This is a genomic window from Pseudomonas sp. CFII68 (assembly GCF_000416195.1).
Classification (GTDB): domain Bacteria; phylum Pseudomonadota; class Gammaproteobacteria; order Pseudomonadales; family Pseudomonadaceae; genus Aquipseudomonas; species Aquipseudomonas kilonensis.
The window spans coordinates 57,672-99,780 of record NZ_ATLN01000074.1; the positions used below are offsets into that span (position 1 = coordinate 57,672).

The following is a 42,109-nucleotide window of genomic DNA, read 5'->3' on the forward strand; positions in this document are numbered from 1 at the left end:
TCAGGCTGGTGCTGCTGACGATCTTGCCGGTACGGGTGGTGTCTTCGCCGGCGACCTGGAAGCTGACCGCAGTGCCTGGGCGCACGTCGCCGAACTGGCGATAGGAGAAACGCGCTTCGACGTTGGCTTCGGTGCCCCGTGGGACCAGTTGGAAGATCACGTCGCCCTTGCTGGCGTACTGACCATCGGACACCAACTGCTGGGTCACGATGCAGTCGCACGGAGACGTCAGGGTGCCGGTCATTTGCTTGCCGAACAGTTCCTCGACCTTGGCCGGCTGCAACTGGTTGTCGTCCAGGTGACCTTTGAGCACGTCGAGCATGCTGGTGCTGAAGGTCGCCAGCGGGGCGCCCTTGGCGGCCACGCCGTCGGCCTTGACCAGGCTCTGCACGGTGCCGTCACGCGGCATGGTGATGGCCATGCCCGGTACGTTCACCAGGCCTGCCTGGGCGTGGCTGACGAAGTACATGCCGTACACCGACTTGAAGATGAAACCGAACGCCGTCAGGCCAACGAGGAAGATCCCCAGGCTGAAGGTCACGGCGCGCAGGCGACCGAAGGCGCTCATGCCACCGTTTTCGTCTTTCTGCTTGCGGGCCTTGGTGAAGTTATCGCGCTGCAGGGTCGCCAGCACATCGCCGACACCGACGATGTCGCCGGCCAGGTGCGAGGTGATGATGTGACGCAGTGTCGAGATGTCCCGAGGCTCCAGGTTCTGGAACTGGCAACCGGTGCGGCCGGTCTGGCGGTCGTAGGAACGGATCTGCAATTCCACGTCCATGGCCAGGCCAAGGTTGTCGATGACGAATTGCAGGCGACCCTTGTAGGACTCCCCGGTCTTGAGGGGCATCTGGCCGGCATTGAAGCTCAGGCCGCCGGCGGACAGGTCCAGAACCTTGACTTCCATCGGCGTACGGTCAGGGCCGAAGAAGCGCAGCTTGGCCGGGATTTTGACCCTGGCGTGTTGGCGCTGGGCTTCGGATTCATGCACTACGTTGACATTCACGGCGGTGTTCATAGGGGCGATTTCCTAGTTAATTCATTCAAGTCCGGTCAGACCATCGTCAGCAGCACGGCGACAAAAATGCTGCCGGCGGAGAAGGTCATGGTCCGAGACGACCAAGTGTTGAACCAACGTTGAAAGCTGGCGAGATCACGGGTCAGGTGGGTGGGCTGGCGGGTCCAGGACTGTTGATCGAGGCGGAAGAACACGTAGATCTTCACCAGGGCACCGACGATCTGGTTGTAATAGAGAATCGCCGGGTAGGCTGGGCCGATCCGGTGTCCGGAGCACGACAGCAACAGGGTCAGCAGCAACCGCGTGATGCCGATCCACAGCAGGTACACCAGGATGAACGCGGTGCCGTACTTGAAGCTGGCGATCAGGGCCACGGTCAGGCCCAGCAGCGAGGTCCACATCGACACGCGCTGGTCGAACAGCACCACCGAGGTGAACAGACCCAGACGCTTCATGCCCAGGCCAAGTGCCCGGGAGTTCTGCCGCAGGTTGTTGCCGTACCAGCGGAACATCAGCTTGCGACTGGCCTTGATGAAGCTCTTCTCCGGCGGATGCTCGACGGTGTTGATCGCCGCATCGGGCACGTAGAAGGTGTCGTAGCCCAGGCGCATCAGGCTGAACCAGCTCGATTTGTCATCGCCGGTCAGGAACTTGAAGCGGCCCAGGCGCCAGTGTTGCAGCGAGTCGCTTTCCACGTCGGCGATGAAGTCCGGGTTGGTGACCACGGTGGCGCGGAACACCGACATGCGGCCGGTCATGGTCAGCACGCGCTTGGACAAGGCCATGGAGCACATGTTGATGTGCCGTTGGGCGAAGCGCAGTTTGTGCCATTCGCTCATGATGTAGCCGCCGCGCACTTCGCAGAACTCGTTGGTGGTCAGGCCGCCGACGTTGCCGAACAGCTGGAACCACGGCACGGTCTTGCGCACGACGCCTTCGGCGAGCACGGTGTCGCCGTCGATCACCGCCACCACGGCGCGGTCGTCCGGCAAGTGGCGGGAGATGGCGCGGAAACCGAAGGCCAGGCCGTCACGCTTGCCGGTGCCAGGGATACGCACGAAGTCCAGCTTGACCCGCGCTGGTGGGTTCATGCGGGCCCAGAGGCTCTTGACCAGCAGTTCGTCGGACATTTCCACGATGGAGCAGACCACGGTGGTGGGCAGCCCGCATTCGATGGCCTCGCGAATCACCGAGCCATACACCTGGGCGGTGGTCAGCGCATCGATCCGGAAGCTGGTGACCATCAGGTACACGTGGGACGGATCCGCCGCCTTGCCCAGCTTGCGTACCTTGCGGCGCAGGTGCGGGTAGACGATGTACAGGAAGATCATGCCGCGCACGAAATGCGTTGCTCCCATGGAGTAACGCCAGATGCCCACGGCGCCGATCAGGAAGATGAAGTCCTTGGAATCGGAGTCGAACGTGGACGTAGGCAGCGCCATGGCGATGCCCATCAATAAACTCAAGTAAAACAGCCAACCGGCGGCCTGAAGCAGGCCGTGCTTTAGCCTGTGCATAATCTGCATCCGTCTCTATCTCGGGCGGGCCTTGTGGGCGGCCCGATGGGTTAAGGCAGGCGAAAGGCCGGCCGGGGCGTGCCCCGGCCGGCAAACAGACTTACCAGCAGATGCCTTCGGTCCGGCCACTCGCGGAGGTGGCCTTGGACATGAAGCCGACCAGGTCGATGACCTGCTTGCCTTCCGGTACGTTCTCGGTCAGCGCGCGGAACTTCTCGTCGCGGTTGCCCAGGATGATGATGTCGGAGCTGTCGATCACCGAGTCGAAGTCGGCGTTGAGCAAGGACGAGACGTGAGGAATCTTCGACTCGATGTAGTCCTTGTTCGCACCGTGGACACGGGCGTATTCGACGTTGCTGTCGTAGATCTTCAGGTCGAAACCCTTGCCGATCAGCATTTCCGCCAGCTCTACCAGCGGGCTTTCACGCAGGTCGTCGGTACCTGCCTTGAAGCTCAGGCCCAGCAGGGCGACTTTGCGCTTGTCGTGGCTGGAAACGATGTCGAAGGCGTTCTGCACCTGGGATTCGTTGCTGCGCATCAGCGAGTTGAGCAGCGGCGCTTCCACGTCCAGGGAGCCGGCGCGGTAGGTCAGGGCGCGAACGTCCTTGGGCAGGCACGAGCCGCCGAAGGCAAAGCCTGGGCGCATGTAGTACTGGGACAGGTTCAGAGTCTTGTCCTGGCAGACCACATCCATCACTTCACGACCATCGACGCCGACGGCCTTGGCGATGTTGCCGATCTCGTTGGCGAAGGTCACCTTGGTGGCATGCCACACGTTGCAGGTGTACTTGATCATCTCGGCGACGGCGATGTCCTTGCGGATGATCGGCGCATCGAGCTCTTCGTACAGCGACTGCAGAACGTCACCGGAGGCGGTGTCGAACTCACCAATAACGGTCATCGGCGGTTGATCGTAGTCTTTGATCGCGGTGCTTTCGCGCAGGAACTCAGGGTTTACTGCGACACCGAAATCGACGCCGGCTTTCTTGCCGGAGCAGTCTTCCAGGATCGGGATGACAACGTTTGCCACGGTGCCCGGCAATACGGTGCTGCGCACTACGATGGTGTGGCGGGTGGTCTTGTCACGCAGGACAAAACCGATCTCGCGGCACACGGCCTCGATGTAGTTCAGTTCCAGGTCGCCGTTCTTTTTGCTCGGTGTACCGACGCAAATCATCGACAAGTCAGTATCGCGAATGGCTTCGGCGAAGTTGGTCGTGCCGCGCAGTCGGCCTGTTTGAATGCCTTGCGCCAACAGCTCACCAAGACCCGGTTCAACGATTGGCGATTTGCCGGCGTTGATCATGTCGATTTTGTCTTTGGCGACATCTACGCCAACTACATCATGGCCCCGTGCAGACAGGCAACCGGCACATACTGCACCGACGTAACCCAAACCAAATATGCTAATGCGCATCGCATTTACCTCTGTTTTCATGCCATTAAATGGCCGGAGTTAATAGTGTTCAGCGGTCATCGAGCACTCGGAAGTGTGGAATGCAGGCGCCACAGTGCCGTGTGCAGGCATACTAAGTTCCGAGTGTCTAAATAAATGCACTCAAGTTGTGCGCAATGTGGCCTAGTTGTTATGACCTGCCCTGTTATGCAGCCAGTCCCTGTAAATCAAGAACGCTCGTGCAAAAAGTCTCTCACCTCTGATCCCTGGCAAAAGCCCACAAAATCAGAAGCTTGTGTGCTCGGGTGAGCACGTTATAGGGGCGCAGCCTTGGCCTTGTAGGGGATAGCAATGGTGCGTTATCTCCCATCCTTTTAAGGGTGGATCCAATTAGACGACCGTTTCGCTAAGTTGACGTGACAACTTGGTTAATCCGTTCGATGTCCTTTGTAAGTTATCTCGTACACGCTCGCCGAGAATCGTTACGGATGGTATGAGCCATGCAATTTCACATAGTTCCGATCCGCTCATCGCGATTTTCGAAATTTTTCGAAATATTATCGAAGATGGCACTGACCTCAATATGATGGCACTTACCGTTTCGGCCTTTATTAATGGGGAGTTAGCAGGGGTAGATAGTTTTGTGCCACTACTGATGAAAAAAATCGGTGCCACTACGCAAAAAACTGACGAGTGTCGAGTGAAAGAAAAGTTAGCGCAGGGGTGGTGCGATTTATTGGCGCCATGAAACTGGCGAAGTGGGCGAGGAACTAAGATGACAAATAGGCAGATGATCGAAGCCCCCGATCAGGGGGCGGTATAAGGTCATGCTTTATTCGGGGGCGTGATCACGCAGGAAAACCAGTTTGTCCCGGCTCGACTGTTGGGCGTTGAAGCGGTAGCCCTGTACATCGAATTGGCTGAGTGCCGCAGGGTCGTTGATCCGTTCCTGAATCACGAAACGACTCATCAGGCCCCGGGCTTTCTTGGCGTAGAAGCTGATGATTTTGTACTGGCCATTTTTCAGGTCGCGGAATTCGGTATCGATGACGCGCGCTTTCAGTGCGCTGCGCTTGACCGCCGAGAAGTATTCATTGGAAGCCAGGTTCAGCAGCACATCATCGCCCTGGTCGGCGAGGGCTTCGTTCAGCCATTCGCTGATGCGCGTGCCCCAGAAGGCATAAAGGTCCTTGCCCCGGGCATTGGCCAGCTTCGTGCCCATTTCCAGGCGATAGGGTTGCATCAGGTCCAATGGGCGCAGCAGGCCATAGAGGCCAGAGAGCATGCGCAGGTGCTGTTGGGCGTAGTCGAAATCGGCGTCGCCAAAACTTTGCGCATCGAGGCCTGTGTACACGTCGCCCTTGAAGGCCAGCAGCGCCTGCTTGGCGTTGGCCTGGGTAAATGCCGGTGTCCAGCTGCCGAATCGCGCGGCATTGAGGCCGCCGATCTTGTCGGAGACGTGCATCAGCTCGCTGATCTGTGCCGGCGAGAGTTCACGCAACTGTTCGATCAGCTCCTGGGAGTGATCCAGGTACTGCGGTTGGGTAAAGCGCTCGGTGGCCGGCGGTGTTTCGTAATCGAGGGTCTTGGCGGGGGAAATCACCATCAGCATGAAGTCGTCTCCTTTAAGGTGCGGCGATTCTAGGGGGTTGGCCGGGTGGACTCCAGCTATTGGGGTGATAGGTGATCGGTGGTGGTGCTTTTGTGGCGAGGGAGCTGTGGGAGCAAAGTCTGTGGGAGCAAAGCTTGCTCGCGATGAACGATGACGCAATCTTGCAGATGGACCTTGTCGCCTGCATCGCGAGCAAGCTTTGCTCCCACAGGTCTGCTCTCCAAGTCCGCTGACCATAAGGGTATTGGGTCAGGATCGGCTATGATGCCGCGCGGGTTTCGTTATGGAGACATCCCTTTTGCGTATCGCTCTTCTGTTATCGGCCTGGCTGTTGAGCCTGGGCGCCATTGCTGCGCCCAACGACGTCGCCACCCTGGATCGCAGCACCTGGCCGGAACAACTCACCAGCCCGACGCTGTTCGACGTGGCCTCGCGGGCCGAGATCCTGATGTTCGCCCGGGCCCTGCTGGACGTCGATGCCATGGACGAAATCGCGCTCAAGCAGTACTTGGGGCTGCGCACGGTCAATATGGTTGCGATCGACGCGCTTCGCGCCCGGCTGTGGCAGCGGTTGCTGGCCAACTACAACTTTGCCCAGCGCAGCTGCGACCAGGACGCTTCCTTCTGTTACCTGGTCGAGGACATGGCGACCCTGCGCGAAGAGGCGCGCAGGTTCCATCTGGATGACAACTCCTACTACATCAAGTGGGCCGCGCCGAGCCAGATCTTTCATACCCAATACCGCGATGAACTGCTGCGTAAAGCTGCGCTTTTTCCGCAAACCAGTAGCGAAATCGCACGTTTCGGCGATTACGAGCGCAACGGCGAGGAGATGAACGACCGGATGTTCCTGCTGACCTTCGACAGCGCCGCCAACGTTGTGCCGGACAATACCCCGTGGCTGACCGAATACCTGCGCAAGGCGAACATGAACGGCACCTTCTTCGTGCTGGGCAAGGACATCCAGGCGCGGCTGGAAGACCGCTCGGTCAACAACCTGCAGGCGTTGTATTCGCAACAGTGCGTGGGTGTACAGGGCTGGGAGTTTCGTTCCCACAGCCATTGGCAGGACTGGCAAGACTCGGTCCGGCGCAGTGTCGAGCTGGTCAAGGGCAAGCTGCCAGAGAATTACGTGCCGCTGTTCCGTCCGCCCCAAGGTCAGCGTCGTGGCGATGCGCAAGCGTTCTTCCGCCAGCAAGGCTTGCAAGTGGCGCTGTGGGACATCGACTCCCAGGACAGCAACAATCGGCTCAAGCCTGAGCAAAGCGCCCAGCGAGTGCTGACCCTGATGCTGCTGTGGCGCCACGGGGTGATCAATTTCAATGCCAAGCAGGATGGGGTGAAAACGGCGATGCCCTGGCTCATGACGCAGACGGCGCAAAGCGGGATCGGTTGGGCAGACTGTCAGGAAGCGTTTCGCTGAAACCTGTAAAGGCCCGGAAACATTGGGGAAGGCGGAAAAACCGGTACACATTCATGACAACCGGACTTCCGACTTTAACGGCGTAATGGCAGTACGCCAAGGGTTATTCGTCACTCTGAAAAATAAACTTCAAAAAAACGTCAAAGTGCTTTTTCCTGTCATGGTTTTTGGAGTATCAAGAAGACAGACCGCCGAAACCTGCAACACAGGTGGCGTCTTCCAAGACCCAGATTGTGTGCAGTTCACCTGAATCCTCGCGGGTGAATTCGGTGGCTACCTCGAGGCGCAGCACTGTCACGGTATTGCGTCGAATGGCCCCCACATAGGTGACCGAGTATGGATGACCACGGACGTAGCCCTTCCTCCAACCAGCCAATCCTCTATGTACTCGATACCAACGTATTGATCCACGATCCAAACGCGCTCCTGAACTTCGAAGAACATCACGTTGCCATCCCGATGACGGTGCTTGAGGAGCTGGACAAGCTCAAGAGCGGACACCACAGCGTTGCGGCCGAATGCCGGCAGGCGATCCGCCTGATCGACAAGACCCTGGGTGATGCCTCCCCGGAAGACGTTGAGCTCGGCGTGCCGATCCAGCGCGGCAAAAGTGGTCCCAAGGGCCTGCTTTCGATCCTGATGAGCAAGCGCACCGAACCCAACCTGGTGCTGCCTGAACACCTGAACGACAACATCATCATCAACCAGTTGATCGACCTGCACGCGCGCACCAAGGACCAGGCCGTGGTGCTGGTGACCAAAGACATCAACATGCGCCTCAAGGCCCGCGCCTGCGGGATCGCGGCGGAGGACTACAGCACCGACCAACTGGTCGACGACGTCTCGCTGTTGCCCAACGGCTACCACAACATGACCGGCTCCTTCTGGGACCGTGTGAGCAAGGTCGAGACCCGCCAGGACCACGGCCGCACCTGGCACCAGGTGCAACTGATCGACAACCTGCCGGCCGTGCACATCAACGAGTTCATCATCGACGAACAAGGCTTCGTCGGCTGGATCAAGGAAATCCAGGTCGACAAGCTGCTGATCCTCGACTTGCACCAGGAACCTTTGCTGCATCAGGAAGCCTGGGGTCTCAAACCTCGTGACATCTACCAGAGCCTGGCGTTGTTCGCCTTGCTCGACCCGGATATCCACCTGGTCAACCTGTCCGGCGCCGCCGGTTCCGGCAAGACCATCCTGGCCCTGGCCGCTGCCATCGAGCAGACCATGGTCAGCAAACGCTACCGGCGCATCATCGCCACCCGCAGCGTGCAGGGCCTGGACCAGGAAATCGGTTTCCTGCCCGGTACCGAAGCGGAGAAAATGGAGCCATGGCTGGGGGCGATCACCGACAACCTCGAAGCCTTGCACATGGATGACGAAAGCACCCATGGCAGCGTCGACTACATCCTCAGCAAAGTGCCGTTGCAGTTCAAATCCCTCAACTACATTCGTGGACGTAGCTTCCAGCAGAGCCTGATCCTGATCGACGAATGCCAGAACCTGACCCCGCACCAGATGAAAACCATCATCACCCGTGCCGGTGCCGGTTCCAAAGTGGTGTGCCTGGGTAACCTGGCGCAGATCGACACCCCTTACCTGTCCGCGACCAGCTCCGGGCTGACCTACCTGACCGAACGTTTCAAGGACTTCCCCAACGGGGTCCACATCACCCTGCAGGGCGTACCGCGCTCGATCCTGGCCGAATACGCCGAATCCCACCTGTAACCCCAGACAAACCGGGCGACCCTATGGTCGCCCGGTTTTTCATGCCTGACACATAACCCCTGTGGGAGCGGGCTTGCTCGCGAAGGCGGTGTATCAGTTGACATATATGCTGCCTGACACGCCCCCTTCGCGAGCAAGCCCGCTCCCACAGGTAAATGCGGTGTTTTGCAAATTGCAGGTGCGACAATCAGCCCTGCCGGAATCTGACCCACAGGTTTACAATCGACACTCCCGATCAGGAGTATCCCTGTGCTGACTCATCTCGATTCCCAAGGTCGCGCCAACATGGTCGACGTGACCGACAAGGCCGTGACGTTCCGTGAAGCCACGGCCGAGGCCTTTGTGCGCATGCTGCCCGACACGCTGCAGATGATCGTCAGCGGCGGTCACCCCAAGGGCGATGTGTTCGCCGTCGCGCGCATTGCCGGCATCCAGGCTGCCAAGAAAACCAGCGACCTGATTCCGCTCTGCCACCCGCTGCTGCTCACCAGCGTCAAGGTCGAGCTCAATGCCGAAGGCGAGGACCGGGTGCGCATCGTTGCCCGCTGCAAACTGTCGGGGCAGACCGGCGTGGAAATGGAGGCCCTCACCGCCGCCAGCGTCGCCGCGCTGACCATTTACGACATGTGCAAGGCCGTCGACCGTGGCATGACCATCGAAGGCGTGCGGGTGCTGGAAAAACTCGGCGGCAAGAGCGGCCATTTCCAGGCGGATGCGTCATGAAAATCAACGTGAAGTTCTTTGCCCGTTACCGTGAAGCGCTTGGCGTGGATTCGGTAAAGGTGGAAGGTGATTTCGCCACGGTCGACGATGTGCGCGTGCTGCTTGCCGAGCGTGACGGTGCCGAGGTGCTGAAGGAACAAAACCTGATGTGCGCGCGCAACGAAGATCTGTGCCAGCTCGACGAACCGCTGACGGACGGCGACGAAGTGGCGTTTTTCCCCACCGTGACCGGAGGCTGAACCATGGCGATTCGTGTGCAGGTCGAACCGTTCGACGCAGGGGGCGAAGTCAACGCGATGCATGCGGCTAATGTCGGCGTGGGGGCGGTGGTGAGTTTTGTCGGCTACGTGCGTGACTTCAATGATGGCCTCGATGTGTCCGGGATGTTCCTGGAGCATTATCCGGGCATGACCGAAAAAGCCCTGGGCAAGATTGCCACCGAGGCCGAGCAGCGCTGGCCGTTGCTCAAGCTGGAGGTGCTGCACCGCATCGGTGCCCTGGAGCCGGGCGAGCCGATCGTCTTCGTCGGTGCCGCCAGTGCCCATCGCCAGGCGGCGTTCGACGCCTGCGCCTTTGTCATGGACTACCTCAAGACCCGAGCGCCGTTCTGGAAGAAGGAAAACACCGTCGACGGCCCGCGCTGGGTCGAAGGGCGGGACAGTGATCATGCGGCGGCGGATCGCTGGAAGCAGTAAGCAGCAAGCAAACTGTTGTTTTTTCGCAGTCCATAAGTCCGTCTTCGCGAGCAAGCCCGCTCCCACAGGGAATTTGTGTTGTACACAGCATGTGTGTTCGGCACAGATCCTTGTGGGAGCGGGCTTGCTCGCGAAGGGGCCAGCAGCCTCCCATCACATTCCCCTGTTTCTCCAATTGACGATGTGTACATTAAAGTCCAGTATGGATTTATAAGTACATATAAAGTCATTGCCCCACCTTTCTCTGCCAAACCAACAACAACCCGCGAGAGATCGATCATGAAGAAACTTCCCCTCATCACCGGCCTGGCCTTGAGCCTGTTGGCCTCCAGCAGTCTGTTCGCCGCTGAGAAAACCTTGCGCATCGGCATCGAGGCGGCTTATCCGCCGTTTGCTTCCAAGACCTCGGAAGGGAAGATCGAGGGGTTCGACTACGACATCGGCAATGCCCTGTGCGCGCAGATGCAGGTCAAGTGCGAGTGGATCGAAGGCGAGTTCGACGGGCTGATTCCGTCGCTCAAGGTGAAGAAGATCGATCTGGCGCTGTCGTCCATGACCATCACCGAAGAGCGCAAGAAGTCGGTGGATTTCACCCACAAGTACTACTTCACCTCATCGCGCCTGGTCATGAAGGAAGGGGCGGTGGTCGATGACCAGTACGCCAGCCTCAAGGGCAAGACCGTTGGTGTGCAACGGGCCACCACCACGGACCGCTTCGCCACTGAAGTCTTCGAACCCAAGGGCGTGACGGTCAAGCGCTACAGCAACAACGAAGAAATCTACATGGACCTGGCGTCCGGTCGCCTCGACGCGATTTTCGCCGACACCATCCCGCTGGAAGACTTCCTGTCGATGCCTCGTGGCAAGGGCTACGCGTTTGTCGGCCCTGAGCTCAAGGACCCCAAATACGTCGGCGAAGGCGCCGGTATCGCGGTGCGCAAAGGCAATACCCAACTGGTGGCGGACTTGAACAAGGCCATCGATGGGATTCGGGCCAATGGGGAGTATCAGAAGATCCAGGGCAAGTATTTCAAGTCGGATATCTACGGCGACTGAAACATCGCCTTCGCGAGCAAGCCCGCTCCCACATTGGATCTTCGTCGGACATAAATCTTGTGTTCAGCGCAAATCCCTTGTGGGAGCGGGCTTGCTCGCGAAGGCGTCAGGCCAGGCAACAAGAATCTTAGCCCTTCAACTCCTTCAAATGCTTGTACACCGTCGCCCGCCCCATGTTCAGCACATTGGCCACATAGTTGGACGCGCTCTTGCCCTTGAACGCGCCTTCGGCATGCAGCGCCAGCACCAGCTCGCGTTTGTGGTCGCGGGTCAGCAGGTTCAGGCTCAGCTGACGCTCGCGCATCCAGGCATGCAGGAAGGTGTTGATTCGCTCCTGCCAGTCATCGCGAAACAGTGAATCCGGCTGAGGAATCAACTTGCCGGGCGACAGGAACAGATCCAATGCGGCCTTGGCATTCTCGAACAGCGAAATATTCAGGTTGATGCACAGCACCGCCAGCGGATGCCCGTTGGCGTCGCGCAGTACGCTGCTGAGGCTGCGAATCTTCTGTCCGTCCCAGTTCAGCTTTTCGTAGGGCCCGATGTTACGTTCGCTGACGTCCTCGCTGAGCATGTCCTCCAGGGACGAGTCATCGCCAATCTCGCGCTTGGACAGGTTATTGGCGATGTAATCGACTTTCTGGGTGCGCAGGTCGTGCAGCACCACTTCGGCGTGAGGGTAGAACAGCGTGGCGATAGCGTCGGCGATGGTGCGGAAGTTGTCCAGCACCGGATCGGGTGGCGAGGCAGTCATGACAGGGCTCCAGGCAGCGTCAGCGCCCCGTGAAACAGGGGCGCGGGGGAGTGTGCCGCAATCGCGGCGATGCGTCACCTCAAGGTGGCTCAGCCCAGGCGCTCGGGTGACAGCATGGCGATGCTCAGGCCGAAACGGGCCAGGGCCTCGGGCAGCGGTTCACCACGCACCAGTGCCGCGCTGGCCTGGCCCATGGCCGGCGAGGTCTGGATGCCGTAGCCGCCCTGGGCCGCGACCCAGAACAGTCCGGGCACCTGTGGATCGAAGCCGGACAGCAAATCACCGTCGGGCACGAAACTGCGCAAGCCGGCCCAGGTGCGGGTCGGGCGGCGGATGGTCAGGGTGGTGGCTTCTTCGATCTGGTAGATGCCCATGGCAATGTCGAGTTCTTCGGGCTGCACGTCGTGAGGTTCCACCGGGTCGGCGTTGGCCGGCGAGCCGAGGAACATGCCAGCGTCGGGCTTCATATAGAAGGATTCGTCCAGGCTCACCAGCATCGGCCAGTCATGGATATCCACGCCCTCGGGCCCGGCAAAAATGAACGCGGCACGCCGCTTGGGCTGCAACCCCAACTTTCGAGCGCCGGCCATTTCGGCAATGTGATCGGCCCATGCGCCGGCTGCGTTGATCAGAACCGGTGCGGTGAACGTCTGGTTGGCGGTTTTCACCTGCCACAGCCCCTGATCATCGCGGCTCAATTGCTGCACTTCGCTGTCGGTGTGCACTTCACCGCCACTGCGACGAATACCGCGCAGGTAGCCTTGGTGCAGTGCATCGGTGTCAATGTCGCAGGCCGTGGGGTCGTAGATCGCCCCGTGGACCTTGTCCCGTCGCAGGATCGGCAGCCGCACACAGGCCTCGTCGGCGCTGAGCAGTTGCATCTGCGGCACGGTGGCCTTGGCGCTGAGGTACTGGTTGTTCAACTCGGCCGGGTCACCGGTGAAGTCCACGGTCATTTCGCCCCGTGGGGTCAGCAAGGGGTGTTCGCAGAAACCGGCCGGCGGGGCGTCGAAAAAATCCCGGCTGGCCTGGGTCAGCGCCCGCACCTGTGGGGTGCCGTAGGCGGCGGTATACAACGCCGCCGAGCGTCCGGTGGAGTGGTAGGCCGGATGGGATTCGCGTTCGAGCACAATCACCCGGCCGTGGGGGGCGAGCCAGTAACCGGTGGATGCACCGGCAATGCCGCCGCCGATGATGATGAAGTCTGCTGAGGTCATGAAGCTCTCCTGTCGAGCACATTGCCGGACGTTCGCGGAACCTGTGGGAGCGGGCTTGCTCGCGAAGGCGGCAGCACATTCAACATTGATGTGGCAGACGCACCGCTTTCGCGAGCAAGCCCGCTCCCACAGGGAATCGAGTTGTGTCAGTGGTGGTGCAACCGGTAAAGCGCATTCGCCAGCGCAACGTCTTCCAGCCCCAGGCCGATGGAGCGGAAGAACACATGACGTCCATAGCTTGGGCGCGCCACCCGTTCGCTGAGCAGGTCGGGTAAATCGCCGACAATGCGCGACGCGTCCCAGCCATGCAGTTCGCCGGCAATCAGCATCTCACCGGCCGAGCCCGGGGTGGTCTGACGATAGTCGCAGAACACGTCCATGTCGTTGAGGCTTTGAGGGGGGACTTCATGGGCGCGTGGGGCGTTGGTGCTGATGGAGGTGATCAGCGCCGGTTTGCCCAGGGTCTGCGGGTCGAGTACCGCTTTGGCGGACGAGGTGCAGAGCATCACCACGTCGGCGTCATGCAGCGCGGCTTCAAGGGAGTCGGCGATGTGCAGGCGTGGGTCCAGGCCGGTGATGGAGGCAAGTGCTTGCGCCGACTTGGTCTTCAGACCTGGCGAATAGAGGCTGATACCTTGCCAGTCCCGCAGGCCCTTGACGTACTGCACGTGCGCCTGGGCCACCGCACCGCTGCCGATGACCGCCAGGCGCCGGGCGTTGTGCGGGGCGAGGGCATCGACGGCAACAGCCGTGGTGGCAGCGGTGCGGGCGGTGGTCAACTCGGCGGCATCGCACAACAGCAGCGGCTGGCCGGTCTGCATCGACATCAGCAAGGTCCAGGCGGTCACCAGCGGGCCTTGCTCGCGCACGATATAGGGCGAGGTCTTGACTCCGTAGACCTGGTCTCCAGCCAGCACGCCGAGGTAGTTGATGAAGTCCCCGGCGCCCTGGGGAAACACCACCAGTTGCTGGGGCGGCTGCACCGCTTGCCCGGCGGCGAGGTCGCGGAACAGCTTGCGCAGGATGTGCGGTACGTCGATTTGCCCGAGCAGTTCTCGGGCCTGGGCTTGGGTCATCACATAGGGCGTGCTGGACATGGGGGGCTCCGGGAAGCTGCTTGTAAACTAATTTGTCCATTATGGACTTTTAGTTTAATCGAGCAATATCCAAGGCAAAAAAAAGCGCAGCCTGTTTTGGCTGCGCTGATCGTTCCCACGCTCTGCGTGGGAACGCCTCGATGGACGCTCTGCGTCCGTCTCGATGCTAAGGGCGCTTGCGCTCGACCGGTCGCAACAGGTGGGTCGGGGGCATTTCGCAACTGATCTTGCGGCCCAGCAACGTTTCGATCGACGGCAACTGGTAGGAATCATCTTCGCCAGCGAAGCTGATTGAAACCCCGGCGGCCCCGGCGCGACCGGTACGGCCGATGCGGTGCACGTAGTCGTCCGGCACTTCCGGCAGGGTGAAGTTGATCACGTGACTGATGCCGTCGATGTGGATGCCGCGACCGGCCACGTCAGTGGCGACCAATACGCGGATCTTGCCTTCGCGGAAGCCTTCGAGGGTCTTGATGCGCTTGTGCTGCGGCACGTCGCCCGAGAGCTGGGCCGCGTTGACGCCATCGCGCACCAGGCGTTCTTCGATACGCCGCACTTCATCCTTGCGGTTGGCGAACACCATCACCCGTTCCCAACCGTTGTCGTTGACCAGGTTGTAGAGCAGCTTGTACTTGTCGGCACCGGCCACGGCATAGATGTGCTGCTCGACGTTTTCGCTGGCGACGTTTAGCGCCTCGATCTCGACGATGGACGGATCGGTGGTCCATTGCTTGGCCAGGTTCATCACGTCTTCGGTGAAGGTGGCGGAGAACAGCAGGGTCTGGCGTTCGCTTTTCGGTGGGGTCTGGCGAATGATCTGGCGCACTTGCGGGATGAAGCCCATGTCGAGCATGCGGTCGGCTTCGTCCAGCACCATCACTTCGACCATGTCCAGGTGCACGTCGCCGCGCTGGTTGAAGTCCAGCAGGCGGCCCGGGGTGGCGACCAGGATGTCGCAGTGGCGGGCTTCGAGATGCTTGAGCTGCTTGTCGAAGTCCATGCCGCCCACGAACGTCATGACGTTCAGGCCGGTGTACTTGGTCAGGTCGGCGGCATCCTTGGCGATCTGCACCACCAGCTCGCGGGTCGGCGCGATGATCAGCGCCCGTGGCTCGCCCATGTAGCGTTCCTTGGGCGGCGGGGTCTGGAGCAACTGGGTGATGATGGAGATCAGAAACGCGGCGGTCTTGCCGGTGCCGGTCTGGGCGCGACCGATGGCGTCTTTGCCCGCGAGGGTGAAGCCCAGCACCTGCGCCTGGATCGGCGTGCAATACGGGAACCCCAGGTCCTGGATGGCATGCATCAGTTCCGGGGCGAGCTTGAAGTCGTGGAAGCGGGTCTTGCCTTCCTGGGGTTCTACGACGAAGTCCTCGAGCTTCCAGGCGACGACCGGCGGTTTCGGTGCGCGCTCGCGGCGTGGCTTGGGGGCTTCGTTGCGTGGTTTCTCGGGCGCGGGGGCCGTAACAGGCTGGGCGACGGGTTCTTTTGTTGCCTGTGCAACAGGTGCCGCCCGGCGCGGTTGTTGCGCATCGGTATGGCTCGGGCCGTGAGTCGGCGCTGTGGAACCAGGCGCGAGTTGCTCGGCCTCGCTTTTACCGAACATCTTCTTGAGTGCTTTGAGCACGGTCATCTCATCGATTGGTTAAGGAATGTACGCCGGCCAGTGTAATGCAAGAAACGGGCGCGGCGTAGTGTGATCGTCAAAGGACCGGCGTGGCGATCGGCCTCTTAGCGTAACCGCTCGGCCAGCCAGGTGCCGATGTCGCGAATCTCCTCGGGTAACACTTCGTGGCCCATTGGGTATTCTTGCCATGTCACGGTGACACCATGCTGCTTTAAATACTCTTTCGCGGTCCGGCCCATGGGGTTGAGTACCACTTCGTCGTATTGCCCGTGCAGCGCCAGCACCGGAATGCGTTGCTGGCTGGCTGACAATTGCAGCTCATCGCTGAAAGTCGGTGCATAAGTAGACAGCGCGATCACGCCGCCCAGCGGGCCCTGCCATTTCACGAATGCCGTGTGATAGACCACCGCGCCGCCTTGGGAGAAGCCCGCCAGGAAAATCCGCGAGGCGTCTATTCCGCTGGCTCGCTGGGTTTCGACCAGGTCGATGACCCGTTGTGCCGAGGCTTCGAGTTGCTGTTCGTCAATGGCCCGCGCCGGGCTCAAGGCACGGATGTCGTACCAACTGGGCATGGCGTAGCCGCCGTTGATCGTTACCGGCTGGGTCGGTGCCTGGGGTAGAACGAAACGTGTGGTGAGCAGGCTTTGCTGCAACATTTCGGCGACCGGCAGGAAATCAAAACGATCGGCGCCCAGGCCGTGGAGCCAGATAACGCACGCGTCGGCAGTGCTGCTGGGCTCGAGAATCAGGGGGTCGGTCATGGCTGTGCTCCAAATCTGTGCGGGTGCGCTCAATCAGTGCGTGATTACAGTGCGTTCCCGGTGTCTCAGTTAATTAGATGTCGCAAAGTTGAAAGTTTTTGTCTTGACGAGTTTTACATGGCCTAAGCGCAGCGGTCTGGTACGGGCTTTGCTATGGGTGTACCTGAGTGATGATTCTTACGCTGTGCGGTAACACTATCAGTTCGCCGCGCCGCATGGGATATCAGAAATCCGGTGATGAATGTTCGCCAACAGCCGTTACGGGCATCGCGAACGTGAAGGGCTACAGCCCGTTCGGCCGATTGGTGAGAGATGGGCATGACCACTGTTTACGGACATCCTCATTATTAGACTCATAGCGAAGGTCCAGACGTCGGTTGACCCTAAAAAAAGCCAACAAGGGTCGACAATGCCCCAAAAGGGTGCGATAGGACTCGAGCTCCGACACAACAAGAGCAAAACTGGAGGTTTGAATGAAGTTACTGAAATCCACCCTGGCAGTCGTGACTGCAGCTGCAGTACTCGGTGTCAGCGGGTTCGCTCAGGCGGGTGCAACCCTGGATGCCGTGCAGAAGAAAGGTTTTGTGCAATGTGGTGTGAGTGATGGCCTGCCGGGTTTCTCGGTGCCTGATTCGACCGGCAAGATCGTCGGCATCGACGCTGACTTCTGCCGTGCCGTTGCCGCTGCGGTATTCGGCGATGCGACCAAGGTCAAGTTCAGCCAGTTGAACGCCAAGGAGCGCTTCACCGCGCTGCAGTCGGGCGAAATCGACATGCTGTCGCGCAACTCCACCATGACCAGCTCCCGTGATGCGGGCATGGGCCTGAAGTTCCCTGGCTTCATCACCTACTATGACGGCATCGGTTTCCTGGCTAACAGCAAATTGGGCGTCAAGAGCGCCAAGGAACTGGACGGTGCGACTATCTGCATCCAGGCCGGTACCACTACCGAGCTGAACGTGTCCGACTACTTCCGCGCCAATGGCCTGAAGTACACCCCGATCACTTTCGACACCTCCGATGAAAGCGCCAAGTCGCTGGAATCCGGCCGTTGCGACGTGCTGACCTCCGACAAGTCCCAACTGTTCGCCCAGCGCAGCAAGCTGGCGTCGCCGAAGGACTATGTGGTTCTGCCGGAAACCATCTCCAAGGAGCCACTGGGCCCGGTCGTGCGTAATGGCGACGACGAGTGGCTGGCCGTTGTGCGTTGGACCGGCTACGCCATGCTCAATGCTGAAGAAGCCGGCATCACTTCGAAAAACGTCGAGGCTGAAGCCAAGGCTACCAAGAACCCAGACGTTGCTCGTATGCTCGGTGCTGACGGCGAGTACGGCAAGGACTTGAAGCTGCCGAAGGACTGGGTCGTGCAGATCGTCAAGCAAGTCGGCAACTACGGCGAAATGTTCGAGCGCAACCTCGGCAAGGACACCCCGCTGCAGATCGATCGCGGTCTGAACGCGCTGTGGAACGCAGGCGGCATCCAATACGCACCACCAGTGCGCTGATGGTTCTATCACCCGGTGGGCCAACCACCGGGTGATGTTCTGTTCCATTCTTTGCGGGGCACTTCATGCAAAATTCAATCGGCGCACCTAAGCAGAGGCTCAGCCTCAGCGATCCACGAGTGCGTGCGTGGGTATTTCAGATCGTCACCATCGTGGCGGTTATTTCGCTGGGCTGGTTTCTGTTCGATAACACGCAGACCAACCTGGAACACCGGGGCATCACTTCCGGTTTCGGCTTTCTGGAGCGCAGCGCCGGGTTCGGCATCGCCCAACACCTGATCGACTACACCGAAGCGGACAGCTATGCCCGCGTCTTTGTCATCGGTTTGCTCAATACCCTCCTGGTGACCTTCATTGGCGTGATTCTGGCGACCATCCTGGGGTTCATCATCGGCGTCGCACGCTTGTCGAAGAACTGGATCATCTCCAAGCTGGCGACCGTCTATGTGGAGGTTTTCCGTAACATTCCACCGCTGTTGCAAATCCTGTTCTGGTACTTCGCCGTATTCCTGACGATGCCGGGACCACGGGCTGCCCACAATTTCGGTGACACCTTCTTCGTCAGCAGTCGCGGCCTCAACATACCGGCGGCGCTGGTAGCGGAAGGGTTCTGGCCGTTCGTGGCCAGTGTCGTGCTGGCGATCGTCGCCATCGTGCTGATGACCCGCTGGGCCAACAAGCGTTTCGAAGCGACCGGCGAGCCGTTCCACAAATTCTGGGTGGGCCTGGCGCTGTTCCTGGTGATCCCGGCACTGTGCGCCGCGATCTTCGGTGCGCCTGTGCATTGGGAAATGCCGGAACTCAAGGGTTTCAACTTCGTCGGTGGCTGGGTATTGATCCCGGAGCTGCTGGCCTTGACCCTGGCCTTGACCGTGTACACCGCGGCGTTCATCGCCGAGATCGTGCGCTCGGGCATCAAGTCCGTGAGCCATGGCCAGACCGAGGCGGCCCACTCGCTGGGCCTGCGCAACGGTCCGACCCTGCGCAAGGTGATCATCCCGCAAGCCTTGCGCGTGATCATCCCGCCGTTGACCAGCCAATACCTGAACCTGGCGAAAAACTCGTCCCTGGCCGCCGGTATCGGTTACCCGGAAATGGTTTCGCTGTTTGCCGGCACGGTGTTGAACCAGACCGGTCAGGCCATCGAGGTGATCGCGATCACCATGAGTGTGTACCTGGCGATCAGTATCAGCATTTCCTTGCTGATGAACTGGTACAACAAGCGCATTGCGCTGATCGAGCGGTGAGGAAAAGCGCATGACATCCCATACTTTCAAACCTGATATGCCGCCACCGAGCAAAGTGTTCGGGCCGGTGGCATGGATGCGCGCGAACATGTTCTCCAGCTGGCTCAACACCTTGCTGACATTGTTCGCGTTCTACCTGATCTACCTGATAGTTCCACCGATCATCGGTTGGGCGATCCTCGATGCCAACTGGGTCGGCACCACCCAGGCCGACTGCACCAAGGAGGGCGCCTGCTGGGTGTTCATCCAACAGCGTTTCGGCCAGTTCATGTACGGCTATTACCCGACGGGCCTGCGCTGGCGCGTAGACCTGACCGTGTGGGCGGCAGTGCTTGGTGTGGCGCCGCTGTTCATCTCGCGCTTCCCGCGCAAGGCGATCTACGGCCTCAGCTTCCTGGTGCTTTACCCGATCATTGCCTGGTGCCTGCTGCACGGTGGCGTTTTCGGTCTGGATACCGTAGCGACCAGCCAGTGGGGCGGCCTGATGCTGACGTTGGTGATTGCCACCGTCGGTATCGTCGGCGCATTGCCGCTGGGTATCGTCCTGGCCCTGGGCCGGCGCTCGAACATGCCGGCGATCCGTGTAGTCTGCGTGACCTTCATCGAGTTCTGGCGCGGTGTGCCGTTGATCACGGTGCTGTTCATGTCGTCGGTGATGCTGCCGCTGTTCTTGCCCGAAGGCATGAACTTCGACAAGCTGCTGCGCGCACTGATCGGGGTGATCCTGTTCCAGTCGGCCTACGTGGCCGAAGTGGTGCGCGGCGGCCTGCAAGCCATTCCCAAGGGCCAGTACGAAGCGGCCGCGGCGATGGGCCTGGGTTACTGGCGCAGCATGGGCCTGGTGATTCTGCCGCAAGCCCTGAAGCTGGTGATCCCGGGTATCGTCAACACCTTCATTGCGTTGTTCAAGGACACGAGCCTGGTGATCATCATCGGCCTGTTCGACCTGCTCAACAGCGTGAAACAAGCTGCCGCCGACCCGAAATGGCTGGGCATGGCCACTGAAGGCTATGTGTTCGCCGCCCTGGTGTTCTGGATTTTCTGTTTTGGTATGTCCCGCTATTCCATGCATTTGGAACGCAAGCTGGACACTGGCCACAAGCGTTAGGAGCGTAGTTTATGAGTGAAGCGATCAAACAGCCTGTGAGCCCTGAAGGCATTATTCAGATGCAGGGCGTCAACAAGTGGTACGGCCAGTTCCACGTGTTGAAAGACATCAACCTGAACGTCAAGCAGGGCGAGCGTATCGTGCTGTGCGGCCCGTCGGGCTCCGGCAAGTCCACCACCATCCGCTGCCTCAACCGTCTGGAAGAGCACCAGCAGGGTCGCATCGTGGTCGACGGCGTGGAACTGACCAACGACCTCAAGCAGATCGAAGCGATCCGCCGTGAAGTCGGCATGGTGTTCCAGCACTTCAACCTGTTCCCGCACCTGACCATCCTGCAGAACTGCACCCTGGCGCCGATGTGGGTACGCAAGATGCCCAAGCGCAAGGCCGAGGAAATCGCCATGCATTACCTGGAGCGCGTACGCATTCCAGAGCAGGCGCACAAGTACCCGGGCCAGCTCTCCGGCGGTCAGCAACAGCGTGTGGCCATCGCCCGTGCCCTGTGCATGAAGCCGAAAATCATGCTGTTCGACGAGCCGACCTCGGCCCTCGACCCGGAAATGGTGAAAGAAGTGCTGGACACCATGATCGGCTTGGCCGAAGACGGCATGACCATGCTCTGCGTGACCCACGAAATGGGCTTCGCCCGCACCGTGGCCAACCGCGTGATCTTCATGGACAAGGGTGAAATCGTCGAACAGGCTGCGCCGAACGACTTCTTCGATAACCCGCAGAATGATCGTACCAAGCTGTTCCTGAGCCAGATCCTGCATTGATCCGGCCTTAGGCAGTGAAATAAGCCCGGACTTGTCCGGGTTTATTTTTTTCTGCTTCGGCTGCTCAGGAAGTCGTGAGGATTTCGTGCTCCTTGTGCACCGTCGTCTTGAATCCTCTCAAGTCTGCGCCTTCAGCCAGGGTTCGTGCATCTGCAAGCAAATGCGGGTAGCGATCAAGCAGGCGCATCAGCAGCATCAACGCTTTTGGTGGCAATACCTCACCGCGCTCATAGCGGGAAAACGCGTTGTGCCCGCCACCTGACAAAAACGAAACCGCTTCTTTTTGCGACAGATGCAGTTTGCGACGTATGCGTTTCATTTCTTCGCCAATCATTCTCCTGGCCGCGTTGACCAGCTCATCACCTGCGTGGTCGTAGCGATCCGAGCAGCTTGAATCGAGCTCGACTTCGCCGCACATCTGACATTCCCAGCCAGACAAGTCATCGACCCGGCGTTCCAGTCCCTTGACGCTCATGGTTTCGCCGCGACCTTCGAAATGCAACATGCCCTCCTGGGCACCACAGCTGAAGCACTGCTGATTTTTCATGAGTTTTTCTCCTTGAAGGAAATTACCGGTGGGCCTCCACTGGGGTGGCACGTTACCTTCAGGTAAATCTCCAGACCGTGTGAATGGGCGTGATAGACGTCATGCCAGACTCGATGATCGTCATAGGTAGTCATCGATTTGTAGAACTGTTTTCGCTCAAGCCCATGGATGACCTGCTGCATGTCCGAGACGTTTAAACCGAGCGTCCGAGCAGTGTTCTTCGCAGTGCTGGTGAAAGCTTTCCCTTTAAGCCGCCTGACATCCGCCTGTATCGCCACCAAGGCGTAATGGGGTGTGTTCTTTTCCATGGAACGGTGTGCCTTGTCCTTAAAATTACCCTTAAAGGGTAATATTGACTAATCGAAAATTTCGCTCCTTTTCCGTCCCATTGACCCTAGGCAATTGCCGTCCTACGCGAAGCTGACTAACATGTCAGAAAATTCATCCTATGATTGGATGAAAGGGTGGACTCTATGTCAGATATTTCTCCATTAATGAAACGCTCCCTGGTCGATCAGGCCTTGGAGCAATTGCGTCGGCGTATCAGTGACGGGGTATGGACCGTCGGCCAGCGCTTGCCCACCGAGCCGGAATTGGTGGCGGAGCTGGGGATCAGCCGCAACACCGTGCGCGAAGCCATGCGCGTGCTGGCGTTTTCTGGACTGATCGAGATCCGCCAGGGCGACGGCAGCTACGTGCGGGCGGTGGTCGATCCGCTGGATACCCTCAAGGTGCTGTCGCGCTGTTCGCTGGAACAGGCCCGGGAAACCCGGCACATCCTGGAAGTAGAGGCCATTGGCCTGGCGGCGCTGCGGCGCACCGATGAAGATGTATTGGCCTTGCGCCAGGCGCTGAAAACCAGTGGCGAGCATTACCACGGCGACCTGGAGCACTACATCGCCTGCGACCTGGTGTTTCATCGCCTGTTGGTGGACGCCGCGCACAACCCTGCGCTGAGCGAACTCTATCGCTATTTTTCCAGCGTCATCGGCGCACAGTTGCGCCAGAGCCTGAACATCATTCCCCGCCATCAACATGTGTTCGACCTGCACGTCGAAATCCTCGAAGCCGTCGAACGCCAAGACCCGGAGCAGGCCAAGGCCCTGTGCCGGCAGTTGATCAATGAACCCTGAAGCAGAGCTTTCCATGTCCCGCGATCCGCTTGACCGCACCCCTTTGACGGCGCCCAAACGCGCCGCCGAACTCGAAGAATTGCTGATCGATGCCGAAGCCGATGACGAGCAGACCCAGCAGCGCCCTCCGTTGGTGCGTCGCCCCTGGCTGTTGCTGCTGGGTTTGATCCTGGTGGCGCTGAACCTGCGTCCGGCGTTGTCGAGCATGGCGCCGTTGCTCAGCGAAGTATCAAGAAGCCTAGGCCTGTCGGCTGCCCAGGCCGGTTTGCTGACCACATTGCCTGTGCTTTGCCTGGGCCTGTTTGCGCCGCTGGCGCCGGTGCTGGCGCGGCGCTTCGGTGCTGAGCGCGTGGTGTTGGGGATCTTGCTGACACTGGCGGGCGCGATTGTGTTGCGCAGTGCGTTCGGTCAGGTCGGGCTATTTGTCGGCAGCATCCTGGCCGGCGCGAGTATCGGTGTGATCGGCGTGCTGTTGCCGGGCATCGTCAAGCGTGACTTCGCCAAACAGGCCGGCGCCATGACCGGCGTCTACACCATGGCGCTGTGCCTGGGCGCGGCGATGGCGGCCGGGGCGACGGTGCCGTTGAGCGAACACCTTGGCCACAGCTGGGCCCTGGGCCTGGGCTTCTGGGTGGTCCCGGCGCTGCTGGCGGCGGTGTTCTGGTTACCGCAGGTGGGCGAGAAACACGGTGCCCACCAAGTGGCGTACCGGGTCCGCGGCTTGCTGCGTGATCCACTGGCCTGGCAAGTGACCTTGTACATGGGGTTGCAATCGTCCCTGGCCTACATCGTCTTTGGCTGGCTGCCGTCGATCCTGATTGGACGCGGCCTGACGCCGACCCAGGCCGGGCTGGTGCTGTCCGGTTCGGTCATCGTGCAGTTGATCAGTTCCCTCGCGGCGCCCTGGTTGGCAACACGTGGCAAGGACCAGCGCCTGGCCATCGTGATCGTCATGCTCATGGTCCTGGGCGGGTTGTTCGGTTGCCTCTACGCTTCGCTCGATGGCTTGTGGGGCTGGGCGATCTTGCTGGGCCTGGGGCAGGGCGGATCATTCAGCCTGGCGCTCACGCTGATCGTGCTGCGTTCGCGGGACGCCCACGTGGCCGCCAACCTGTCCAGCATGGCCCAGGGCTTCGGCTATACGCTGGCGTCGCTGGGGCCGTTCGCGGTGGGTGTGGTCCACGACTTGACCGGCGGCTGGAATGCCCTGGGCTGGATCTTCGGCCTGGTTGGCCTGGGGGCGATCATCGCCGGCATCGGCGCGGGCCGGGCGTTGTACGTCGGGGTCAGCAGCGAAAGGGTCACTGACCTTCGTTGATATCATTTTCATGGCGAATGACGATAGTCTTCCCGGTGGCGGCAGATTATCGTGCTGGCCTACTGAAACGTTTTTCGGAGCCTGTCCATGAGTGATGCCCACAACGCCTTGATCACCCGTTTCTATCAGGCCTTCCAGCGCCTGGATGCCGAAGCCATGAGCGCCTGCTACACCGACGACGTGCTGTTCAGCGACCCGGCGTTCGGCGAACTGCGCGGGCGCGATGCCGGTGACATGTGGCGCATGCTCACGACCCGGGCCAAGGACTTTTCCCTGACCTTCGATAACGTGCGCAGCGATGAGCGTACCGGTGGTGCTCATTGGGTGGCGACGTACCTGTTCAGCCAGACCGGCAACATCGTGATCAATGACATTCAGGCGCGCTTCGTTTTTCGCGACGGCAAGATCTGCGAGCACCATGACAGCTTCGACCTGTGGCGCTGGTCCCGCCAGGCGCTGGGCACCAAGGGCCTGTTGCTGGGCTGGACGCCGCTGGTGCGCAACGCCGTCAGGGCCCAGGCCATCAAGGGCTTGCGGGCGTTCCAGGCCAGTCGCTGATAAGATCGCGGCTTGTCTTTGCCGATCTGTTGAACATCTTGTGACGACTGCTGCCCCCTCTCCCGATCTGCCTGCACAAGGCCCCACCGAAGCGGACAAACCCTGGTTCGTCTATCTGGTGCGGGCCGCCAACGGCTCGCTGTACTGCGGCATCAGTGATGACCCGGTGCGGCGCTTTGCCAAGCATCAAAGCGGCAAGGGCGCGCGCTTCTTCCTTTCCAGCCCGGCAGTGGCCCTGGTGTATACCGAGGCTTGTCACAACAAGGGCGAGGCCCTGCGCCAGGAGCGGCTGATCAAAAAGCTCAAGAAAAGCGCCAAGGAATGCCTGGTGGCCAGTGCGCTGTCGCTTCATCAGCCGGGCTGATAGGCCTCTATCAGGCCGGTAGGCTGACCCGCTCAGGCGCGCTAAGCTGCAAGACATCATTCCTGCAGTGGCTAATCTCATGTCAGAGCTGATCCTTCATCATTACCCAACGTCTCCTTTCGCGGAAAAAGCCCGGCTGTTGCTGGGCTTCAAGGGCCTGTCCTGGCGTTCGGTGAGCATCCCGCCGATGATGCCCAAGCCTGACCTGACGGCACTGACGGGCGGCTATCGCAAGACCCCGGTATTGCAGATCGGCGCGGATATCTATTGCGATACGTCGCTGATGGCCCGCCGGCTGGAGCAGGAAAAAGCCTCGCCGGCCCTGTTCCCCGAAGGCCGGGAAATGCTGGCCGCGTCCTTTGCCGCCTGGGCCGATTCGGTGGTGTTCCAGCATGCGGTGAGCCTGGTGTTCCAGCCTGAATCGGTGGCGGTGCGGTTCGCCAAGCTATCGCCCGAAGCGATCAAGGCGTTCATCAGCGATCGTGCCGGGCTGTTCAGTGGCGGCACGACTACGCGTTTGGCTGCCGAGCAGGCCAAGCACCAATGGCCAACGATCATGGCCCGGCTGGAGCAACAGTTGCAGCGCGAGGAGGGTGATTTCCTGTTGGGTGATCCGTCGATTGCCGACTTCGCCATGGCCCATCCGCTGTGGTTCCTCAAGGGCACTCCGGTGACCTCGTCGCTGGTGGATGCGTATCCGGCTGTCTCGGCCTGGTTGGCGCGGGTGTTGGGTTTCGGCCATGGTGCGCCGAACGGGATGAGTTCCGAAGAAGCCTTGGAGGTTGCCCACAACGCTACACCGGCAGCGCTGCCGGATGAGGCATTCGATGAGCCGAACGGGTTCACGGCAGGGCAGCAGGTGACCATCGCCGCGACCGACTATGGCGTCGATCCGGTGGCCGGGGAGTTGGTGTTTGCCGGGAGCGAAGAGTTGATTCTGCGTCGCGAAGACGAGCGGGGCGGGGTGGTGCATGTGCACTTTCCGCGGTTTGGCTTCCGGATCGAGGCTCGATGAACAACGAATGACCTTGTGGGAGCGAGCTTGGTGGGAGCAAGGCTTGCTCGCGATGAACGCGCCGCGGTCTCTTGAGTACCGCAGCGCCTGGATCGCGAGCAAGCTTTGCTCCCACAAAGCTCGCGATGAGGCCCTCAAATCTATATCGCGGACAGCACCCTATCGAACTCGCACTCTGCCGAGCATCAGTTGCGGCGCTTGAGCTGATCAGTCAGCGAAGTCGGCAACCCCTTGATGATCAGCGTCCCAGCCTCTTCGTCATACTCGATCTTGGAACCCAGCAAGTGCGCTTCGAAGCTGATGGACAAGCCCTCGGCGCGGCCGGTGAAGCGGCGGAACTGGTTGAGGGTGCGTTTATCCGCCGGGATTTCCGGCGACAACCCGTAGTCCTTGTTGCGGATGTGATCGTAGAAGGCTTTCGGGCGATCCTCGTCGATCAGCTCGGACAGTTCTTCCAGGCCCATCGGCTCGCCGAGCTTGGCCTGGCTGCTGGCGTAGTCGACCAGAGTCTTGGTCTTTTCCCGGGCATCGTCTTCCGGCAGGTCTTCGCTTTCGACGAAGTCACTGAAGGCCTTGAGCAGGGTGCGGGTCTCGCCGGGGCCGTCGACACCTTCCTGGCAGCCGATGAAGTCACGGAAGTATTCCGAGACCTTCTTGCCGTTCTTGCCCTTGATGAACGAGATGTACTGCTTCGATTGCTTGTTGTTCTGCCATTCCGACACGTTGATCCGCGCCGCCAGGTGCAACTGGCCCAGGTCCAGGTGACGGGACGGGGTCACGTCCAGCTCATCGGTCACCGCCACGCCTTCGCTGTGGTGCAGCAGGGCGATGGCCAGGTAGTCGGTCATGCCTTGCTGGTAATGCGCGAACAGCACGTGGCCGCCCACCGACAGGTTGGACTCTTCCATCAGCTTTTGCAGGTGTTCCACCGCCACGCGACTGAACGCGGTGAAGTCCTTGCCGCCGTCCAGGTACTCCTTCAGCCAGCCGCTGAACGGATGCGCCCCCGACTCGGCATGGAAAAAGCCCCAGGCCTTGCCTTGCTTGGCGTTATAGCTTTCGTTGAGGTCGGCGAGCATGTTCTCGATGGCCGAGGACTCTGCCAGTTCGGAGTCGCGGGCATGGAGCACAGCAGGGGTGCCGTCGGGTTTTTTGTCGATCAGGTGGACGATGCAATGACGGATCGGCATGGATTTCTCGGCTGTGGAAAGAGAGGAGGGCGTGCTCCCCGAAAAAGGGCCCAGTGTACCGCAATCACTGGTTTTGGAACCCGGCAAAGGCCCTTTCAGACCCGTCCGACACCCTATATGCATTTTTTTAACGTTTTAGCGCAAGAAAGCTGACCAAATGGGTAGCTAGAGGCGGATATTTCAGAGGCGTTGTGCTAGTTTTGCCCGGTCTTACGCGAAGTCACTGCGTTAAGCGTGCATTCAGCATCTGTCAGGTCGAACCAAACCCGGTTTTCGGCATCTATTACCCCGATCCGTCGCGGTGATTGCCGAGGGTGCCTGATCAAGAGAGATCGGGCTCGATGGCTGACACTGCACTCTGCAATCCATATGAATTTGATAGGGAAGGAACACTACATGGCTCTTACTAAAGACCAACTGATCGGCGATTTGTCTGAAGCTGTAGACGCACCAAAAGCTACTGTGCGTGCTCTGCTGGACCAACTGGGCCAAATCGTGGCTGATCAGCTGGAAAATGGCGGCGAAATCACTCTGCCAGGTGTTGGCAAGCTGAAAGTCTCCGAGCGTCCTGCCCGTACCGGCCGTAACCCTTCGACTGGCGCTGCCATCGAAATCGCTGCCAAGAAAGTGATCAAGCTGGTTGTGGCCAAAGGCCTGACCGACGCGGTCAACAAGTAAGACCGCAGTAAAAAAAACCGTGCCTCGGAGCGATCCGGGCACGGTTTTTTGTTGCCTTGGAAACCACCTGTAGGAGCTGCCGAGTGAAGCGAGGCTGCGATCTTTCCCCTGGCAGTTGAATCTCAAGTGAAAGATCAAAAGATCGCAGCCTCGCTTCGCTCGGCAGCTCCTACAGTAGAGCAGCGTCTTTCTAATCCTTGCGAACCCAACGCGACTGGCGCCAGGCTTGTTGCTGCGCTTCGGTCTGGAAGGTCCAGGCCACGAAACGACTCTGCTTCTGGCCCTGGGACATCTCCACCACCTGGCTGTGCAGCGCCCCGGCCTTTTTCAGTGCGGTTTGAATCGCCGGCAGGTTCGACGCCTTCGACACCAGGGTGCTGAACCACAGCACTTGCCCGGCCAACTGCGCGCTCTCGCCGATCAGTTGCGTCACGAACCGGGCTTCCCCGCCCTCGCACCACAACTCCGCAGCCTGACCGCCAAAATTCAGCACCGGCAGCTTGCGCTTCGGATCGGCCTTGCCCAATGCCCGCCACTTGCGCTGGCTGCCCTTGGTCGCTTCCTCCAGGGAGGCGTGGAACGGCGGGTTGCACATCGTCAGGTCGAACCGTTCGCCATCCTCCAACAGGCCCAGGAGGATCTGCTTGCGGTTGGCTTGCTGGCGCAACTGGATGGCTTTGTTCAAGCCATTGGACTGGACGATGGCCTTGGCCGAGGCGATGGCCGTCGGGTCGATCTCCGAACCGAGGAAGTGCCAGCGGTAGTCGCTGTGGCCGATCAACGGATAGACGCAATTGGCGCCGGTGCCGATGTCCAGCACCTTGACCGCCGCCCCGCGGGGGATTTCACCTTCGTTGTGGCTGGCGAGCAAATCGGCGAGAAAGTGCACATAGTCCGCCCGACCCGGCACCGGCGGGCACAGGTAGTCGGCCGGGATATCCCAGTGGGCGATGCCATAGAAAGCTTTGAGCAACGCCCGGTTGAACACCCGCACGGCGTCGGGGCTGGCAAAGTCGATGCTTTCCTTGCCGTAGGGGTTGATGATCACGAACTTGGCCAGTTCCGGAGTGCTTTTGATCAACGCCGGGAAATCATAGCGACCCTGGTGGCGGTTGCGCGGATGCAGGCTGGCCTTCTCACGCGGTGCCACGGCTTTGGCCTCGGTGGCGGGCTTGGGCTTCTGGCGGGCTGGTTTGGGTGTGCGGGGGGCGGTCATGGGCGGGTCGATTCGGGGATGGCTCAAAAAGTGGCGGGCATTGTCCCACATCCAGCCCGGTCTTGATGGTAGCGCGGACCAAATTGTGGGAGCGAGCTTGCTCGCGATGACGGCGACACATCCAATGTTGATGCAAGCTGACCCGCCGCTTTCGCGAGCAAGCCCGCTCCCACAGGGGGGGGCGATACCTGGAAGGAAAGTGACAGGCATAAAAAAGGAGGTCCAATAGGACCTCCCTTTTCATTGCGAACCGCCGTTACAGGCTGGCAATCCGCGCATGCTGCTCGGCCAGCTTGCCCAAGGCCTGTTCAGCCTCGGCCAGTTTGGCCCGTTCCTTCTCGATGACTTCGGCCGGCGCCTTGTCGACGAAGCCGGCGTTGGACAGCTTGCCGCCGACCCGCTGCACTTCGCCTTTGAGGCGCAGGATTTCCTTGTCCAGGCGCGCCAGTTCGGCGGCCTTGTCGATCAGGCCGGCCATCGGCACCAGAACTTCCATCTCGCCAACCAGGGCGGTGGCCGACAGTGGTGCTTCTTCGCCGGCTGCCAGGACCGTCACCGATTCAAGCTTCGCCAGCTTCTTGAGCAGCGCCTCGTTTTCGTTGAGGCGGCGCAGGTCTTCGGCGCTGGCGTTCTTCAGGAACAAGGCCAGTGGCTTGCCCGGGCCGATGTTCATTTCGGCACGGATATTACGCAGGCCGAGCATGAAGGTCTTGAGCCACTCGATGTCGTCTTCGGCCGCTGGATCGATGCGGGTCTCGTTGGCCACCGGCCACGGTTGCAGCATGATCGTCTTGCCTTGGGCGCCTGCCAGCGGTGCGACGCGCTGCCAGATTTCCTCGGTGATAAACGGCATGAACGGATGCGCCAGGCGCAGGGCCACTTCCAGCACGCGCACCAAGGTGCGACGGGTGCCGCGCTGGCGTTCGACCGGTGCGTTTTCGTCCCACAGCACAGGCTTGGACAGCTCCAGGTACCAGTCGCAATACTGGTTCCAGATGAACTCGTACAAGGCTTGCGCGGCCAGGTCGAAACGGAACTGGTCCAACTGGCGGGTCACTTCGGCTTCGGTGCGTTGCAGCTGCGAAATGATCCAGCGATCGGCCAGGGTCAGTTCAAACGCTTCACCGTTCTGGCCGCAATCTTCGCCTTTGTCCAGCACGTAGCGCGCGGCGTTCCAGATCTTGTTGCAGAAGTTGCGATAGCCTTCGACGCGGCCCATGTCGAACTTGATGTCGCGACCGGTGGACGCCAGCGAGCAGAAGGTGAAGCGCAGGGCGTCGGTGCCGTAGCTGGCGATGCCCTCGGCGAATTCTTCGCGGGTGGCTTTCTCGATTTTCTTCGCCAGTTTCGGCTGCATCAGGCCGGAGGTGCGTTTCTGCACCAGGGTTTCCAGGTCGATGCCGTCGATGATGTCCAGCGGGTCGAGGACGTTGCCCTTGGACTTGGACATCTTCTGGCCCTGGCCGTCGCGCACCAGGCCGTGGACGTAGACGGTCTTGAACGGCACTTGCGGCGTGCCGTCCTCGTTCTTCACCAGGTGCATGGTCAACATGATCATCCGGGCGACCCAGAAGAAAATGATGTCGAAGCCGGTGACCAGCACGTCGGTGGAGTGGAATTTCTTCAGGAACTCGGTCTGCTGCGGCCAGCCCAGGGTGGAGAAGGTCCACAGGCCCGAGCTGAACCAGGTGTCGAGGACGTCGTTGTCCTGTTGCAGCGCCACGTCCGGGCCGAGGTTGTGCTTGGCGCGGACTTCGGCTTCATCGCGGCCGACATAGACCTTGCCCGACTCGTCGTACCAGGCCGGGATGCGATGGCCCCACCACAGTTGACGGCTGATGCACCAATCCTGGATGTCGCGCATCCACGAGAAGTACATGTTTTCGTATTGCTTGGGCACGAACTGGATGCGGCCGTCTTCCACGGCGGCAATCGCAGGCTCGGCCAGCGGCTTGGTGGACACGTACCACTGGTCGGTCAACCACGGCTCGATGATGGTACCGGAGCGGTCGCCTTTCGGGACTTTCAGGGCGTGATCGTCGACGCTGACCAACAGGTCGGCGGCATCGAATGCCGCGACGATCTGCTTGCGTGCTTCGAAGCGGTCCAGGCCGGCGTATTCGGCCGGGATCTGGCCGTCGACGCTTTCGTTCAGCGTGCCGTCGAGGTTGAATGCCTGGGCTGCCGGCAATACGTGGGCGTTCTTGTCGAAGATGTTCAGCAGCGGCAGGTTGTGGCGCTTGCCGACTTCGTAGTCGTTGAAATCGTGGGCCGGGGTGATTTTCACGCAGCCGGTGCCGAATTCAGGGTCGCAGTAGTCGTCGCCGATGATCGGGATGCGACGGCCAACCAGCGGCAGTTCAACAAACTTGCCGATCAGCGCCTGGTAGCGTTCATCGTTCGGGTTCACCGCCACGGCGGAGTCGCCCAGCATGGTTTCCGGGCGCGTGGTGGCGACGATCAGGTAGTCCTTGCCTTCGGCGGTCTTGGCGCCGTCGGCCAGCGGGTACTTCAGGTTCCACAGGAAACCTTTCTCGTCGTGGTTCTCCACTTCGAGGTCGGAAATGGCCGTGTGCAACTTGGTGTCCCAGTTGACCAGGCGCTTGCCGCGATAGATCAGCCCGTCTTCATGCAGGCGCACGAAGGCTTCCTTCACCGCTTCCGAGAGACCGTCGTCCATGGTGAAGCGCTCGCGGCTCCAGTCCACGGACGAGCCGAGGCGACGGATCTGGCGGCTGATGTTGCCACCGGACTCGTCTTTCCATTCCCAGACTTTCTCGAGGAATTTTTCGCGACCCAGGTCATGGCGATTCTGGCCCTGGGCTTCGAGGCGGCGCTCCACCAGCATCTGCGTGGCGATACCGGCGTGGTCGGTGCCCGGCTGCCACAAGGTGTTGCGACCTTGCATGCGCCGGAAACGGATCAGTGCGTCCATGATCGCGTTGTTGAAACCGTGGCCCATGTGCAGGCTGCCGGTGACGTTCGGCGGCGGGATCATGATGGTGTAGGAATCGCCCGCGCCTTGCGGAGCGAAATAATTCTCGGACTCCCAGGTGTTGTACCAGGAAGTTTCAATGGCGTGCGGCTGGTAGGTCTTATCCATGCGCGGCGGGACCCTATTGGCATTTATTCAGGAAAAGCCGGGAAGTATAGCGGGCGGGGCTGGTGCAAGCCACATGCAGCAAGCTGAATGCAGGTACAGTTGAACCCTGTGGGAGCGAGCCTGCTCGCGATGAGGCCATCACATTCAACATCCATGTTGATTGACAGACCGCTATCGCGAGCAGGCTCGCTCCCACAGGATGTTCACCATGAGGGAGGGGACGCTATTCGTACTGGCTGAGCAACCGCTCCATCCGCGCATCCAGCCGACGCTTGATCTCGGTCTCGATGTGCGGGGCGAAGTCGTCGATGACGTCTTGCATGATCAACTGCGCGGCAGCGCGCAATTCGCGGTCCAGGTGCAGCAGGGCGTCGGGGCCCTTGGTTTCGGTCTTGGCAGCCGGCTTGGGTTCGGGCTGGCCGTTGATCGGGTCGAACAGCAGGGGGATCTGTTCGTCATGCACCGGCTCGTGCACGACCGTGTCGGTCAGCAGCGGCGGTTGCAGGTTGTCGTCGCCGAGCAGTTGGCGGATCGACTCGAGGTCATCCAGCAGGTGCGCAGGCTTTTGTGGCGGTTTTGGAGTGTCCATCGTAGGGCTCAGAGTCGCTGTAAACGGTGGTCTTGCAGAGGATAGCCCTGTTCGCGGTAGAAACGGAAACTCTCCCGCGCGGCTTGTCGGATGGCCGGGTCTTCCACCACCACTTCCGCCACACGGGCGAAGCGCTGGGCAAAGGCCGGTACTTTCAGGTCGAGGTTGACCAGCAGGTCCTGGTGCTGGCCGCAGTCATCCCCCAGCCCCAGCACGATCAACCCCTCGGGTTCGTTTTCGGCCGGGCCGTGGGGCACGAAGCTCTCGCCCTTGAAAGCCCACAGGCGTGCGTCCAGGTCCTCGCGCTGGGCGGCATCGCTGCAATGCAGGTAGATGCGGTGCCCCATGCGCCAGGCCTTTTCAACGAGCTTGCAGGCGAAATCCAGCCGCGCCGACGGATCGGCGCTGGGCAGGATATAGAAATCGACTTTGGTCATTGCGGTTCCTGAGCCGCCGATGACGCCGCCCGACGGCGACGCCAGTGGCGGTCATTGGTGTCAGGCCTTGGCGCGGTCCAGCAGGTACTGGGTCAGCAGGGGCACCGGACGACCGGTGGCACCCTTGTCCTTGCCGCCGCTGGTCCACGCCGTGCCGGCGATGTCCAGGTGCGCCCAGTTCAGGTTCTTGGTAAAGCGCGACAGGAAGCAGGCCGCGGTGATGGTCCCGGCTTTCGGGCCGCCGATGTTGGCGATGTCGGCGAACGGGCTGTCCAGTTGCTCCTGGTACTCGTCGAACAGTGGCAACTGCCAGGCGCGGTCGTCGGCCTGTTGGCCGGCGCTGAGCAGTTGGCCGATCAGTTCGTCGTTGTTGCCCAGCAGGCCCGAGGTGTGGGAACCGAGGGCGACGATGCAGGCGCCGGTCAGGGTCGCGATGTCGATCACCGCTTGCGGCTTGAAGCGCTCGGAGTAGGTGAGGGCGTCACACAGCACCAGGCGGCCTTCGGCGTCGGTGTTGAGGATTTCCACGGTCTGGCCGCTCATGGTGGTGACGATGTCGCCCGGACGCGAGGCCGTGCCGCTGGGCATGTTCTCGGCGCAGGCCAGGATGCACACCAGGTTGATCGGCAGTTGCAGTTCGAGCACGGCACGCAGGGTGCCGAACACGCTCGCGGCGCCGCCCATGTCGTACTTCATCTCATCCATGCCAGCGCCCGGCTTGAGGCTGATGCCGCCGGTGTCGAAGGTGATGCCCTTGCCGACCAGTGCGTACGGCTTCTCGGATTTCTTGCCGCCGTTGTATTGCATCACGATCAGGCGCGGCGGCTGGGCGCTGCCCTGGCCGACGGAGTAGAACGAACCCATGCCCAGGTCCTTGATCTTCTTCTCGTCGAAGACTTCGACCTTCAGGCCCTTGAATTCCTTGCCCAGTGCCTTGGCTTGTTCGCCGAGGAACGTCGGGTGGCATATGTTCGGCGGCAGGTTGCCCAGGTCGCGGGTGAACGCCATGCCGTTGGCAATCGCGGTGGCGTGGGTCACGGCACGCTGGACTTCAGCCTGGGCGGCCTTGATGGTCAGCACGGTGATTTTTTTCAGGGCGCGGGGTTCGGCTTTCTGGCTCTTGAACTGGTCGAACTGGTATTCGCCGTCCACCAGGGTTTCGGCCAGCAGGCGGTTCTTGCCGTAGCTGTCGCGGCCCTTGATCACCAGCTCGTCCAACGCCAGGGCGGCCTCAGCGCCGCCAAGGCCCTTGAGTGTGCCCAGCACGCCGGCAATGATTTTACGGAACGGACGATCGCCCAGTTCAGCGTCCTTGCCCACGCCCACCAGCAGCACGCGCTCGGCCTTGAGGTTGGGCAGGCTGTGCAGCAACAGGCTCTGGCCGACCTTGCCGGCCAGGTCACCGCGCTTGAGCACGGCGCTGATGGCGCCGCCGCTCAGGGTGTCGAGCTGGGTGGCGACCACGCCGAGCTTGCGGTTTTCACCGACGGCGACTACCAGTGTGGCGGTTTTCAACGTTTCTGGGCTGACGCTTTTTACAACCAGTTCCATGTCCGGATCCCTGAGTCAATGGTCAAGAGGCCAGGCGCCGAGACAGTGGCGCGCTGAGCAGCTGTCTTCTATATAAGAGAAGCGCCGGGACTTGCCGGCGACAAGGGCCGCAGTTTGAACCCCGGCGGCCGAGCCTGACAACCCTGGGAGCCGTTAACTTTTGACTGTGGAGCCTCTGCTTAAAGCGTGCGCAGTGACAGGCGCCTCCAATCACAGGATAATGCGGCTCTTTTTTTGGCGGCTCGCGGCATGAGCTGGCTCGATACGTTTCTTGTTTGGCCGCCTTAGCCTGACAATCCTGGAGTGTCTGGTTTGATCGTCTTCCGTTATTTATCCCGCGAAGTCCTGCTGACCCTGAGCGCGGTCAGCGCCGTGCTGCTGGTCATCATCATGAGCGGGCGCTTCATCAAATACCTTGCCCAGGCAGCCTCCGGTGCCCTGGACCCGGGCTCGCTGTTCCTGATCATGGGGTTCCGCCTGCCGGGCTTCTTGCAATTGATCCTGCCGCTGGGGTTGTTCCTCGGCATCCTGCTGGCCTACGGGCGCTTGTACCTGGACAGCGAAATGACCGTGCTGTCGGCCACCGGCATGAGCCAGCAGCGCCTGTTTCGCATGACGCTGTTCCCGGCCACGTTGGTGGCGCTGGTGGTGGCCTGGCTGAGCCTGAGCCTGGCCCCCCAGGGCGCCAACCAGTTTCAACTGCTGATCAACCAGCAGGACGCCATGACCGAGTTCGACACCCTGGTGCCGGGGCGTTTCCAGGCCCTGCGCGACGGTACGCGCGTGACCTACACCGAACAGCTCTCGGAGGACCGGGTCGACCTGGGCGGTGTCTTCATTACACAAAAGAACCTGTCTTCGGATACCAAGAAAGACCGTGGCATTTCCGTGCTGGTGGCCGAGAAGGGCCGGCAGGAAATCAACCCCGACGGCAACCGCTACCTGATCCTGGAAAACGGCTATCGCTATGACGGCAAGCCGGGGCAGGCCGATTACCGGGCCATCAAGTACGACACCTATGGCGTGCTGTTGCCCAAGCCCGAGGTCAGCGACGAAGTCACCGACCGCGACGCGATGTCCACCGCCAGCCTGCTGGGCAACAAAGACATCCGTGCCCGTACCGAGCTGCAATGGCGCCTGTCCTTGCCGCTGCTGGTGTTCATCGTGACCCTTATGGCGGTCCCGCTGGCGCGGGTCAATCCGCGCCAGGGGCGTTTCCTCAAGCTGCTGCCGGCGATTCTTCTCTATATGGCTTACCTGACCATCCTGATTTCCGCCCGCGGTGCGTTGGAGAAAGGCAAGATCCCGCCAGCCCTGGGCTTGTGGTGGGTGCACTCGATCTTCCTGGCCATCGGCCTGGGGTTGCTCTACTGGGAGCCGCTACGCCTGAAGCTGGCCAGTCGCCGCAGCGCGCTGGAGGTGGCCCGTGGTTAAGCTCGATCGCTACATCGGCAGCAGTGTGTTCATGGCGATCCTTGCAGTGCTGGGGATCATCCTTGGCCTGGCGACCCTGTTCGCCTTCATCGATGAAATGGGCGACGTCAGCGACACCTATACCTTGGTGGACGTGGCGAGCTACGTGCTGCTGACGGCGCCGCGGCGCTTGTATGACATGCTGCCGATGGCCGCGCTGATTGGTTGCCTGATCGGCCTGGGCAGCCTGGCCAGCAACAGTGAACTGACCATCATGCGCGCCGCCGGCGTGTCCATTGGTCGGATCGTCTGGGCGGTGATGAAGCCGATGCTGGTGTTGATGCTGGTGGGTGTGTTGGTTGGCGAATACATCGCCCCGGCCACCGAGAATACTGCCCAGGCCAACCGTTCCCTGGCCCAGGGCGGCGGTGATGCGCAAAGCGCCAAGCACGGCTTGTGGCACCGCCAGGGCGACGAGTTCATCCACATCAACTCGGTCCAGCCCAACGGCATTCTGTATGGCGTGACCCGCTATCGCTTCGACGAGCAGCGACACATGCTGTCGTCGAGCTTCGCCAAGCGCGCCAAATTCGCCGAGGATCACTGGCAACTGAATGATGTCACCACCACCGTGTTCCATGACAAGCGCACCGAGGTGGTCGCCGCCCCGCAGGAGCGTTGGGATGTGTCGATCAGCCCGCAGTTGCTCAGTACCGTGGTGATGGCACCTGAATCCCTGTCGATTACCGGCTTGTGGAGTTATATCCACTACCTGGCGGACCAGGGCCTGAATAACGGCCGCTACTGGCTGGCTTTTTGGGTCAAGGTGTTGCAACCGTTGGTCACTGCGGCCCTGGTACTGATGGCGATTTCCTTCATCTTTGGCCCGCTGCGTTCGGTGACCCTCGGCCAGCGGGTGTTTACCGGCGTGCTGGTGGGCTTCACTTTCCGTATCGCCCAGGACCTGCTGGGGCCGTCGAGCCTGGTGTTCGGCTTCTCGCCGCTGTTTGCGGTGCTGGTGCCGGCCGGTGTCTGCGCGTTGGCCGGGTTCTGGCTGTTGCGTCGGGCCGGTTGATTGCTCGTGTAGCGAGAGGGCTGTGGGAGCAAGGCTTGCCCGCGATGAAGGCCCTGTGGTCTTTCATAGAGCGAGGTGACTGTTTCGCGAGCAAGCTTTGCTCCCACTTGCGCGGTGTATCAGGTACAATTCCCGGCTATTTTTCGGCGGGCTATGCCTGCAGCCTTTTTGAGTGTTGATCCGTGAGTGATTTGAGTCATATCCGCAATTTCTCCATCATCGCCCACATTGACCATGGCAAGTCGACGCTGGCCGATCGCTTCATCCAGATGTGCGGCGGCCTGGCCGAGCGCGAAATGGAAGCCCAGGTCCTGGACTCCATGGACTTGGAGCGTGAGCGCGGGATCACCATCAAGGCCCACAGCGTTACCCTCTACTACAAGGCCCGCGACGGCATCACCTATCAGCTGAACTTCATCGATACCCCGGGCCACGTCGACTTCACCTATGAAGTCAGCCGGTCGTTGGCGGCCTGTGAAGGTGCGCTGCTGGTGGTCGATGCTGGCCAGGGCGTCGAGGCCCAGTCGGTTGCCAACTGCTACACGGCCATCGAGCAGGGCCTGGAAGTCATGCCGGTACTGAACAAGATCGACCTGCCCCAGGCCGATCCGGACCGCGTGAAGGAAGAAATCGAGAAAATCATCGGCATCGATGCCACCGACGCGGTCACCTGCAGCGCCAAGACCGGCCTGGGCGTGGACGAAGTGCTCGAGCGCCTGGTGCATACCATTCCCGCGCCGACCGGCAACATCGAAGATCCGCTGCAAGCGTTGATCATCGACTCCTGGTTCGACAACTACCTGGGCGTGGTCTCCCTGGTTCGCGTGCGCCATGGCCGCGTGAAGAAGGGCGACAAGATCCTGGTCAAGTCCACCGGCAAGATCCACCTGGTGGACAGCGTCGGTGTATTCAACCCGAAACACACTGCCACCGTAGACCTGAAGGCCGGTGAAGTGGGCTTCATCATCGCCGGCATCAAGGACATCCATGGGGCGCCGGTCGGCGACACCCTGACCTTGAGCACCACCCCCGACGTCGATGTGCTGCCAGGTTTCAAACGCATCCAGCCGCAGGTCTATGCCGGCCTTTTCCCGGTCAGCTCCGACGACTTCGAGGATTTCCGCGAAGCCCTGCAAAAGCTGACCCTGAACGACTCGTCCCTGCAATACACCCCGGAAAGCTCCGACGCCCTGGGCTTCGGCTTCCGTTGCGGGTTCCTGGGCATGTTGCACATGGAAATCATCCAGGAGCGCCTGGAGCGCGAGTACGACCTGGACCTGATCACCACGGCGCCGACGGTTATTTTCGAGCTGTTGCTCAAGAGCGGCGAAACCATCTACGTCGACAACCCGTCCAAGCTGCCGGACCTGTCGGCCATCGAGGACATGCGCGAGCCGATCGTGCGGGCCAACATCCTTGTGCCTCAGGAGCACCTGGGTAACGTCATTACCCTGTGCATCGAGAAGCGCGGCGTGCAGCACGACATGCTGTTCCTTGGCACGCAGGTCCAGGTGACCTACGACCTGCCGATGAACGAAGTGGTGCTGGACTTCTTCGACCGCCTCAAATCCACCAGTCGCGGCTATGCTTCGCTGGACTATCATTTCGATCGTTACCAATCGGCTAATCTGGTGAAGCTGGATGTGCTGATCAACGGTGAGAAAGTCGACGCCCTGGCCTTGATCGTGCACCGTGACAACGCGCACTACAAAGGTCGTGCATTGACCGAGAAGATGAAGGAACTGATTCCGCGGCAGATGTTCGATGTGGCAATCCAGGCCGCCATTGGCGGGCAGATTGTGGCGCGTACAACCGTCAAGGCGCTCAGAAAGAACGTATTGGCCAAATGCTACGGTGGCGACGTCAGCCGTAAGCGCAAGCTGTTGGAAAAGCAGAAGGCCGGTAAAAAACGCATGAAGCAGGTCGGTAACGTGGAAATTCCACAGGAAGCCTTCCTTGCGGTGCTCAGGTTGGATAGTTAGGTCCTATGTCGCTAAATTTCCCGCTGTTGCTGGTTATCGCCGTGTTTGTCTGCGGCCTGTTGGCGTTGCTTGATCTGTTGTTCCTGGCGCCTCGGCGCCGGGCGGCCATCGCCTCTTATCAGGGCAGCGTCAGCCAGCCTGATGGTGTGGTGGTCGAAAAGCTCAACAAGGAACCGCTGCTGGTCGAATACGGCAAGTCGTTCTTTCCGGTGCTGTTCATCGTGCTGGTGTTGCGCTCGTTCCTGGTGGAACCGTTCCAGATCCCGTCCGGCTCGATGAAGCCGACCCTGGACGTGGGCGATTTCATCCTGGTGAACAAGTTCTCCTACGGGATTCGCCTGCCGGTGATCGACAAGAAAGTCATCGAAGTTGGTGATCCGCAACGCGGCGATGTCATGGTGTTCCGCTTCCCGAGCGACCCGAACGTCAACTACATCAAGCGTGTTGTCGGCCTGCCGGGCGACACGGTCCGCTACACTGCTGACAAGCGCCTGTTCGTCAATGGCGAGTCGGTGGCCGAACAGTTGCTTGGCTCCGAGCCGGGTACACTGGGCAGTGCCGAGCTCTACCAGGAAAAACTCGGCGAGGCCGAACACCTGATTCGCAAGGAAATGAGTCGCTACCGCGCAACGCCGGACCGTTCATGGACCGTGCCGGCGGGGCACTATTTCATGATGGGCGACAACCGCGACAACTCCAACGACAGCCGTTACTGGGATGATCCGAACATTCCCAAGAACCTGCTGGGCATGGTCCCGGACCGGAACATCGTCGGCAAGGCCTTTGCGGTCTGGATGAGCTGGCCGGAACCCAAACTCAGTCACCTGCCGAATTTCTCGCGGGTTGGCCTGATCAAGTAATCCCACACGGCGCTGTTGAACACAGCGCCGAATGCTTTTCTGGAGCCTGCGCAAGGTTGCCCGAAGGCATGAAGCCAACGATAGTCAGGACGTATTTTTGAACACAGCGTTAATTGTCCCAAGCCAACGGCGCCTTGCCGCCGTGGCGGTGGAATCCAGCCACGAACTCAGCGTGGGTAAACCGTGAGCGTTTCTCTAAGCCGTCTCGAGCGTCAGCTCGGTTACACCTTCAAGGACCAGGACCTGATGCTCCTGGCCCTCACTCACCGCAGTTTTGCCGGGCGCAATAACGAACGCCTGGAATTCCTCGGTGATGCCATCCTCAACTTCGTGGCCGGCGAGGCGCTGTTCGAGCGTTTCCCGCTGGCCCGCGAAGGCCAGTTGTCGCGTTTGCGCGCACGATTGGTAAAAGGTGAGACCCTGGCCGTATTGGCCCGTGGTTTCGACCTGGGCGACTATCTGCGCCTGGGCTCCGGTGAGTTGAAAAGCGGCGGTTTCCGTCGCGAGTCGATCCTGGCCGATGCCCTGGAAGCGTTGATTGGCGCGATCTACCTGGATGCGGGCATGGAAATGGCGCGCGAACGCGTGCTGGCCTGGCTGACCTCCGAGATCGACAGCCTCACGCTGGTGGACACCAACAAGGACCCCAAGACCCGTTTGCAGGAATTCCTGCAATCACGCAGTTGCGAGTTGCCGCGCTACGAAGTCGTGGATATCCAGGGTGAGCCGCATTGCCGTACCTTCTTCGTTGAATGCGAAGTTGTCCTATTGAACGAAAAAAGCCGGGGTCAGGGTGTGAGTCGTCGTATTGCCGAACAGGTAGCGGCCGCCGCAGCACTGATTGCCCTGGGTGTGGAGAATGGCAATGACTGATACAACCGTCACCCGCTGCGGCTACGTCGCCATTGTCGGTCGGCCGAACGTGGGCAAGTCCACGTTGCTGAACCACATCCTGGGCCAGAAGCTGGCGATCACCTCGCGCAAGCCCCAGACCACCCGCCACAACATGCTGGGCATCAAGACCGAAGGCGCCGTGCAGGCGATCTACGTCGACACCCCTGGCATGCACAAGGGCGGCGAAAAGGCCCTGAACCGCTACATGAACAAGACCGCCTCGGCGGCGTTGAAAGACGTCGACGTGGTGATCTTCGTGGTTGACCGCACCAAGTGGACCGAAGAAGACCAGATGGTCCTCGAGCGCGTCCAGTACGTGACCGGTCCCTTGATCGTGGCGCTGAACAAGACCGATCGCATCGAAGACAAGGCTGAACTGATGCCGCACCTGACCTGGTTGCAGGAACAGTTGCCGAACGCCCAGATCATCCCGATCTCTGCCCAGCACGGCCATAACCTCGACGCGCTGGAGCGGGTGATTGCCGAACACCTGCCGGAAAACGATCATTTCTTCCCCGAAGACCAGATCACCGACCGCAGCAGCCGTTTCCTCGCCGCCGAGCTGGTGCGCGAGAAAATCATGCGCCAGATGGGTGCCGAGCTGCCGTACCAGATCACGGTCGAGATCGAAGAGTTCAAGCAGCAGGGCAAGACCCTGCACATCCATGCGTTGATCCTCGTCGAACGTGACGGCCAGAAGAAAATCATCATTGGCGACAAGGGCGAGCGCATCAAGCGCATCGGCACCGAGGCGCGCAAGGACATGGAGCTGCTGTTCGACTCCAAGATCATGCTCAACCTGTGGGTCAAGGTGAAGGGCGGCTGGTCCGACGACGAGCGGGCGTTGCGTTCGTTGGGTTACGGCGACCTGTAAAGCGTCCAGCGGTACACCACCGACCTTGTGGGAGCGGGCTTGCTCGCGAAGG

The 42,109-nt window shown here is 60.6% G+C and carries 40 protein-coding genes and 1 pseudogene (1 of these 41 running past the window's edge); 24 read left to right on the forward strand and 17 right to left on the reverse strand.

Features of this window, described 5'->3' with window-relative positions; genetic code table 11:
• From CFII68_RS15620 to CFII68_RS15610, 3 genes are all read right to left on the reverse strand, one after another.
• Positions 1–1,018: the 5' portion of an alginate biosynthesis protein Alg44 gene (locus CFII68_RS15620; RefSeq protein ID WP_018606147.1), read on the reverse strand. It extends 152 nt beyond the left edge of the window; 1,018 of the gene's 1,170 nt are visible here — the first part of the coding sequence; its start codon is at positions 1,016–1,018; its stop codon lies off the left edge, out of view.
• 35 nt (positions 1,019–1,053) lie between these two features.
• Positions 1,054–2,535, reverse strand: a complete 1,482-nt coding sequence (alg8, locus tag CFII68_RS15615; RefSeq protein WP_018606149.1) for a mannuronan synthase — start codon at positions 2,533–2,535, stop codon at positions 1,054–1,056.
• A 100-nt stretch (positions 2,536–2,635) separates the two neighbouring features.
• On the reverse strand, positions 2,636–3,952 hold the full coding sequence (locus CFII68_RS15610; protein WP_018606151.1) for a nucleotide sugar dehydrogenase: 1,317 nt from the start codon (positions 3,950–3,952) through the stop codon (positions 2,636–2,638).
• 472 nt (positions 3,953–4,424) lie between these two features.
• On the opposite strand from CFII68_RS15610, the gene CFII68_RS15605 reads away from it, so the two are divergent.
• Positions 4,425–4,679, forward strand: a complete 255-nt coding sequence (locus CFII68_RS15605) for a hypothetical protein (protein WP_018606152.1) — start codon at positions 4,425–4,427, stop codon at positions 4,677–4,679.
• A gap of 84 nt (positions 4,680–4,763) precedes the next feature.
• Here CFII68_RS15605 and yaaA read toward each other — a convergent pair whose 3' ends face one another.
• Positions 4,764–5,543, reverse strand: coding sequence for a peroxide stress protein YaaA (gene yaaA / locus CFII68_RS15600; protein WP_018606154.1), 780 nt, complete (start codon positions 5,541–5,543; stop codon positions 4,764–4,766).
• Between the two features lie 298 nt (positions 5,544–5,841).
• Between yaaA and CFII68_RS15595 the strand changes: the two genes are divergently transcribed.
• From CFII68_RS15595 to CFII68_RS15570, 7 genes and pseudogenes are all read left to right on the forward strand, one after another.
• A complete protein-coding gene (locus CFII68_RS15595) occupies positions 5,842–6,966 on the forward strand; it encodes a polysaccharide deacetylase family protein (RefSeq protein WP_018606158.1) in 1,125 nt (374 codons plus the stop codon).
• A gap of 336 nt (positions 6,967–7,302) precedes the next feature.
• Positions 7,303–8,697, forward strand: a complete 1,395-nt coding sequence (locus tag CFII68_RS15590) for a PhoH family protein (RefSeq protein WP_018606162.1) — start codon at positions 7,303–7,305, stop codon at positions 8,695–8,697.
• 52 nt (positions 8,698–8,749) lie between these two features.
• Positions 8,750–8,854, forward strand: a pseudogene (locus tag CFII68_RS28195) (metal ABC transporter ATP-binding protein); the annotation flags it as partial.
• A gap of 92 nt (positions 8,855–8,946) precedes the next feature.
• Entirely contained in the window at positions 8,947–9,420 is a 474-nt protein-coding gene (gene moaC / locus CFII68_RS15585; RefSeq protein ID WP_003205311.1) for a cyclic pyranopterin monophosphate synthase MoaC, read from the forward strand.
• Positions 9,417–9,659, forward strand: coding sequence for a MoaD family protein (locus CFII68_RS15580; RefSeq protein WP_018606164.1), 243 nt, complete (start codon positions 9,417–9,419; stop codon positions 9,657–9,659). The genes moaC and CFII68_RS15580 overlap by 4 nt, the downstream gene beginning before the upstream one ends.
• 3 nt (positions 9,660–9,662) lie before the next feature.
• Positions 9,663–10,115 carry a molybdopterin synthase catalytic subunit MoaE gene (moaE, locus tag CFII68_RS15575; protein ID WP_003205309.1) on the forward strand — a complete coding sequence of 151 codons (453 nt, stop codon included), beginning with the start codon at positions 9,663–9,665 and terminating at the stop codon, positions 10,113–10,115.
• 279 nt (positions 10,116–10,394) lie between these two features.
• The gene (locus CFII68_RS15570; RefSeq protein WP_018606168.1) at positions 10,395–11,171 is read left to right on the forward strand and encodes an ABC transporter substrate-binding protein; all 777 of its coding nucleotides are present in this window, start codon (positions 10,395–10,397) and stop codon (positions 11,169–11,171) included.
• 127 nt (positions 11,172–11,298) lie between these two features.
• Here CFII68_RS15570 and CFII68_RS15565 read toward each other — a convergent pair whose 3' ends face one another.
• The 5 genes from CFII68_RS15565 to CFII68_RS15545 form a co-directional block, all read right to left on the reverse strand.
• Positions 11,299–11,925, reverse strand: coding sequence for a transcriptional regulator (locus CFII68_RS15565; RefSeq protein ID WP_018606170.1), 627 nt, complete (start codon positions 11,923–11,925; stop codon positions 11,299–11,301).
• Positions 11,926–12,014: 89 nt separating this feature from the next.
• Positions 12,015–13,142: an FAD-binding oxidoreductase gene (locus CFII68_RS15560; protein ID WP_018606172.1), complete on the reverse strand. Its 1,128-nt coding sequence runs from the start codon at positions 13,140–13,142 to the stop codon at positions 12,015–12,017.
• A gap of 146 nt (positions 13,143–13,288) precedes the next feature.
• Positions 13,289–14,239 carry an ornithine cyclodeaminase family protein gene (locus CFII68_RS15555; protein ID WP_018606174.1) on the reverse strand — a complete coding sequence of 317 codons (951 nt, stop codon included), beginning with the start codon at positions 14,237–14,239 and terminating at the stop codon, positions 13,289–13,291.
• A gap of 166 nt (positions 14,240–14,405) precedes the next feature.
• Complete coding sequence (gene rhlB, locus CFII68_RS15550; RefSeq protein WP_018606176.1) at positions 14,406–15,869, reverse strand: ATP-dependent RNA helicase RhlB; 1,464 nt, start codon at positions 15,867–15,869, stop codon at positions 14,406–14,408.
• A gap of 98 nt (positions 15,870–15,967) precedes the next feature.
• A complete protein-coding gene (locus tag CFII68_RS15545) occupies positions 15,968–16,624 on the reverse strand; it encodes an alpha/beta hydrolase (RefSeq protein WP_018606178.1) in 657 nt (218 codons plus the stop codon).
• Between the two features lie 473 nt (positions 16,625–17,097).
• Between CFII68_RS15545 and CFII68_RS15540 the strand changes: the two genes are divergently transcribed.
• From CFII68_RS15540 to CFII68_RS15525, 4 genes are all read left to right on the forward strand, one after another.
• The gene (locus tag CFII68_RS15540; protein ID WP_018606179.1) at positions 17,098–18,129 is read left to right on the forward strand and encodes an amino acid ABC transporter substrate-binding protein; all 1,032 of its coding nucleotides are present in this window, start codon (positions 17,098–17,100) and stop codon (positions 18,127–18,129) included.
• A 65-nt stretch (positions 18,130–18,194) separates the two neighbouring features.
• Entirely contained in the window at positions 18,195–19,376 is a 1,182-nt protein-coding gene (locus CFII68_RS15535; RefSeq protein ID WP_018606181.1) for an amino acid ABC transporter permease, read from the forward strand.
• Between the two features lie 10 nt (positions 19,377–19,386).
• Complete coding sequence (locus CFII68_RS15530) at positions 19,387–20,484, forward strand: amino acid ABC transporter permease (protein ID WP_018606184.1); 1,098 nt, start codon at positions 19,387–19,389, stop codon at positions 20,482–20,484.
• 11 nt (positions 20,485–20,495) lie between these two features.
• Entirely contained in the window at positions 20,496–21,260 is a 765-nt protein-coding gene (locus tag CFII68_RS15525; RefSeq protein ID WP_003178331.1) for an amino acid ABC transporter ATP-binding protein, read from the forward strand.
• Positions 21,261–21,324: 64 nt separating this feature from the next.
• On the opposite strand, the gene CFII68_RS15520 is transcribed toward CFII68_RS15525, so the two are convergent.
• Positions 21,325–21,807 carry a type II TA system antitoxin MqsA family protein gene (locus CFII68_RS15520; RefSeq protein ID WP_018606187.1) on the reverse strand — a complete coding sequence of 161 codons (483 nt, stop codon included), beginning with the start codon at positions 21,805–21,807 and terminating at the stop codon, positions 21,325–21,327.
• Positions 21,804–22,115: a type II toxin-antitoxin system MqsR family toxin gene (locus tag CFII68_RS15515; RefSeq protein ID WP_018606189.1), complete on the reverse strand. Its 312-nt coding sequence runs from the start codon at positions 22,113–22,115 to the stop codon at positions 21,804–21,806. Before CFII68_RS15515 ends, CFII68_RS15520 begins: the two co-directional genes overlap by 4 nt.
• A 165-nt stretch (positions 22,116–22,280) precedes the next feature.
• Between CFII68_RS15515 and CFII68_RS15510 the strand changes: the two genes are divergently transcribed.
• The 5 genes from CFII68_RS15510 (at position 22,281) to CFII68_RS15490 (ending at position 26,195) form a co-directional block, all read left to right on the forward strand.
• Complete coding sequence (locus tag CFII68_RS15510; RefSeq protein ID WP_024617621.1) at positions 22,281–22,940, forward strand: FadR/GntR family transcriptional regulator; 660 nt, start codon at positions 22,281–22,283, stop codon at positions 22,938–22,940.
• Positions 22,930–24,258: a CynX/NimT family MFS transporter gene (locus CFII68_RS15505; RefSeq protein WP_033062607.1), complete on the forward strand. Its 1,329-nt coding sequence runs from the start codon at positions 22,930–22,932 to the stop codon at positions 24,256–24,258. Before CFII68_RS15510 ends, CFII68_RS15505 begins: the two co-directional genes overlap by 11 nt.
• An 87-nt stretch (positions 24,259–24,345) precedes the next feature.
• Positions 24,346–24,816 (forward strand): nuclear transport factor 2 family protein, encoded by a 471-nt coding sequence (locus tag CFII68_RS15500; RefSeq protein WP_018606195.1) that lies wholly within the window; start codon positions 24,346–24,348, stop codon positions 24,814–24,816.
• A 40-nt stretch (positions 24,817–24,856) separates the two neighbouring features.
• The gene (locus CFII68_RS15495) at positions 24,857–25,180 is read left to right on the forward strand and encodes a GIY-YIG nuclease family protein (protein WP_018606196.1); all 324 of its coding nucleotides are present in this window, start codon (positions 24,857–24,859) and stop codon (positions 25,178–25,180) included.
• A gap of 79 nt (positions 25,181–25,259) precedes the next feature.
• Entirely contained in the window at positions 25,260–26,195 is a 936-nt protein-coding gene (locus CFII68_RS15490) for a glutathione S-transferase family protein (RefSeq protein WP_018606197.1), read from the forward strand.
• 185 nt (positions 26,196–26,380) lie between these two features.
• Here CFII68_RS15490 and yejK read toward each other — a convergent pair whose 3' ends face one another.
• The gene (gene yejK / locus CFII68_RS15485) at positions 26,381–27,385 is read right to left on the reverse strand and encodes a nucleoid-associated protein YejK (protein WP_018606199.1); all 1,005 of its coding nucleotides are present in this window, start codon (positions 27,383–27,385) and stop codon (positions 26,381–26,383) included.
• 396 nt (positions 27,386–27,781) lie between these two features.
• On the opposite strand from yejK, the gene CFII68_RS15480 reads away from it, so the two are divergent.
• Positions 27,782–28,063 (forward strand): HU family DNA-binding protein, encoded by a 282-nt coding sequence (locus tag CFII68_RS15480; protein ID WP_018606201.1) that lies wholly within the window; start codon positions 27,782–27,784, stop codon positions 28,061–28,063.
• 190 nt (positions 28,064–28,253) lie between these two features.
• Here CFII68_RS15480 and rlmF read toward each other — a convergent pair whose 3' ends face one another.
• The 5 genes from rlmF to CFII68_RS15455 form a co-directional block, all read right to left on the reverse strand.
• The gene (gene rlmF, locus CFII68_RS15475) at positions 28,254–29,279 is read right to left on the reverse strand and encodes a 23S rRNA (adenine(1618)-N(6))-methyltransferase RlmF (protein ID WP_033062610.1); all 1,026 of its coding nucleotides are present in this window, start codon (positions 29,277–29,279) and stop codon (positions 28,254–28,256) included.
• 256 nt (positions 29,280–29,535) lie between these two features.
• Entirely contained in the window at positions 29,536–32,382 is a 2,847-nt protein-coding gene (locus tag CFII68_RS15470; protein ID WP_018606206.1) for a valine--tRNA ligase, read from the reverse strand.
• A gap of 223 nt (positions 32,383–32,605) precedes the next feature.
• The gene (locus CFII68_RS15465; protein ID WP_018606209.1) at positions 32,606–32,971 is read right to left on the reverse strand and encodes a hypothetical protein; all 366 of its coding nucleotides are present in this window, start codon (positions 32,969–32,971) and stop codon (positions 32,606–32,608) included.
• An 8-nt stretch (positions 32,972–32,979) separates the two neighbouring features.
• Positions 32,980–33,408, reverse strand: coding sequence for a DNA polymerase III subunit chi (locus CFII68_RS15460; RefSeq protein WP_014340012.1), 429 nt, complete (start codon positions 33,406–33,408; stop codon positions 32,980–32,982).
• Between the two features lie 60 nt (positions 33,409–33,468).
• Positions 33,469–34,959: a leucyl aminopeptidase gene (locus tag CFII68_RS15455; protein ID WP_018606212.1), complete on the reverse strand. Its 1,491-nt coding sequence runs from the start codon at positions 34,957–34,959 to the stop codon at positions 33,469–33,471.
• Between the two features lie 312 nt (positions 34,960–35,271).
• On the opposite strand from CFII68_RS15455, the gene lptF reads away from it, so the two are divergent.
• The 6 genes from lptF to era all read left to right on the forward strand — a co-directional run bounded on the left by lptF (position 35,272) and on the right by era (position 42,057).
• Positions 35,272–36,393 carry an LPS export ABC transporter permease LptF gene (gene lptF / locus CFII68_RS15450; protein ID WP_018606213.1) on the forward strand — a complete coding sequence of 374 codons (1,122 nt, stop codon included), beginning with the start codon at positions 35,272–35,274 and terminating at the stop codon, positions 36,391–36,393.
• A complete protein-coding gene (lptG, locus tag CFII68_RS15445) occupies positions 36,386–37,447 on the forward strand; it encodes an LPS export ABC transporter permease LptG (RefSeq protein ID WP_018606215.1) in 1,062 nt (353 codons plus the stop codon). Before lptF ends, lptG begins: the two co-directional genes overlap by 8 nt.
• Positions 37,448–37,629: 182 nt before the next feature.
• Entirely contained in the window at positions 37,630–39,429 is a 1,800-nt protein-coding gene (gene lepA, locus CFII68_RS15440) for a translation elongation factor 4 (protein ID WP_018606217.1), read from the forward strand.
• 5 nt (positions 39,430–39,434) lie between these two features.
• Entirely contained in the window at positions 39,435–40,289 is an 855-nt protein-coding gene (gene lepB, locus CFII68_RS15435; protein WP_018606219.1) for a signal peptidase I, read from the forward strand.
• Between the two features lie 183 nt (positions 40,290–40,472).
• Positions 40,473–41,162, forward strand: coding sequence for a ribonuclease III (rnc, locus tag CFII68_RS15430; protein ID WP_003205268.1), 690 nt, complete (start codon positions 40,473–40,475; stop codon positions 41,160–41,162).
• Positions 41,155–42,057 (forward strand): GTPase Era, encoded by a 903-nt coding sequence (gene era, locus CFII68_RS15425; RefSeq protein WP_003205264.1) that lies wholly within the window; start codon positions 41,155–41,157, stop codon positions 42,055–42,057. Before rnc ends, era begins: the two co-directional genes overlap by 8 nt.
• The last annotated feature ends 52 nt before the right edge of the window (positions 42,058–42,109 follow it).

What these genes read in the sequence shown, in the direction of transcription:
- alg8 (WP_018606149.1), bottom strand. Translation starts at nt 2,535, where the DNA reads ATGCACAGGCTAAAGCACGGCCTGCTTCAGGCCGCCGGTTGGCTGTTT.
- CFII68_RS15610 (WP_018606151.1), bottom strand. Translation starts at nt 3,952, where the DNA reads ATGCGCATTAGCATATTTGGTTTGGGTTACGTCGGTGCAGTATGTGCC.
- CFII68_RS15605 (WP_018606152.1), top strand. Translation starts at nt 4,425, where the DNA reads ATGAGCCATGCAATTTCACATAGTTCCGATCCGCTCATCGCGATTTTC.
- yaaA (WP_018606154.1), bottom strand. Translation starts at nt 5,543, where the DNA reads ATGCTGATGGTGATTTCCCCCGCCAAGACCCTCGATTACGAAACACCG.
- CFII68_RS15590 (WP_018606162.1), top strand. Translation starts at nt 7,303, where the DNA reads ATGGATGACCACGGACGTAGCCCTTCCTCCAACCAGCCAATCCTCTAT.
- CFII68_RS15580 (WP_018606164.1), top strand. Translation starts at nt 9,417, where the DNA reads ATGAAAATCAACGTGAAGTTCTTTGCCCGTTACCGTGAAGCGCTTGGC.
- moaE (WP_003205309.1), top strand. Translation starts at nt 9,663, where the DNA reads ATGGCGATTCGTGTGCAGGTCGAACCGTTCGACGCAGGGGGCGAAGTC.
- CFII68_RS15570 (WP_018606168.1), top strand. Translation starts at nt 10,395, where the DNA reads ATGAAGAAACTTCCCCTCATCACCGGCCTGGCCTTGAGCCTGTTGGCC.
- CFII68_RS15565 (WP_018606170.1), bottom strand. Translation starts at nt 11,925, where the DNA reads ATGACTGCCTCGCCACCCGATCCGGTGCTGGACAACTTCCGCACCATC.
- CFII68_RS15560 (WP_018606172.1), bottom strand. Translation starts at nt 13,142, where the DNA reads ATGACCTCAGCAGACTTCATCATCATCGGCGGCGGCATTGCCGGTGCA.
- CFII68_RS15555 (WP_018606174.1), bottom strand. Translation starts at nt 14,239, where the DNA reads ATGTCCAGCACGCCCTATGTGATGACCCAAGCCCAGGCCCGAGAACTG.
- rhlB (WP_018606176.1), bottom strand. Translation starts at nt 15,869, where the DNA reads ATGACCGTGCTCAAAGCACTCAAGAAGATGTTCGGTAAAAGCGAGGCC.
- CFII68_RS15545 (WP_018606178.1), bottom strand. Translation starts at nt 16,624, where the DNA reads ATGACCGACCCCCTGATTCTCGAGCCCAGCAGCACTGCCGACGCGTGC.
- CFII68_RS15540 (WP_018606179.1), top strand. Translation starts at nt 17,098, where the DNA reads ATGAAGTTACTGAAATCCACCCTGGCAGTCGTGACTGCAGCTGCAGTA.
- CFII68_RS15535 (WP_018606181.1), top strand. Translation starts at nt 18,195, where the DNA reads ATGCAAAATTCAATCGGCGCACCTAAGCAGAGGCTCAGCCTCAGCGAT.
- CFII68_RS15530 (WP_018606184.1), top strand. Translation starts at nt 19,387, where the DNA reads ATGACATCCCATACTTTCAAACCTGATATGCCGCCACCGAGCAAAGTG.
- CFII68_RS15525 (WP_003178331.1), top strand. Translation starts at nt 20,496, where the DNA reads ATGAGTGAAGCGATCAAACAGCCTGTGAGCCCTGAAGGCATTATTCAG.
- CFII68_RS15520 (WP_018606187.1), bottom strand. Translation starts at nt 21,807, where the DNA reads ATGAAAAATCAGCAGTGCTTCAGCTGTGGTGCCCAGGAGGGCATGTTG.
- CFII68_RS15515 (WP_018606189.1), bottom strand. Translation starts at nt 22,115, where the DNA reads ATGGAAAAGAACACACCCCATTACGCCTTGGTGGCGATACAGGCGGAT.
- CFII68_RS15510 (WP_024617621.1), top strand. Translation starts at nt 22,281, where the DNA reads ATGTCAGATATTTCTCCATTAATGAAACGCTCCCTGGTCGATCAGGCC.
- CFII68_RS15505 (WP_033062607.1), top strand. Translation starts at nt 22,930, where the DNA reads ATGAACCCTGAAGCAGAGCTTTCCATGTCCCGCGATCCGCTTGACCGC.
- CFII68_RS15500 (WP_018606195.1), top strand. Translation starts at nt 24,346, where the DNA reads ATGAGTGATGCCCACAACGCCTTGATCACCCGTTTCTATCAGGCCTTC.
- CFII68_RS15490 (WP_018606197.1), top strand. Translation starts at nt 25,260, where the DNA reads ATGTCAGAGCTGATCCTTCATCATTACCCAACGTCTCCTTTCGCGGAA.
- yejK (WP_018606199.1), bottom strand. Translation starts at nt 27,385, where the DNA reads ATGCCGATCCGTCATTGCATCGTCCACCTGATCGACAAAAAACCCGAC.
- CFII68_RS15480 (WP_018606201.1), top strand. Translation starts at nt 27,782, where the DNA reads ATGGCTCTTACTAAAGACCAACTGATCGGCGATTTGTCTGAAGCTGTA.
- rlmF (WP_033062610.1), bottom strand. Translation starts at nt 29,279, where the DNA reads ATGACCGCCCCCCGCACACCCAAACCAGCCCGCCAGAAGCCCAAGCCC.
- CFII68_RS15470 (WP_018606206.1), bottom strand. Translation starts at nt 32,382, where the DNA reads ATGGATAAGACCTACCAGCCGCACGCCATTGAAACTTCCTGGTACAAC.
- CFII68_RS15465 (WP_018606209.1), bottom strand. Translation starts at nt 32,971, where the DNA reads ATGGACACTCCAAAACCGCCACAAAAGCCTGCGCACCTGCTGGATGAC.
- CFII68_RS15460 (WP_014340012.1), bottom strand. Translation starts at nt 33,408, where the DNA reads ATGACCAAAGTCGATTTCTATATCCTGCCCAGCGCCGATCCGTCGGCG.
- CFII68_RS15455 (WP_018606212.1), bottom strand. Translation starts at nt 34,959, where the DNA reads ATGGAACTGGTTGTAAAAAGCGTCAGCCCAGAAACGTTGAAAACCGCC.
- lepB (WP_018606219.1), top strand. Translation starts at nt 39,435, where the DNA reads ATGTCGCTAAATTTCCCGCTGTTGCTGGTTATCGCCGTGTTTGTCTGC.
- era (WP_003205264.1), top strand. Translation starts at nt 41,155, where the DNA reads ATGACTGATACAACCGTCACCCGCTGCGGCTACGTCGCCATTGTCGGT.